Here is a 57,671-nt window from a genome sequence, read left to right as displayed (position 1 = left end):
CGGGCAACAGGGGCAGCCCGGCCACCCGCAGATCGGCGTCGAGCGGTCGCGGCGCCACCAGCACGCCGGGGTTGAGCACGTTGTCCGGATCGAAAAGTGCCTTGTACCCGGCGAATACGTCGAGCACCGGCCGGGAGTACATGAGCGCGAGCAACTCCGAGCGCGCGCGGCCGTCGCCGTGTTCACCGGACAGTGAGCCGCCGTGGCGCACCACCAATTCGGCGGCGTCGAACAGGAACCGCCGGAAACGTTGCGGGGCCTCGGCGATCGGAAGGTCGAGCCGCACGTGAATGCAGCCGTCGCCGATGTGGCCGTATAGCAGCCCGTCCACCCCGTGGGCCCGCGTCAACTCGGCGAAATCCCGCAGGTAGGCGCCGAGTCGTTCCGGTGGCACCGCCGCGTCTTCCCAGCCGGGCCAGGCCGGATGCCCGTCCGGTGTGCGACCGGCCAACCCCGCGCCGTCTGCGCGGATGTGCCAAAGCGCCGCCGCTGCAACCGGATCCGTGACGATGCGCGCGTCCACCGCCGCGGCCGAGCGGCGTAGCTGGTCGGCCCCGGCCATGGCCTCGTCCCGGCTCTCGCCCGCGGTCTCCACGAACAGCCACCCGCCGCCGCGCGGCAGCTCGGGCACGGTGCCGCGATGGGTGCGCACCGCGTCGACCAGCCGCGCATCGATGCCTTCGACGGCGGTCGGTTTGCAGGCCAGCACGGCGGCGACATCATCTGCGGCAGTGGCGATATCGGGGTAGCCGAGCACCGTGAGCACGGTCGCCCGCGGCAATGCGACCAGCTCGACGGTGGCGTCGAGCAGCAGGCCGCAGGTGCCCTCCGACCCGACGAACGCCTTCGCGACCGACGAACCCCGTTCGGGCAGAAGATGTTCGAGTCCGTACCCCGACGCCTGCCGATCGAAGCGGCCCAGGTCGGTGCGCAGTACCGCGAGGTTCGCCCCGGTGAATTCGGCCAGCCCCGGTAGCACGGACAGCTCGTCCGTGAGTCGCCGCTCGACGCCGGTGCCGTCGAGAATGCGCAGTTCCCGCACCGTATCCGAGGTGCGTCCCCAGGCCACCGCGCGCGGGCCGCAGGCGTTGTTGCCGATCATCCCGCCGAGGGTGCACCGGTTCTGCGTGGAGGGGTCGGGGCCGAACCGCAGCCCGTATTGCTTTGCGGCGCTCTGTAATTGCGCCAGCACCACGCCGGGCTGCACCCGGGCGAGGCGGGTCTGCGGATCGAGTTCGACGATCTGCCGCATATGCCTGCTGAAATCCAGCACCAGTCCGGGGCCGATCGCATTGCCCGCCACCGAGGTGCCGCCGCCGCGCGCGGTCACCGGCAGGCCTTCGTCGCGGGCGAATTCCAGCGTGGTCCGCACGTCCTCGTCGCCGCGCGGAAAGATCACGGCCCGCGGCGGCACCCGATAGTTCGACGCGTCCGACGCATACTCCGCCCGTCGCCGCTGCGATGTATCGACCTCACCCGTGAGTCGCCCCCGCAACGCCGCCAGCACCCGGTCCTCGGTCACCACGCCAGCCTAGGTCCTGTCTCCAAGTCCCGTCCGGCGCCGCCACGGACCAGCTCGCCGCCTGGCCACGTCGCCGAGACAACCCCGGTATCGGCTCAGCCTTGCCGTGCGACGAGCTGAACCGCGGCGATACCGGCCGGGCTTCGAGACAGGGCCTGCGCGTGGCCCCCGCAGTCGGCGTTTGCCGTGTCGCGTGGCCGACCGGTTTTGCCGTGCGCCGAAGAAATGCCCGCGGGATGGGCTTGTGCTCAACCTTTGTTGAGGTCTTAGTGTCGGTGCCGAGGGCTTGAATGGGTGGGGAGTGAAAGGACTCAAAAGGTGAGTATCGAATCGGTGGCGTGGAGCCAGATGTACCGGCGGGCGAACGCGCCGGAAGAGCAGCGGCCGTTCCGCCTGGCCACCGCGCGCCGCATTCTCCGGTTCGCCGCCCCGCATCGGCGGCGGATCGGTGCGTTCCTGCTGTTCAGCGTGCTCGCCGCGCTGCTCGGCGTGGCGACACCGGTGCTGGCCGGGCGGGTGGTCAACGACATCGTCGGCGGGGCCGCGCCGCGCGTCGTGATCACCCTGGCCGTCGTGATCGGACTGATCGCCGTGGTCGATGCCGTGCTCGGCGTGCTGATCCGATGGTTGTCCTCGCGCATCGGCGAGGGCCTGATCCTGGATCTGCGAACCGCGGTGTTCGATCACGTGCAGCGGATGCCGGTCGCGTTCTTCACCCGGACCAGGACCGGCGCGCTGGTCAGCCGGTTGAACAACGACGTCATCGGCGCGCAGCGCGCGTTCAGCGACACGCTGTCCGGGGTCATCACGAACCTGGTGACCTTGGCGCTCACGCTCGCGGTGATGGTGCGGATCTCGTGGCAGATCACCCTGCTGGCCCTGGTCCTGCTCCCGGTCTTCGTGGTGCCCGCCCGCCGGATGGGTAATCGGCTGGCCGGCCTGCAACGCGAGGCGGCGGGTCTCAACGCGGCCATGAGCACCCAGATGACCGAACGGTTCTCCGCGCCGGGTGCGACGCTGGTGAAGCTGTTCGGCAGGCCGCGGCAGGAGTCCGACGAGTTCGAGCTGCGCGCCCGCCGGGTCCGCGATATCGGCGTCCGGACCGCGATGTTGCAGACCGTGTTCGTCACCTCGCTGACCCTGGTGTCGGCGCTCGCGCTCGCCCTGGTTTACGGCCTCGGCGGGTGGTACGCGCTGCGCGGCCAGCTCGACGCGGGCGCGGTCGTCTCGCTGTCGCTGCTGCTCACCAGGCTCTACACCCCGCTGACCGCGCTGGCCAGCGCCCGGATGGAGATCATGGCCGCGCTGGTGAGCTTCGAGCGGGTGTTCGAGGTGCTGGATCTGAAACCGCTCATCGAGGACGCGCCCGATGCGGTCGCGGTGCCCGGCGGGCCGGTCGCGGTGGAGCTGGACGATGTCACCTTCGGCTACCCGGCCGCCGACAAGGTCTCGCTCGCCTCGCTGGAAGACGTGGCGACGTTGGACACCCGCGGCGGGGTCGACGTGCTGCACAACGTCTCGCTGCGCGCCGAACCCGGCCAGCTCGTCGCGCTGGTCGGCTCGTCCGGCGCGGGCAAATCCACGGTCGCGCAGCTGGTTTCGCGGCTGTACGACGTGGACAGCGGCGCGGTGCGGCTGAACGGCACCGACGTCCGGGACCTGAGCACCACCTCCCTGCGCGATACGGTCGGCCTGGTGACCCAGGACGGGCACCTGTTCCACACCACGATCCGCGCGAATCTGGCGCTGGCCCGCCCGGAGGCGACCACCGACGAACTCTGGGATGCCTTGCAGCGCGCCCGGTTACGCGACCTGGTCGAATCGTTGCCCGACGGGCTCGACACCGTGGTCGGCGAGCGGGGTTACCGCCTCTCCGGCGGCGAACGGCAGCGCCTGACCATCGCCCGCCTGCTGTTGAAGCAGCCGCGCGTCGTCATCCTGGACGAGGCGACCGCCTCGCTCGACTCCACTTCCGAAGCCGCGGTGCAGGAGGCGCTCTCCGAAGCGCTGGCGGGCCGGACCGCGCTGGTCATCGCGCACCGGTTGTCCACCATCCGCGCCGCCGATCAGATCCTGGTGCTGGAAGACGGCCGAATCATCGAGCGCGGCAACCACACCGAACTGCTGGCCGCCGGGGGACGGTACGCCGAGCTGTACCGGACCCAGTTCGCCGACGAACCGGCGACCGTCGCGGCCTGACGGGTCCGGCCCCGATGCCTGAGGGGTCATCGGGGCCGGATGCCGTCGGTGCTATTTCGCCGCTGCGCTGTCGGCGGAGCAGTCCACGTCGGTGTCGGGCAGTGCGCCTGCGGCGAAGTAGGTGTTGATCGCCTCGTTCACGCAACTGCTCAGGTCCGGCCGAAAAGTCAGGTGGATACGCACATCTCGCAGCGTGACCAACTTCGACGCGCTCAGCTGCTGGTGCAGCCGTAGCGCGTGCTGGTACGGCGTGCGCGGGTCGCCGGTCGACTGCACGATCAGCGCGGGCACCGCATTGCGCACCACCGTCGGCGCCTCCACCGGTCCCGGCCAGAACGCGCACGGTTGGATATTGCCCGCCATCGCACCGAAAACCGGCTGGGTGGTGCGGGTTTCCTCGATCGTGCGCCAATACCAGCCCGGATCCCGCGGCACACCCGCGTCACCGCAGGCGATCTGGGCCAGCGTCGAATTCTCGCCGTCGCGCAGCGCGGTCAGGATCGCGGCGAGCCGGGGCGTGCGAGCCTTGGCCGGCGGGCCGCCCGCCGCGTCGGCGATCTCCCGGAGGGTCTGGGCCAGTGCGTCGTTCAACCGGAAGTTCATCAGCATCCCGTGCAGCACGAACGGCAGCCAGTGGTCGTCGACGGCGAAATCATCGATGACGATCGACTGCCGTGCGGCCGTGCGGATCAGCTGCTCGACCGTCGCCCGCACCTGCTGCGGCGTACCGCCGAACCGGTATGTCTCGTCCTTCGTCGCGGCCCAGGCGGCCCAGTCGTCCAGCGCGTTCTCGTCCGCCGGCCCCCAATCCTGCACCAGCCCCGCCCAATACCGGTCCGGGTCGATGGCGCTGTCCAGCACGATCCGCCCGCTGCGGGCCGGAAAGAGTTGCGTGAACACCGCGCCCAGATAGGTGCCGTAGGACGTGCCGTAGTAGTCGAGCGTCGGCTCGTCGAGGACGCCGCGCACGACGTCCATGTCCCGGGCGGTGTTGCGGGTGGTGAACTGCCGCATCATCTCCGGGTCGTGCACCAGGCAGCCGGCGGCCATGCCCGCGGACTGCACGGTGTCGTGCACGAAGCCGGAGAGATCCAGGCCCGCCGACCGGACCATCTCACCGACCGGCCAGCCGCAGCGCTTGCTGCGCCCGGATTCGCCGACGCCTCGCGGATCCATCCCGATCAGATCATGGGTGGCCAGCACGTCCGGGGACAGCACGTCGCCGAGCAGATCGATGCTGTCCAGGCCTTCGGCGCCGGGCCCGCCCGGGTTCGCCAGCAAGATCCCTTGTCGCCGGGCGGGTTCGGCCGCCTTGACCCGGGAGATCGCCACCGTCATGGTGCGGCCGTCGAGCTTGCCGTAGTCCAGCGGCACCAGCACGTCCGCGCACTCGCCGCCTGCTTTGTCCAGATTGTCGATGCCGCAAGGCTTCCAGGCGAGCTGCTGCCGATAGAACCGTTCCATGCCGCCGGGCGCCGGGTCAGCGCCGGGCGTGGCGCTGCCGTACCCGGCCACCGGCACCGTGGCCAGCAGCGACACCGTCAAGACCGCCAACGAACGCCGGAACAGCCGCACCACCACCAGAGTTCGCCTCTCCCGCACACACCTCATCGCGCAGGCAACGGTAACGGATCGGCGCGGGTTCGGCTCAGGCGCGCAGCGGGCTCAGCAGGGCAGTGCGCGTTCGTCCAGGACGCAGCGGCCCTCCTCGACCAGCGTGGTCCGGGCTCGCCGCCGCACGCGACAGCGGTCCACGGTGCAGTCGAGATGCAATTGCATTGCCGCGTGGGCTTGTTCGACGGTCATGATGCCGGGGTCGGCGCCACAGGCCAGCATCGCCGCCACATGCATGTTGAGATTGGTGAGCTGCATCAGGCGACTCCCGCCGGCAGGGCCGTGGCTCGCCACCGATTTCGAGACGGAACCGGATGCTCGGTTTCCCAGGATGATTGCCGCACCGCCATCCCCACCGCCTCCAGCGCGGTGAGCCCGACCTCGTCGGCGAGGTCGCCGACCACGTCCAGCAGCGCCGGCACCACTTCGGCAACCCGCAGCGCCGCCACGGCCTGCGCGCACGTCAGCGTGCGACCGGGCAGGTAGGACACCACCCAGCTGCCGTCTCCGACGCTGCGTGCTCGGTGGGTAGTGAGATCGCTGGTCATCAAGGACGACGCGATGACATGTACAGCCATGACTCCTCGTTCCTGCGGGCGACTCCTGGTGAGTGCCCGGACAACGCCGGGCATACTTCCAGCACACCATTGCCGGGGAGGTGAAACAACGCCCGCGATGGATATCCAAAAATTTCGCGCGAATTCCCAGCACGAAAACCAGCCGGGAGGGCAGGATTCTCCATAGTGGACGAAAGAGCCCGCTGCCCAAGCGAAGTGACGGGGAACCGAGCTTGCTGGTTGCCCCCGCCTGTCCGCGGGTGAGCAGCCGAACACAGAACGGAGCGTGCTGTGTCAGCGAGTTCGGCAAGAGCGTCAACGAGTTCGGAGCGAGTGTCCGGAAATCACGACAGACCGTCCGGTACCGAGAGCGCTTCCTCTACCCTACCGCGCCGGCAGCTGGGCCGGTACCTGCGAGATTGGCGCACCCAGGCGGGTCTCACCATCGCCGAGGCCTCGCGGCTGATGGAGTGGGGCGCAAGCACTTTGCAGCGGTTGGAGAAGGGCCAGGCCGACCGCATCCGCACCATCGATATCCAAGAGCTGTGCCGCATCTACGGCATTCCGGACGAGCTGGCCGACGGTCTCAAGGGCCTGGCCCAGCAGGCCGCGGTCAAGAGCTGGTGGCATGCCTACGGTGACCTGATACCCGAAAACTTCGATGTCTACGTGGGTTTGGAAGCATCGGCCCAGCAACTCAGTTCCTACCAATCGGAACTGGTACTGGGTCTGCTGCAAACCGCGGACTACGCAAAGGCGCTGCATCGTCTCGGCTACCCGGGTGATTCCGAGGCGGAACTGGAACGCCGGGTGCAGTTGCGGTTACAGCGCCAGGCCCTGATCTCCCGGCGGGCCTCCCCCGCGACCGTTGCCGTGGTGTTGCACGAGTCGGTCTTGCGCCGCGTGGTCGGTGGCGCCAAAGTGATGGCGGCGCAGCTACGACATCTTGCGGATTTGAGTACCAACGACAATGTTGCTGTGCGTATCCTGCCGTTCGCGGCCGGCATTCCGCTCGGAGATTCCACGGGGCCTTTCACCGTGCTCGAGTTCGGCACAGATAGCAAGGGACATCCGGTAGAGCCCCCAGTTGTGTATGTAGAAGGTTTCACCGGGGATCTCTACCTCGAAAGACCGGTCGACGTGCAGCGGTACCATCGGGCACACGCGTGCCTCCAGCGCGCCGCGCTGGATATTCAAACCAGTAGACATCTGCTCCGGCAGGTAGCGAAGGAGTTTGCGGCATGAGTATCGATCTGGCTGGGGCGCAGTGGTTTACGAGCACCCGCAGTGGTAGCAAGGATTGTGTCGAGGTGGCCTTTCTCGACGGCGGGCAGGTCGGCGTGCGCGACAGCAAGAATCCCGGCGGCCCGGCCCTGGTTTTCACCCCCGCGGAATGGGACATATTCACCTCCGGTGTGGCCGGCGGCGAATTCACCCGCGCCTGAGCGCGTGGCGCTGATCAAGGAGTTCGACTCGTGAGTGTCAACAGTGGTGCGAATGTCGACCTGTCCGGCGCGACCTGGCGCACGGCGGGCGAAACGGCGGGTAACGACAGCGTCGAGGTGGCGCTGCTGGCCGAGGGACACGTCGCCCTGCGCGACGGCAAGAACCCGGACGGGCCCGTGCTGGTCTTCACACCCGCCGAGTGGGCGGCGTTCACGGCGGGCGTACAGGACGGTGAGTTCGACCGTCCGCAGTAGTAACGGCAGGACGGCCTGGCCGCGGCGGATGCTGGCCGGGCTCGTCGACGCGCCGTGGTCGAGCGTTTCGCTTGGATAACATTTGGGTAGCCCATACTTTATGGACCGTGGGTTGAAGAACTCCCACTCCCCGTACAAGAAATTACGTCCGGGCGATTGGGTGGAATGGCTGATCGTCACGCTGCTGTTCGCGGTGACCTCGATCGGCGTCTTCCTCCTCACCGGTTCACTGGTGCAGGCGCTGCTGGTCGGGGCGCTGGTGTGGGTGGTAGCCCTCGGCGTGGTCGCGATCTTGTAAAAGGTGGTCCGGAAATAGCAGTGCGCACCGGCCGAGAATGTCTCGGCCGGTGCGCATCCGGGTATTTCAGCGGCGGAACAGCTTGTTGCCCAACCACACCAGCGGATCGTATTTCCGATCGGCCACGCGCTCTTTCATCGGGATCAACGCGTTGTCGGTGATCTTGATATGTTCCGGGCAGACCTCGGTACAGCATTTGGTGATATTGCAGAGGCCGAGACCCTGTTCGTCCTGCGCCAAATCGCGCCGGTCGCCGACGTCGAGCGGGTGCATCTCCAGCTCGGCGATCCGCATCAGGAACCGCGGCCCGGCGAACGACGTCTTGTTCTCCTCGTGGTCACGCACCACGTGGCAGGTGTTCTGGCACAGGAAGCATTCGATGCACTTGCGGAACTCCTGCGAGCGCTCGACGTCCACCTGCTTCATCCGGTAGTCGCCCGGCTTCAGATCCGCGGGCGGGGTGAACGACGGAATCTCGCGCGCCTTCTGGTAATTGAACGAGACGTCGGTGACCAGATCCTTGATCACCGGGAAGGTGCGCATCGGGGTCACCGTGATGACCTCGGCCTCGGTGAAGGTGGACATCCGGGTCATGCACAGCAGCCGCGGCCGCCCGTTCACCTCGGCCGAGCACGATCCGCACTTGCCCGCCTTGCAGTTCCAGCGCACGGCCAGATCGGGGGCCTGCGTCGCCTGCAGCCGGTGGATGATGTCGAGCACCACCTCGCCCTCGTTCACCGCCACGGTGAAGTCGTGCAGTTCGCCGCCCTCGAGATCGCCGCGCCATACGCGGAATTTGGCGTCGTAACCCATCGCTACGCCTCTCGCTCTGTCGAATTCCCGGCTGTCGCCGGGTGCCCGGCGAGTTCGGCCGGGGTGTAGTACTTTTCGAGCTCGCCGAGGTCGAAAAGGGCGAGCAGCTCCGGCCGCATCGGAACCTGGTCCTTGGGCGTCACTGTGACGTCGGGGATGGCCTGGCCCGTCGTGCTCTGATCCACCGCGCATACCAACAGCTTGTTGCGCCAGTCGGCATCCATCGACGGGTGATCGTCGCGGGTGTGCCCGCCGCGGCTCTCGGTGCGCAGCAGCGCCGCCTTCGCCACGCACTCGCTGACCAGCAGCATGTTCTCCAGGTCGAGCGCGAGGTGCCAGCCCGGGTTGAACTGGCGGTGACCCTCGACGGTGACCTGCTGGAACCGGGCACGCAGCTCGTCGAGCTTGGCGAGCGCCTCGCGCACCTCGTGTTCCTTGCGGATGATCCCGACCAGGTCGTTCATCGTCTGCTGCAGATCGGTGTGCAGGGTGTACGGGTTCTCGCCCGCGCCCTCGGCCGGCGGATCGAACGGTGCCAGCGCCACTTTCGCGGCCGCGCTGATATCGGCATCCGAGACCGCGGGACGTTCGGTGAGCCGTTCGACGTACGCGGCCGCGCCCAGGCCGGCCCGGCGGCCGAACACCAGCAGATCCGAGAGCGAGTTGCCGCCCAGCCGGTTGGAGCCGTGCATGCCGCCGGAACACTCACCGGCCGCGAACAATCCGGGCACGGTCGCCGCGCCGGTATCGGGATCGACCTCGACGCCGCCCATCACGTAGTGACAGGTCGGGCCGACCTCCATCGGCTCCTTCGTGATGTCCACGTCGGCGAGCTCTTTGAACTGGTGGTGCATGGAGGGCAGTCGCCGCACGATCTCCTCGGCGGGCATCCGCGAGGCGATATCGAGGAACACTCCGCCGTGCGGGGTACCGCGGCCTGCCTTGACCTCCTCGTTGATCGCCCGCGCGACCTCGTCGCGGGGCAGCAGGTCGGGCGTGCGGCGCGCGGAATCGTTGTCGCGCAACCACTGATCGGCTTCTTCCTCGGTCTCGGCGTACTGCCCCTTGAAGACCGGCGGGATGTAGTCGAACATGAACCGCTTGCCTTCGGTGTTCTTGAGCACCCCGCCGTCGCCGCGCACACCCTCGGTGACCAGGATGCCCTTGACGCTCGGCGGCCAGACCATCCCGGTCGGGTGGAACTGCAGGAACTCCATGTTGATCAGCGTCGCGCCGGCGCGCAGCGCGAGCGCGTGACCGTCACCGGTGTACTCCCACGAGTTCGAGGTCACCTTGTACGACTTGCCGATGCCGCCGGTCGCCAAAACCACTGCGGGCGTTTCGAACAGGATGAAACGGCCGGATTCGCGCCAGTAGCCGAACGCGCCCGAGATGCGGTCGCCGTCCTTGAGCAGTTCGGTGATCGTGCACTCGGAGAAGACCTTGATCCGCGACTCGTAGTCGCCGGTCGCCGCGAAGTCCTCCTGCTGCAGCGAGACGATCTTCTGCTGCATGGTGCGGATGATCTCCAGGCCGGTCCGGTCGCCCACGTGTGCGAGCCGCGGGTAGGTGTGGCCACCGAAGTTGCGCTGGCTGATCCGGCCGTCGGCGGTCCGATCGAACAGTGCCCCATAGGTTTCCAGCTCCCACACCCGGTCGGGCGCCTCCTGGGCATGCAGTTCGGCCATGCGCCAGTTGTTCAGGAACTTGCCGCCGCGCATCGTGTCCTTGAAATGGGTCTGCCAGTTGTCCTTCTCGTTGGCATTACCCATCGACGCGGCGCAGCCGCCTTCGGCCATCACGGTGTGCGCCTTGCCGAACAAGGATTTGCACACCACCGCGACGGAATGGCCGTGTTCCCTGGCCTCGATCACCGCGCGCAATCCGGCGCCACCGGCTCCGATCACGACGACGTCGTACTTGTGCCGTTCCACTTCTGGCATGGCCGCGAATACTCCTGGGGTTGAGGCGGATCAGTTGATGAACCGCAAGTCCGAAATCGTCTTGCTGGCCACCAACATGACGTAGAAGTCGGTCAGCACGAGGGTGCCGAGCGTGGTCCAGGCCAGCGCCATATGCCGGGTGTTCAATTTGGAGACCTGGGTCCAGAACCAATAGCGCACCGGATGCGCGGAGAAGTTCTTGAGCCGACCACCCGCGATATGCCGGCAGGAATGGCAGGACAGGGTGTAAGCCCACAGCAGGATCACGTTGACCCACAGCACGATATTGCCGAGGCCGAAACCGAAACCGCCGTCCTTGCCGTGGAACGCGACCGCCGCGTCATAGGTGTTGATCACCGAAACGAGCAGCGCCACATAGAAGAAGTAGCGGTGCGCGTTCTGGATGATCAGCGGCAACCGGGTCTCACCGGTGTACTTGGCGTGCGGCTCGGCGACCGCGCAGGCGGGCGGGGAGAACCACACGGCCCGGTAGTAGGCCTTGCGGTAGTAATAGCAGGTCAAACGGAAGCCGAGCAGGAACGGCAGCACGACGAAGCCGAGCGGCAGGATCGCGGGCAGGTCGCCGAACGGCGTGCCGAAGTGACTGGACCCCTCGACGCACGAGGTGCTCAGGCACGGGGAATAGAACGGCGTCAGGTAGTGGTAGTCCGGCACCCAATATGCCGTTCGCACATAGGATCTGATCGTCGCGTAGATGACGAACGCGCCGAGCCCGAGCACCGTGATCAACGGCGGTACCCACCATCGATCGGTACGCAGCGTGCGCTCGGAGATTCGGGCCCTGGTCTTGCTGAAGACGCCGGTCCCCGTCTCCGGGGTGGCGGTCGGTGCGGCACTCACAGGTGGATGCCTCGCTCTGCTGTGCGGGGGGATCGATTCCCTCCGCAATCGAATGTGATGCCCAGCACCATACGACACCCCCGCTATCGCTCGAGCGGGGTCCCGGCATTCCGGACCCGCCGGGATGCCCGTGATTTGCGCCACATTCCATGTCGCTTCAACAGACAGCGCAGAGCGGTGAACGGACCGCAAACACTTCGAACTCGACTAAAACGGAACAGGATTCGAGCAAGGTCGCCCGGAACAAAACCTCGGGTTGAAATCACGACGCGCCGATCGTCACACGGCGGCAACAAATCTGTGGTCACCTTTCCCCGAGATGTACCCGCTGACGTGCACCGATGGGCACGGCAGCGGCCGCGTCCACCTCGACCGGCAGTGCCGGTGCGGTGCGGACGCGGCCGGGGGAAGGAGAGCCAGGTGAAAAGAGCCGCGATCGTCGCGCCGGTCCGCACGCCGAGCGGGATCGAAGGGGGCGCACTGGCCGGGATGCCGCCGGAATGGCTGGCCTCGACCGTGCTCGCCGCGGTGGTCGAAGGTTCCGGCATCGACCCGGCCCGGGTCGAAGATGTCGCGCTGGCCTGCGTCGACGGCGGGCTGCCCGCGGGGCCCGAACTGAGCAGAGCGGCCGCGCGGGGTGCGGGTCTACCGTTGGCCGTACCCGGCTTTCTCACCGATCGGCGTTGCGGCAGCGGCCTGCAAGCGGTGCTCACGGCCGCGATGATGGTGCAGACCGGTGCCGCCGACGTGGTGGTGGCGGGCGGGTGGAGTGCGCCCCGGCGGTCGGCGCTCGCCCCGGCGTGCCGGTCGACCCCGCTGTTTTGGCGAATGCCGAGGACCTGGCGCGCTACTACGGCATCGGCCGGGCCGACGCCGACGAGTTCGCGGTGGCCAGTCACCGCAAGGCGGCGCGCGCCTGGCGGCAGGGCAAGTTCGCCGCCGAGGTGATTCCGGTGGGGGTGATCGATGAGCCCGCCCATGGCCTGCGCGGGCACGATCGAGGCAGCGAAGGCACTGGGGGCCACCGGATCCTGCGCGATGAGGGGGTCGATGACGAGGTCTCCGCCTACAGCTTGGCGGCGTTGCGCCCGTTGCGGTCGGACGGTGTGGTGACCATGGGCAACATGAGCGCACACCGGCGCGGCGCGGCCGCCTGCCTGGTGGTCGCCGAGGATCGGCTCGCGGATCTCGGCCTGACGCCGACGGCGTACCTGGTCGGCTGGGCCGCGGCCGGAAGTGATTCGGGCCCAGCGACTCTCGGCGTCGCACCGGCCGTGGCCAAGCTGCTCGGGCGCACCGGGCTGCGGCTCGACGACCTCGATCTGGTCGAGGTGGACGAGGGGTTCGCGGTGCAGGTGCTGGCGTTGACGAGGGCCTGGGATTTCGATCCGCGGGAACGGCTCAATGTGAACGGTTCGACCATCGCGCTCGGGCATCCGGTCGGCGCGACCGGCCTGCGCATCATGACCACGATGCTGCACGAACTCGCCCGGACCAACGGGAGTTACGGACTGGAGGCCATCGCGCTCGGCCACGACCACGGCATCGCGGCGCTGTTCGAATCGGCCGGGTCCACCCCGGTGCCGGATGTCCCCCGTGGTGCCCGGTTCCATGGCGCGCGGCCGAATCGTCGCTTCGGCCGGCACCGGGCCTGAGCACACAGCACATCGCGGGCCCACCGGCACGGAACGGGCCCGCGAAGTATCTGTCCGGACCTACTTGGTGCGCGGCCGGGAGTGGAAGCCCAGACCCTCGTCCTGTGCGCCCATCCAGGCGGCCTCGTCGGATTTGCTGTCCGGGACGTAGATGGTGTCCTGCGGACGGCGACGCACCTCCGGCGGCGGGGCCTGCTCGATCTCGTCGGCGTCGATGACGAGCCGTTCGAGGTCGTTCTCCAACCGGCGCACCATGTTCGCGTCGCCATAGTGCGTCCGCAGTGCGCCGATGGATTGCCGGAGCTGGCCGACCGCATAGCGGAGTTCCGCGATTTCGCTGCGTGTCATCGATACCTCCTGTGTTCCTGGCGGCACATGCGAACTCGGTGGGTAGCGGTTCGTTCCATGGTCTGCCAGGAAACGCGCGTCACCAAGTCGTGTGACTCACCACACAACGTGATCTCTAACACAGTACAGAAGGAATCGATTTCTGGCTCGTCGAGTAGCGATCTTCGGTAGTTCGCCCAAAAGTTGCCCGTGACCGGCCGTCGGCGCTGGTGTGAAACACCGACGGCCGATGTGTCAGCCCGCGACCGCGTACTCCGGGCCCTGTCCGCGCAGGGTGCCGACGACCTGGTCGACCAGTCCGGCGAGAGACAGCGCCACCTCCTCGGCGCGTTCGAAGATCACGCTGTGTCCCGCGCCCTCCAGCGGCACCAGCTGCGATCCCGCCAGCTGTGACGCGAGCACCACCGAGTGCGCGAACGGCACCACGATGTCCGCGGTGCCCGCGAGCACCAGGGCGGGGATGCTGCCGAGCCGGTGCAGGGTCGCCGTCTCGTCGAAGGTCATCAGCGAGGCGAGGAAGCTCGACATGGTCAGCAGCGGGGTCTCGTTCAGCATGGCGGTCGCGACCGCGACCATGCGCGGATTGACCCGTCTGGTACCGGAATTCGCCGCGCGCATGATCGGCTCGAAGATCCGGCGCGACATCCGCTTGGAGCCCTGCATCACGCGGGGCGCGCGCACCACCGCCACCTGCAGCGAGTGCACCGCGCGTCGTTTCAGGAAGCGGCCCAGACCGACCTCGGTGAGGCCGTTGGCGGCGCCGGCGATCAAGCCGACGCCGACGATGCGGGTGCCGATCGTTTCCGGGAAGAGCCGCGCATAGGCCAGCACCACCATCGCGCCCATCGAATGCCCGACCAGCACGACCGGCCCGGTCGGTGCGACGGTGCGCAGCACGGTGTCGAGGTCGTGCCCGAGTTGGTCGATCGTGTAGGTCGAGGGGTGCGCCTCGCCGGATTCGCCGTGCCCGCGATGGTCGTAGAACACCATCCTGGTGTCGGCGTCCGCCCAGCGGCGCAACAGGTGATCGCGCAGGAAAGACCAGGATTCGGTGCGTAAGCAGTGCCCGTGCGCGAACACGACGGTCACCGTCGCGGTATCGCCGCCGAACACGCGGACCGACAGCGGGACACCGTCCGTAGCCGTCACCGTGACACGGTGACCGTCGTAGTCGGCAGCGCAGCGCGAAATAGTCATGGACATGACGACCTCCTGTGGAGGGTGCATCCAAGCGGATCGTTCTTGCCCGGTTGTCGATAGATATTTCCGCCCCGTTACCCCCACATACCAGGCGTTACGCACAAGTTGTCCAACTGAAGCCGACACGTACCCCCACCCCCTACCTCTCCCCCGACCTGCAAAATCTACAGATCTATAGATATAGAACTAGATCGCGATAGAGAGTCATGTGGACGCCGCTCATCGAATCTGTGGGTATCGAGTCGATTTCCTAGAGGGGCCTAGATTTCGCAATCCAGCGTCGGCCGACGACTACAGGAAAATCTATCGCTATCTAGTGTTTGGCTGATAGAAGGGAATATTTGTCGGTTCGGGGAGCGTGGCGGGGTCGCGCTCCTGGGATGGGAGCGCGACGATGCCGGGTGAGTCAGGGGGTGGGTTTGCGGGTGGAGGGGAGGAAGGGGCGGAGGAGGTTTGGTTCGGTGGAGGGGCCTACCTGCCATTCGGCGATCCAGGGGCCGGTGCCTTCGCTGGGGTCGAAGACGCCTGCTTCGAGCCAGGTGTAGCGGCTGTCGAGGACGCCGCGGGTGAGGGTGCGGTCTTCGGTGTCGGTGTTGTCCCAGAGCGCGTCGAACAATGCGCGCACGCGGACGCGGGACTGTTTGGCGAAGATGTCGGCGAGTTCTTCGGCGGCCGCGGCCTCGGGGGCGTTCGCGGTGCGCAGCGCGTGCGCGCGTACGCAGGCCGCCGAGATGGCGAACAGTTCGGCCGCGATATCGACGATGCGGCCGAGGAAGTTCTGCTTGTACTCCAGACCCGCCTGCCAGCGGCCCATGGCATACATCAGCGACCGCGCCTGCTTGCGCGAGCTGCGTTCGACGAACCGCAAATGCTTTGCCAGCACCCCGAATTCGGAGAAGGTGGCCGGTGTGGTGCCCGCGCCGACCGCCAACTGCGGGAACCACTTCGCGTAGAAACCTGCCGCGCCCACGGCCGCTTTCGCCTTGTCCTTGAACTCGGCTTTGCGGTCGACCAGTGCACCGGCCGCGGCCATGTGCGCGTCGGCCATTTCCCGGGCGATCAGCAGCCGCATGATCTCGCTGGAACCTTCGAAGATGCGGTTGATGCGCAGATCCCGGACGAGCTGTTCGGCGCCGACCGCTCGTTCGCCGCGGGCCGCGAGCGAGGCGGCCGTCTCGTAGCCGCGGCCACCGCGGATCTGCACCAGCTCGTCGGCGATGGTGCAGCTCATCTCGCTGGCCCACAGTTTGGCCAGGGCCGCCTCGATCCGGATGTCGTTGCGCGCCTCGTCGCACATGGCGGCGGAGAGATCCAGGGCCGCTTCCAGCGCGTAAGTCGTTGCGGCGATGAAGGATATCTTCTGCCCGACGGCCTCGTGCTCGCCGACCGGACGCCCCCACTGCACGCGGGCGGCGCTCCATTCCCTGGCGATCTTCAGCGACCATTTGGCGGACGCGGTGCACAGCGCGGGGATGGCGAGCCGGCCCGCGTTGAGGGTGGTGAGCGCGATCTTCAGGCCGTCGCCCTCGCGCCCGATCAGGTTGGCCTTGGGCACCCGCACGTCGTGCATTCTGGTGACGCCGTTCTCGATGCCGCGCAGACCCATGAACGCGTTGCGCCGCTCGACCGTGATGCCCGGCGAGTCGGCTTCGACGACGAACGCGGAGATGCCGCCGCGGTGTCCCTCGCTCTTGGGCACCCGCGCCATCACCACGAGCAGTTCGGCGACCACGCCGTTGGTGGTCCACAGCTTGACCCCGTTGAGCAGGTACGCCTCGCCGTCGTCGGTCGGCACGGCCGAACTCGCCATCCGGGCCGGGTCGGAGCCGACGTCGGGCTCGGTGAGCAGGAACGCGCTCACCGCGCCCGCGGCGCAGCGGGGCAGGAACTCGGCCTTCTGTTCGGCGGTGCCCGCGAGCTTGAGCGGTTCGGGCACGCCGATCGACTGGTGCGCCGAGAGCAGCACGCCGAGGCTGGGGTGCGCGGAGCCGACGAGCATCAGCGCGCGGTTGTAGCCGAACTGGGAAAGTCCTTGACCACCATGGGATTCCGGAATCTTGAGCCCGAAGCAGCCGAGTTCGGCCAGACCTTTGACGTATTCGTCCGGGATCCGGCCCTCGGTTTCGATCACCCGCCCGTCGATGGATTCGCAGAACGGCCGCAGCCGGGCCAGGTAGGCCTCGGTGCGCGCGGCGTCTTCCGCGCTGGGCCGTGGGTAGGGGTGGATCAGATCCAGCCGGAACCGTCCGAGAAACATCTCCTTGGCGAACGATGGTTTGGCCCAGGTGGTTTCGCGGGATTCCTCGACCAGTGCGCGGGCCTGTTCTTCGGTGGCGTCGACTTTCGCGGCAGTCGCCATGATGTCCTCCTCGGACGTGATCAGGATCACATTCGAGTGTAAGAACTTTAGTTACCGGCCGGTAGGGCTTCGGGTCGATTGGTTTCTATGGATCTCTAATGATCTTGATAGACAGTCTGATTCGATGCGCGTGCCGAGCTCAGACGCTGCGGAGGTAGCGGCCGAAGTGCGGGACCGTGAAGCCGATGGTGCCGCGCTCGGCCGAATAGATGAGCCCCTTCTTGATCAGTCCGTCCCGGGCCGGCGAGAGCGAGGCCGGTTTGCGGCCGAGTTCGCTGGCCACCGCCGCGGTGGCGACCGGACCGTCGTCGCCGGCCAGATCGGCCATGGCGCGCATGTACTCTCGCTCTGCGGGCGTTGCCCGTTCGTAACGGGAACCGAAGAAGCCGACCGCCAGTTCCTCTTCCGCGCTCGGCGCGGCCACGTCCACGTCCTCGGCGGTGATCGGGCTCTCCGGCGCCTGGTCCCAGGCCGCCTTCCCGTAGGCCTGCACGAAGTACGGATATCCGTCGGCCCGCTGGTACAGCGCGTCCAGGGCGTCGTCGGTGAACTTCACCTCTTCGCGCTGCGCGGGCGCGATCAACGCCAGATCGGCGGCCGCGCGCTCGAGCCGGTCGATGCGGTGATAGCTGAACAGGCGCTCCGAGTAGCTCTTCGAGGCGGACAGCACCGCGGGCAGGTGTGGCAGTCCGGCGCCGACCACGATGAGCGGTGCCGCATCCTGGCTCAATTCGTGGCAGGCGCCGCAGATCGCGGAGATGTCGGCCGGGCCGAGATCCTGCATCTCATCGATGAAAATCGCGATGCCGACACCGATTTCGCCCGCCAGCGCCGCGGCCTCGACCAGCAACTCGACCAGGTCGATCTCGATGTCACCGGAATCGGCGCGGCCGGTGACCGCGGGCACGTCGATGCCGGGCTGCCACCGTTCCCGCATGCCCTTGTCCGCGGTGGCGCGCAGCGCGAACGCCTTGAGGATGCCGAGGAAGTCGTCGACCCGTTCCGGATTGCGATGCGCCATCGCGATCGCGCGCACCGCCATGTGCAGCGCGGAGGACAGCGGGCGGCGCAGTTCCTGGTCCGGCCGGGCTTCGATCTTGCCGGTGCCCCAGCCGCGGGAGATGGCGGCGGAGCGAAGCTGGTTGAGCAGCACCGTCTTTCCGACGCCGCGCAGCCCGGTGAGCATCACGCTGCGTTCCGGACGGCCCCGCGCGACGCGCTCCAGCACGATGTCGAAAGCGGTGAGTTGCTTGTCGCGCCCGGCCAATTCGGGTGGGCGCTGTCCGGCTCCGGGAGCATACGGATTCCGCACGGGGTCCATACCCGCACACCGTAGCGCGTCCGGTCCGGGAAATCTGCCGACATCTACGGCGTGTCCTAGATACGGCTAGCGGTGGGTATTGCACGATTGCTCTTGTACTGCGGAAGTCACTACGCTGAGGGCGATTCCAGCGAGTATCGGAGGGGCATGTCCGACGAACCCACCCCGACCACCGCCGAGGTGGTCGAGTCCTGGAACGTACCGGCCGGTGCCACCGTGGCGCGGCGCATCCGGTCCAACATCCTGGTCGCGATAGAACGCGGCTATGACGATCCGCAGCTGGTGGCCGATCTCGCGGTGGGACCGTTGGTGATGGCGCTCGGCCAGCTCGAGGTCGGCCTGGCCGATGCGCAGCGCCGGATCGTCGAGCTGGAACAGGCGCTCGGCGGCGACGGCACGCGTCGCGCCGGTCGCGAATTCTGAGGTCTCCCTGTCCGATTCGTCCTGTCGCGCGCCGTTCCGTGACACCCGCGCACCCCGCGATATCGTGTCGTGACCCGCTGGGCGTGTCGCGATTTCGGGCGATCGTCCAGGCACTTTCAGTTCGGCTTAAAACATGCTGGTCTGTGCGCTGGACAACACCGCGTCGACATCGTAATCTCTTCGTGACTTAGTGGAGTCCTGTCGTTTCGAAAGAGAAGCGGCGCCACGGAGTTACCGCCTTATCGGCTGTCGGGGCCATCTACCCGGCTGTCGTGCCGGGATCACCCGAGTGTGTTGGTGACGGTGATGCCTTGCGGCCATTTTCTGGTCAGCTGCCCGGTCGGCGGGAGAGCACGAAGATCGGAGACGTAGCTCGGTGGGTAAACACAGCTTGCAGCGGGATTCTCGCTTGCCGAATTCCGTCAAGGGTGCCGTCGTGATGGGCGCGCTGGCCGCAACGACCGGGGCCATGCCCGCGATCCCGGCGATGGCCGCGACCATCAACATTCCCGGTGTCGGCAACTTCGATGTTCCTGTTCCGCAGGAATACGAGGCGCCGGTCCAGCAACTCAATCAGCAGATCCAGCAGGCTGTCTCGGCGATGCCGAATGCGCAGGCCCCCGGCGGCCAGCAGCAGGTCGCGCCCGGAGTGCCGAACTTCGCGCCGAACATGCCCGGGATGTTCAATCCCGCGCCCAGCGCCAGCGATATCGCCCTCGACGCCGCCAAGACCAAGGTCGGCGCGATGTACTCCTGGGGTGCCGCGGGCCCGTCGAACTTCGACTGCTCGGGTCTGGTCCAGTGGGCCTACCGTCAGGCCGGCATCGAACTTCCCCGCACCAGCTTCGAGCAGTCGCATGTCGGCGCTCCGGTGGCCTTCCACAACCTGCAGCCCGGCGACATCGTCGTGACCAACGGCGGCGCCCACGTCGGCATCTACGCGGGTGACGGCAAGCTGCTGAACGCGGTGCAGTCCGGCGAGCCGGTCACCTACACCTCGCTGCGCGCCGACCAGGTGGTCACCGCACGCCGTATCGTGTAAGGCGTGTCCCCCGCCGATAACGGCATCCGTACCCACGGAACTACGAATACCGCGACGCAGGCCCGAGTCGATTCCTGGACTTGGGCCGTGCGTCTGTTCAAGACGAGATCCGCCGCCGCCGAAGCGTGCCGCGGCGGACACGTTCGGGTCAACGGCACCGCCGCCAAGCCGGCCCAGCCGGTCAAACCCGGCGACGAGGTGCGCATCCGCAGCGGCGGTATCGAACGCATCGTGATCGTCGAGCGCATCGTCACCAAACGGGTCGGCGCTCCGATCGCCGCGCAATGCCTGATCGATCGCTCCCCGCCGCCGCCCTCCCGCGAACTCCTCGCCGCCATGCCGCGCCGTGACCGCGGCTCCGGCCGCCCCACCAAACGCGAACGCCGCGAAACCGATCGCCTACTCGGCCGCACCGAAGACCTCGGCCCGCTCGACGACCTCGGTCGAACCGACGACTGAGCCCGCCTGCTGAACGCGCCGAGATCTCAGCGCTCGTTTGTGCTGTCCGCCTTCGCCGCCCGGGCCGCGAGCCGGCTCGCCGCGACGGCGCCGGCGACGATCGTGCAGAGGGCACCGAGCATCAGTGCCGCGGCCTCTCCGGCCACCAGCACGTGCAGCTCGGTGCCGACGGTCACCGCCGCGACCGGGACACCGATTTGCGCGGCCGCGAGCGCGCCGTAACCGATCGGTTGACCGATCAGGCGCGGGGCCAGGTGGACCAGGAGCGCGCCGGCGCCGAGGGCCAGGCCCAAGGCGATGAGTCGCGGATTCTCGCCGAAGTCCCGCAGATTGAGCCGGGCGCCGAGCCAGACGAAGAACAGCGGCGCGAGGAAGCCGTCGCTGATGGCGAAGAGCTGGCGCGCCACCCGCCGCGGTTCGCCGACCGCGGCCACGGCCAGTCCGGCGGCGAAACCCGCCAGCATGATCGACACCCGGGTCTGCGTGGCGACCGCGCACAGCGCGAACAGCACCGCGAGGCTGACGCGCAGCTCCAGGGCGAGACCGCGATCCTCGGAGATCCGGTGCACCCGCCGCCGTGCACCCGACTGCTCCACCCAGCGCAAGAGCGCGAAAAGTACAACGGCACAGGCGGATACCGCGAGTGCGCCGAGCGCGGCCCGCCCCGCATGCCCCGGATCGATCGCCAAGGGCAGCGCGACCACGCAGACGGTGTCGGCGATCGCGACCTGCGCGGTCAATGCGAGCACCGGCTTACCGCGCAGTCCGAGCGAGTCGATGATCGGCAGCACCAGCGCCGCCGAGGACGACGCGAGCAGCACGGCGTACATCGCACCGTGCCCGGTGCCGAACCAGTGGGCGATACCGAAACCCGCTGGCACGGCGAGCAATCCGACGAGCACCGCCCGCAATGCGCCCACACCGAGGGCGGCGCGCACCGTCGGATCGCGCACCGGCACGTGGGTGCCGGCGACGAACATGACCACGGCGAAACCCATGTCCGCCAGGAACGTGAAGATCGGATCCGCGCTGTGCAGCACGCCGAATCCGGTGGCGCCGAACACGATTCCCGCCACCACCTCGCCGAGCACCACCGGTAGGTGCCATGCACTGCGCAGCGCGAGCAGCGGACCGCACAGGCCCAGCGCGAGCACCAGCGCGAGGGTGGAGAAGGTCACGGCAGGGCGGCGATCTTCGCGGGAATGGCGATGTTCTCATCGGCCCAGTGGATGGCGCACACCCGGTGATAGCCGTCGGCGATCACCAACGGGGTGCCGGTGCGAAAGTCGCCGCGCACCAACAGGATCGGTGACAACGACTTGCCATTGTTGATCTTGATCAGATCCCGCCGCACGTGCGCGTTCTCCGGCGGCAACAGTTCCAGCCGGGCGGCCCGCAGAATATCCTTGGCCTTCTTGTACGAGAGGGGCGCGGCCCGCAGGTCGTCCACCACGGCGCGCACGATCTTCGGCCCGGCCAGCAACTCCAGGTAGTCGGCCGCCGCCGGATAGTCGTGCTCCTCGGGCTCGTCCTTCCACTGCACGGAAATCGTCTCGGTCGCCATGCCTTCATCTTGGCGGCCACCGCCCCTGATCAGCGGGACCTCGGCGGTGTTTCGGCGCAGGTCAGATCATCGCGACGGGCTCGAGGCGCCCGGCCAGGTAGCGGGCCCGGCACTCACCCCGCCGCAGCTTGCCGCTGGTGGTCTTGGGTATGCGGCCCGGTTCGACCAGGAGCACCGCGCCCGGCAGCACCTCGTGCGCGGCCGCGACCGCCGCGCGGATGCGGCGGGCGAGCACCGAGAACTCGGTGGGTTCGACGGCTTCGACGGTGCTCAGCTCCGCGACCACCACGAGGTCCTCCCGGCGTCCGTCGTCGTGCCCGAACACCGTCACGTGCCCCGGCCTGACCTCCGGCGCGCACGCCTCCACCGTCGCCTCGATATCGGGCGGATAGTGATTGCGGCCGTCGACCACCACGACGTCCTTGCGGCGACCCGCGATATAGAGCTGGTCGTCGAACCAGAAACCCAGGTCACCGGTGCGCAACCAGTGCACGTCGCTGCCGGCCAGGGCGGCATGGAAGGTCTCGGCGGTGGCGTCGGGCCTGCCGAAGTAGCCGTCGCAGACGTTGGCGCCCGCCACCCAGATCTCCCCGACCCGGCCGGTCGGCAGCTCGACCTGGGTGAGCGGGTGCACGATCCGCACGTCCTGTCCGGCGGGCACGCCGCAGCCGACGAGCGCCGCGCCGCCGAACGGTTCGTCCCCGGGCACCAGCGCGACCACCCGGCCCTCGGCCAGCGCGGCACGGTCGAAGCGCTGCGCCACCGGCTCTTCGTCCCGGGCGCAGACGGTCACCGTCAGTGTGGCTTCGGCGAGCCCGAAGCCTGGCGTGTGCGCTTGCTGCCGGAAGCCGTAATCGAGGAAGGCGGTGCTGAATTCGTCGAGTGCCTCGGCGCGCACCGGCTCGGAGCCGTTCAGCAGCAGATCGAGCCCGGACAGGTCCAACCCCGCCCGCTCCTGCGGCGTGGTCGCCGAAACCGTCAGGGAAAGACCGAAGTTGGGCCCGCCGGTGATGCCGACCCGATAGTCGCTGACGGCGCGCAGCCAGCGGATCGGCCGCTTCACGAACTCGGCGGGCGCCATCGTGAAGCCGGGCACCCCGCAGTAGAGCGGTAGCGACAAGCCGAGGATCAGACCCATGTCGTGGAAGAACGGCAACCAGGTCAGGATGGGCTTGTCCGGTGTCGGGGCCAACGCGTGGCACAGCTGTTCCAAGGCCGTGGCCATGTTGGCATGGGTGACCTGGACGCCGGTCGGCGCCTGCGTCGATCCGGAGGTGTACTGCAAGTAGGCCAGAGTGCCGCGCAGTGGGTCGAGCACGGGACCCGGTGGTGCGTCGGATGTCGTCGGCGCGGACACGTCGGGTGGCAGCCGCACCACTTGGCCGAGTCCGGGTCCGAGCACCGCCGGACTGGTCACGTCGCTGTGCGAGAGCAGGGCAGCGGTGGGCCGCGCGTCCGCGAGGACGGCGTGCAATCGTTCCCGGTTCCGCGTGCCCGCGGCCGGAAACAGCGGTACCGCAATGCGATTGCTGTACAGGCAGGCGAGAAACGCGACGGCGTAGTCGAGTCCGTGGGCGCAGAGGATGGCGACCCGGTCCCCCGGCGCGCTCGCGCCGCGCAGGCGTGCGGCGAGTTCGCCTGTCGCGGTGTGCAAACGGGCGTAGGTGATCGAGTGCGGCAGGCGTTCGTGCAGCCGGTACCGCAGTTCGGTGTACGCGATGACGTCCGGGTGCGACGCGGCCTGTTCGGCGACTCGCACGGCGAGACAGTTGCGGATCGGGTCGGTCGTCACGGGACCTCGCACGCCGGTACGGGAGCGACCTCGTCGGTCGTCAGGAGATAGGTGTCGCTGTAGCGCAGCACCTGGGTGAGCAGCCCCGCGCCGCGCCGGGCGGCACCGGTGCGGGGCAGCGCCGCGCCGTCCGGGTCCGCCATCGACCGATCCCAGCCGATGCTGAGCACCCGGCGGCCGGCGTAGGCCGAGGCCAGCGCGTCCATCGCGGCGTTGGCCGCGGCGTCCGCCGCTCTGCCCGGCGCGCCGAGCGCACCGGTGGTGGCCGAGCACAGCAGGACGAAATCCGTCGGGTCGGCGGCGGTGAGCTCGATCAGGTTGCGGGCCGCGTGCAGTTTGGGCGCGAACATCGTGGCCAGCTGGGCGGGGGTGAGGGCCCCGAACGCCGCGTCGGTGCCGTCGGCGGCCGCGTGCACGACGCCGCGGATGGTGGAACCGCATTCCCGGATGTCGTTGAGCGCGTTGGCGAGATCGCCACGGTCGGCGGCGTCGCAGCGCACGACCACGATCCGGTCCTCCCATCCGTCGAGCAGCGCGGGAATCGGGCGCGGCGCCCGGGTGAGCACCACGACATCGCGGGCGCCGGAATCGAGCAGCCAGCGCACCGCGATCGAGCCGAGCGCGCCCAAACCGCCGGTGACCACGTAGGTTCCGCCGATGTCCACGGTGGCGGGCAGCGAGCGGCGGCGCGCGTGCGCGAACCGGCGCACGGCGAAAGTATCCGTGGACAACCGCAATTCGGCCGGTACGCCGGGCGCGTCGGTGACGAGCAGGCGGCACAGCGCGGGCACGTCCGCGGTGTCGGTGTCGGCCCATACCAGCCGCACCGTCCGGTCGGACTCGCGTTGCAGCGACCGCACCAGTCCGGCGATCCCGAACGATGTCGCGAGTTCGTCGAAGCGTGGCGTCCCCGCGGCCGGATCCCGCGGTGCCGGTAGCACGATCGTCACGGTGTGCGGGTGCGCCGCCGCGAATACCTGCTGGAGCAGCACCAGTACGTGGCTGACGGATGCCGCGCTGTCCGTCGTGGCGGTGCCATCGAATTCGACAGCGGCCGGGCCGGTTTCCGACCACACCAGGACCAGTGCGACAGGTCCGTGCTCGAGCGCCTTCGCGACGAGTGGCCGCGCGGCCTCGGGGCCGTGCGGCACTCGATCGGTGGGCACCACCGCGGCGAGTGCGGTGCTCAGCCGGACGGCCAGATCCGAGTCGCCGATGATCAAGGCGCGCTCGACAAGTGGGTCCTGGTCCAGGACCGGCAGATCCCCCGGCTGCCACGTCTCCTGACGGAACGAGAACGGCCGCTCGACGGGCCGCGGTGCGTCGACGGCCGGAATGTCCGGTGCCGCGAACCGGATCCGTACACCGGAGAGGGCCAGACACGGAACTCCGTGCTGGTCGGTGCCGATCACGTCGCCGAGCAGGCCGGTCGTACTCCGCGCGCGCAGGAACGCGTGCGCCTCCAGCACGGTCCGGCGGGGTTCGGCGGACAGCCAGGCCGATTCGATGCCGACCGGCAGCGGGATCGCGTCGGCCGGTGCGTCCTCGTACCCGGTCGCGGCGAGTAGCTGCAGACAGCCGTCGACCGTTGCGGTGCTGTGCAATTCGGCGGCGTCGAACAGCCCGACAGCTTGCTCGGGGCCGAGCGCGATGCCGCGCAGCACGCGCAGTCGCGGACCGTAAGCCAAACGCCGGCACTGCAACTCGTCGTAGAACGCCGCGGGCGCGACGACCCGCATCCGGTGCCGTCCGGCCCGGTTCGTATCGACCACCCGCATCCATGCGACGATATCCGCGGGTGTGGGGTCACCGCCCGGCCGGGCCGAAGCCAGCGCTCCGCCGTCGGTGACCTCCGCCCGCAGACTTCCCTCGCTGTCGAGGGTGCGGTAGCGGACCCGGGCCAGCGCCGCGAACTCGGCCTGCTCGTGCACCACGAAATCGCTCAGCACGGTCGCCTCGGCGCCCGCGTGCCGCAGCAGGATCCGCAGCCAGAAGGCCGCGGGCACGGTGGGCGTGCCGCACACCACGTGATCGACGAGATCGTCTGCGGGCAAGGTCGGTTCGGCCGTCTGCGGGTCGGGCAGCGTGCGCGGCCTGCGCCAGATCCGGCGCGGCGGCACGACGAACGGTCCCTGTGCGGACCAGTCGATCGGCCGGCCGTCGAGGTGCAGCCGCGCCAGACAGGCGAGAAAATCACCGGCCTCGTCGGCGCGGGTCGCCACCGGGTACACCGCGTCGCGGAAATCGGGATAGGCGCGGACCGCCGGGCTCAGCACGGGCTGCGGCGCGATCTCCACGACCGTGGTCACGCCGTCCACCGCCGCGTGCGCCAGTGCGGCGGCGAGTTGTACGGTGCCCGAAGCGTTCTCGGCCCAGTATCGGCCGTCTGCCGCCGGGCCGGTGAGCACCGCGCCGTGCCGGACCGTCGAATACATGGGTGTATGCGGTGTGGCCGGCCGCAGCTCTGTGAGCGCGTCGAGGAAATCCGAGGGCACACCGGCGTTTCGGCCGTGCGGCCCGGCGTCGTCGGTGAGGCGCCGCGCGAACATGTCGCGGCGCTTGGCACGTCGGATCACGGTCTCGATATTGCGGGCACTGCCCGTGACGAGCACCGCACGCGGACCGTTCACCGCCGCGAGGTGGACCTGCCCGCGCAGCGGCTCGATGAGCTTCGCCGCATCCTCCGGTGTGGCGGTCAGCAAGGCCGCCGCGGTACTGCCCGGCGCGGGCAATCTACTGTGCTGCACCACGACCCGCGCGGCGTCGGCGAGCGGCAGCGCACCGCTCACCGCGGCCGCGGCCAGCTCACCGAGCCCGTGTCCGGCCACGGTATCGGGCCGAATCCCCCACGCCGACAGCAATTCCGTCACCGCCACCTGGAAGGTGAACAGCGCGGGCACGACGAGCGCGCTCGGGTGCGCGCCGCTCGCGGCCCTGCCGCCCGCCGCGGCGAGCGCGAAGCCGTGCTTCGGTGTCCAGCTGCGCGGGCCACCCGCCGCGACGATCGTTTCGGCGGTCTCGGCGAGCGCGGCGGCGAAGACACGGTGCCGGGCGGCGAGCGCGCGGCCCATCGCGACGTGCAGTGCGCTCTGCCCGGAGAACAGGAACAGCAGACGGCCCGGCCGCCGTACCGCGGAGGGGCCCAGCACCGCCGTGCTCGCCTCGCCGTGCGCCAGCGCGTGCAACTGCGTCATGGCGTCCTCGCGGTCCTGGGCCAGGACCACCGCGCGCGTCCGCTCCGGTATCAATCGGGCCGCGGCCGCGGCGAACTCGCGCACCGAGGCGGCCGCCGCGCCACCGCCGGCGCGTTCGAGGCGCATCGCGAAACGCTGGGCCTGCGCCCGGAGTTCGGCGTTGTCCCGGCCGGTCACCGGGATCAGCACCGGCGGCTCGTAGCCGCGATCGGCACCGGTGGCCTGGCCGCGGCGCAACACCACCTCGGCGTAGGTGCTGCCGCTCACCCGGACGAGTACTGCGGCGGCCATGGAGGTCTCGGCCGCGTCGGGTTCGAGCGGGCGATCGCCGTGATAGACCCGGAGGGCGGCCTCGACCAGCTCGCCGACGGTCGTGACGGGCGGTGCCGCGGTGCTGCTCGCTCGCTCTGGCGGGTTAACGGGGTGGCCGTTCGAACCGAAGGCTACCTCGGCGATCTGCGCGTACTGCCGATTGCCGTCCCGGGTCGCGTCCGCGGTGCGCTGCAGGATCACCACCGCGCAGTGCTCGGGCTCGGTGCCGCTGGTTCGAATCTCGCTGGTCGACAAGGGGTTCGGCGGCGGCGCGGTGACGCCGCCGACGATGGCGAACGGTACCGCCGCGTCGTCGAGCAGTCGTACCGCCATGCCGAGAGCGGTCAGGAACGAGGCCTGCGCACTGTCCAGCGTGAGGCTCGGCCCGTGCAGATCCAACGCCGTGGACAACAGGTCGGCCGTGCCCGCGCCCGTGCCGAAGAGCACGGCGGCGCCGGAACCCGGTGCCCGGTAACCGATCCCGGCATCGTCGAGCGCCTCGACCGCGACCGTCATGGCCAACCGCTGCGGTCCGTCCATGGCCGCGTGTCCGCGCGCGGACAGGCCGAACCAGTCGTGGTCGAACGGTTCGACGCCCGCCGCGGCGCCCGGTGGCCGGGCGTGCAGCATTCGCCAGTATTCGTCGGCGCTCGCGGCCCCGGAAATCCGGCAGCCGATGCCGACGATCGATACCCCCGCTGCCGTCATCGCATCGCGAGATACTCGACCAGTCGATCGATGTCGGGGTGGTCGTAGATCGTCGCGAGCGAGACCTCGACCCCCATGGCGTCCTCTAATAGCGCCGTGAGCCGGGCCAGCTGGGTGGAGTTCAAGCCGAGGTCGGCGAAGGGCGCGTCGGTGGCGATGGTGGTCGCGTCCACGCCGAGCAGTTCGGCCACCGCCGTGACCGCCGCGGTGGTGAGCGTCACACGCCGACTGTGCACCATTGAGCTCCGATCCATCCCAACACGCTCGACCCCCCGCTCCGACGACTTCATGCCGGTCGCCCGGGCACCCCCAGCGATTATGCCGAGATATCGGACGGTGGAGAAGAGTCTTTTGCTCGGCCTTCGCTCTGGACCCGTGCCTGGTCCGCACGGGCCCGGTCGAGCGTGCCGTGCTCAGCCGGCGCGCAGTTCGATCCGCAGGCCGTCCTTGGTGCAGGCCGAGGGCGTGCGGGGGTCGGGTTGCGCGTGGCACTGCCAGCCCTGGACGGTTTGCGCGTCGGTGTTGCTGACGGTCTGCGCGTATTCGGTTGCCACATTGATGGCTTCGGTGCAGCCGACCCGGCCGGCCGGCGTGCCCGGGGCGATGACGGTGCGGGTGCCGCCGCCCGCGTCGGTGACCGGGCCGCAGTTCACGTCCTCGACGATGTTGCCCTGGGCCGGGGTCACGCTGGGATCCGCGGCATCCCTCGTCGTGGCAGCCGACGTCGAGTGGGTGACCGTGCGGGCCGGCGCGGCGGCAGCGGAGGAGCCGGCATGGGCGGAGTGGTCGGTGTCGTTCGTACCGCAGCCGGTCGCCGCGCCGACGACCGCGAACGCGGTGGCGGCGCAGACCGCGAGGTGGGTGAGTTGCACAGTGCTGGCTCCTGATCTCGAGGCGACTACCGAGTTCCGTAGCCGTGGTGTTGCCGAGTCGGGCGAACGGTAAACCTGATGGTGCCGAGTCGCACAGGGCCTCATCGGCGCGCGAGCAACTCCAGCACCCGCGCGGCGGTGAGCGAGCCCGCCGTGGTGAGTTCGAGGTCGGCCAGCGACGACTCGTGTGCCGCTGGATCCGCAGCGGCCACGCAGTCGGCCACGGGATGCACGGTGAAACCCAGATCGGTGCCGTGCCGGGCGGTTTGCTCCACGGTCAGGTTGGTCGCGACGCCGGTGAGAAACACCGTGTCGATGCCGCGGTCGGCGCACCAGGCGGGCAGCTCGCTGCCGGCCAGTCCGGACAGCTTCTGATTGTCGAACACCGCGGACGGTTGCCCGGCCATCTCCGGGATGATCTGGCTACCAGGCGAATCCGGCCGGAACTCGGTTTGCGCCGCGCCGACCGAACGCATGAAACCGGTGTTGCGCACCAACTGGCCCTCGCCCACCGGGATGGTGAAGCGGGTGAACAGCACCGGAACATCCTGGGCCGCAACCGCTTCGTGGAAGCGCACCGCCCGGTCGAGCACGCCGGAGGCGGCCACCGGCGCGGCGAGCATCGGCCCGAAGAAGCCGTCGGGCTTGATCACGTTCACCTGCCAGTGCAGCGCGAGGACGGCCGCGCGGATACGAGGGATCGCCATCCGACCGACCGTACCTCAGCCCGGCACGGCTAGGACGAATAATCCTTGCGCAGTTGTACTTTCACGACCTTGCCGCTGGCGTTGCGGGGCAGCTCCTGGACGACCACCAGATCCTTGGGGTGCTTGTACCGCGCGAGATTCTCGTTGAGGAAGCTCGTCAGCTCGTCGAGGGTGAGTTCGTCGTCGGGACGGTGCAGCGCGACGACGGCGACCGGGACCTCGCCCCACTTCTCGTGCGCCCGGCCGATCACCGCGGCCTCGCGAATCTTGGGGTGGCCGAAGAGCACGTTCTCCACCTCGGCGCAGTAGATGTTCTCGCCGCCGGAGATGATCATGTCCTTCTTGCGGTCGACCACCCAGATGAAGCCCTCCTCGTCCTGGCGCACCAGGTCACCGGAATGGAACCAGCCGCCCGCGAACGCCTCCGCGGTGGCTTCGGGCTTGTTCCAGTAGCCCTGCATGAGTGTCGGTCCGCGATAGACGATTTCGCCGATCTCGCCGGGGGCGACGTCGTTCATCTCGTCGTCGACGATACGGGCCTGGATGGTCGGGATCGGCTTGCCGACCGAGCCGAGCTTGCGCAGCGCGTCCTTGCCCTCGAGCACACAGGTGATCGGCGACATCTCGGTCTGCCCGAACACCGCGACGTTGAACGCGTTCGGAAAGCAGTCCGCCATCGCCCGCAGGACCGAGTCGGAAGCCGGTGCGGCGCCCCAGCTGAGCGACTCCAGCGCCAATGTGCGTTCGCGCACCGTCGGTTCGGCGCAGATCGCCTGCCATTGCGCGGGCACGCAGAACGCGCCGGTGGCTTGTTCACGCTCGACGGCATCGAGGAATTCGGTGGCGTCGAAGGCGCCGAGCGGATGCAGCACGGTCTTCGCGCCGAGCACGAAATTGGCCGCGAGACTGCCGAGTCCGGCGATGTGGAACAGCGGCGAGGTGCAGAAGGCGATCGACTCGGAGGTGGCCGCCAGCGCCCGGATCACGGTGAACGCCTGCGCGTTCATGTTCGCGTAGGACAGGATCGCGCCCTTCGGGCTGCCGGTGGTGCCCGAGGTGTACATGATCAACGCCGGAGTGTCCTCCGGGATGTCGAGCGGCGGGTGCGCGGCGCCGTCCTCGGCGAGCACGTCCTCGAAGCCGAGGACGCCGTCCGCACTGGCGCCGCCGATCACGAAACATGTTTCCAGCGTGTCCGATTGGGCGAGCACCGCGGTGGCGAGCGGCTGCAGCAGGGTGTCGGTGACGATCGCCTTCGCGCCGCTGTCGCTCACGATGTAGGCGACCTCGGGCGGGGTGAGCCGGAAATTGACCGGGACGGCGATCGCGCCGAGCGCGTTGATGCCGAACACGGTCTCGATGTACTCGGGGTAGTTCAACGCGAGGATGAGCACCCGGTCGCCGAAGCCGATGCCGCGGCGGGCCAGCGCGTCGGCGAACTTCGACGAGCGTTCGTGCAGCTGCCGCCAGGTGGTGTCGGCGCCACGGAACCGCAGCGCGATCGCGTCGGGCCGCATCTGCGCGTGCCCGGCGATCTGGTTGTTCCAGTGATTGCGCCGCGACCGGAGCGGCTCGTCGAGCGCGGTGCTCACCCGCCCCGACTGCGATCCACCCTGCGCACCGATGGTCATGCCACGAACTCCTCTCGGACCGCCGGCCGCGTCCGCCACGATGGCCGACCGCGCCGACGGCTGAACGACCGCAGAATAGCAAGTAACTTATCGCACAGACAAGGCTCACGTGGCTGAACCGCCGTTAATCCGGCAAAAGCGGGGCTGTCTCGCAGAAAGTACAACTGAGCTGGATATTTCCTGCTTGAAGACGTGCTGCGCACGGCGTGCGAGGCTCGCCAGAGATGGTGAGCCATGCGAATGACGGCTCACTTAGGAGTTGAATACGAGTGGATTCTCGTGTCACGATCGTCGCGTACGGGCGAACCGGACCGCCCGCGCGAGCAGAGGAGAGCGCAATGCTGCGGACCAGGTTCACCGAGACCTTCGGCGTGGAACACCCGATCGTGCAGGGCGGCATGATGTGGGTCGGCCGGGCCGAACTCGTCGCGGCCGTCGCCAACGCGGGCGGGCTCGGGTTCATCACCGCGCTCACCCAGCCCACCCCCGATGACCTGCGCCGCGAGATCGCGCGCACCCGGGAGCTGACCGACAAGCCGTTCGGCGTGAACGTCACCATCCTGCCGTCGATCAACCCGCCGCCGTACGCGGAGTACGTGCAGGCGATCGTGGAAAGCGGCGTCAAGATCGTCGAGACGGCGGGCAGCAACCCCGAGCCGTTCCTGCCCAATTACAAGGACGCGGGCATCAAGGTGCTGCACAAGTGCACCAGCGTGCGGCACGCGCTCAAGGCGCAGCGGATCGGCGTGGACGGCGTCAGCATCGACGGGTTCGAATGCGCGGGTCACCCCGGCGAGGACGACGTCCCCGGCCTGATCCTGATCCCGGCCGCGGCCCGGGTGCTGGACATCCCGATGGTCGCCTCGGGTGGTTTCGCCGATGCCAGCGGTCTCGTCGCGGCGTTGGCACTCGGTGCGGACGGCATCAATATGGGCACCCGCTTCCTGTGCACCCAGGAATCCGCCGTGCACCAGAAGGTGAAGGACCAGATCGTCGCGCACACCGAGCGGGACACCCAGCTGATCTTCCGCACCATGCACAACACCGCCCGCGTCGCGGACAACGAGATCAGCCGCAAGGTGGTCGAGATCGAAAAGGCGGGCGGCACGTTCGACGATGTCCGTGATCTCGTCGCGGGCGCGCGGGGTCGTCGCGTCTTCGAAGAGGGCGATCTGGACGCGGGCATCTGGAGCGCGGGACAGGTGCAGGGCCTGATCCACGACATCCCCACCTGCGCCGAGCTGATCACCCGGATCGTCGCCGAGGCCGAAGGGCTCATCACCGCGCGGCTCGCTGAAACCGTCGTGCGCGCTTGAGCTTTCGCTGTCAGGGCGTCAGAGCATGTCCTTCGCGGTCATCCAGCGCATGGTGAACCAGCCGCACAGCACCGGCAGCCAGCAGGTCAGCACGCGGTAGAGCAGGACCGAGGGCACCGCGACCTCCAGCGGTACGTCGAAGGTGCCGAGGCCGCCGATCAGCGCGGCCTCGACCGCGCCGACCCCGCCCGGGGTCGGCGCGGCGGAGGCCAGGGTGCCGCCGATCATCGTGACGATGGTGACGGTGACGAAGGTGGTGCCGCCGCCGAAGGCCTCCACGCTGGCCCACAGCGCGCCCGCCATGCCGAGGGTGATCGCGGCGCAGCCCAGGATGATCACCGAGAAGCGCTTGGGATCGCGCGCCAGTTCGCCGAGTTCGCCGAGCACCTCCTGCAGCTGCGGGCGCACCGAATTGTTCAGCCAGCGCCGCAATTGCGGCACGAACATGAACGTGCCGATGATGCCGACGCCGACCCCGGCGATGAGGTACAGCACCGTCGCGTCCGGCACGAAGTGGGACAGGTCCGCCGAGGTGCCCGCCGCGATACTGAACACCACCAGCAGGCTGACGTGCGTGATCACCTGCACCGCCTGCTGCAGCGCCACCGCCGCGGTGGCGCGCACCGCGCCGACCCCGCCCTTCGTCAGGAAGCGCACGCTCAGCGCGAGCCCGCCGACCCGGGCCGGGGTGGTGGTCGCCGCGAAGGTGTTCGCGATCTGCATGATCACCAGGTTCCGGAAACTCACCGCGCCCGAGGCGCAGGCCCACAGTGCCGCCGCCGCACCGATATACGTCAGGCACGAGACGGCGAGCCCGAGCAGCGCCCACCACCAGTTGGCGGTCTTCAACTGCGTGAAGAAGGTCGGCACCGCGCTGATGAACGGATACGCGACGTAGACGAGCCCGATCAGCAGCACCAACTGGATGATCTGGTTGCGGGTGAACCGGGTGATCTGCTCTGCCTCGATCCGGTCCTGCCCGGTCTGCCTGCGCACCTCCTCGCGCGCCGCGGACAGCGCGCTCTTCCAGTCGGGCACCGACTTTCGCAACCCCGCGGGCATGGCGGATTTGGTGAGCCGGCTCGCCGCCGCGAGCACCGACTGCCTGCCGAGCGAGTCCAGCGCCGTGCGCACCGCCGGTTCTTTGCCGAAGAGCGCGGTGGTCGACACCAGCAGTTGCGCGATATCGGACTGCTGCTGTTTGGCCGAGGCGCCGAATTCGGAACTGGAGAAACCGCCGAACAGCGTGGCGCCGTCCTGGATTCGGATCTCGGTCGGGCGCAGGTCGCCGTGCGCGATCTGGCCGCAGTGCAGCGCGTCCAGTCCCTGCCACACGCTCGGTAACTGCTCGGCGGACAGCTCGGTGATCGGTGCGCCCTTGGGCATGGTGTGCGCGTGCAGCATCCATCCGCGATCGAGCGCCGCGACGGCGACCGGTGTGCTGCTGGCCAAGCCGAGTTCGTCCACCGCGATCGCCATCAGCGCGCGATGCTCGACGGCGCGATGCATCGAGCCGTGCATCGCCGCGGTTTCGCTGGCCCGGAAGGTGAGCCAGCGCCAGAGTTGGCGCAGCGCACCGAAACTGCGCTGGTTCTTGCCGTACATCTCGACCACGAGTTCGCGCTCGGGTCCGTCGATCGCGGCGGCCAGCACCAGCGGTCCGCGCCCGGCCGGATGCACGACGGTGAATCCGGTGACCGTGTGCCCGCGTTTGGCCAGCACCCGCACCGCGGCGTCGAGCGGCACCTCGAGCGCGGGCGTGCCGACCACGAGCACGATGACCGCGCCGACCAGCCAGCCGACCGCGAGCCCGAACATCGCCCGGGCCGGCACGACGGTACTGACGACCAGGTGGATCGGCGCGAACGCGAGCAGCAGGAACCACAGGTAGCGGCGCGGCCGGGTGGGCAGCCACGGACTCGACACCGTCAGCACGGCCGCGAGCATGGCGATCCAGCGCGGGTCGTCCAGGAACTGGGAGAGGAAGGTGTCGAGGCGATCGGGTACTTGCAGATGCCATTTCGGCGCCGAGAGGCCGGTCCCGGTGATCGAGAGCAGCAGCCCGGCGGTCAGCCCCGCGGCCGCGTAGCCGGCCAGCAGCTTCCACTGCCTGCCGATGATCAGCTCGATCAGGATCGCGAACGGCAGCGCCAGAATGGCCATGCCGTAGACGAGATACACCAGGTTGGACTGGTCGGGATTGAGGAAGCCGACGATATTGGAGACCGAGCGTTCCAGGGCGAGCCATTCCGGGCGGGTGATCACCGACGCCGCGATCACGACCGCCACCCACAGCGCCGCGAGCACGACGCGGATGATGTCGCTGGTGCGCCGGATCATCGGCTGTAGCAGGTTGCCGGTGACCGGGATTTCCCGCCCGTCCACTCGCATGTGCTGGTCCGCCTCTCCGCGGCTCGTCCGCCTCTCCGTGCCTCAACGTACCGTCGCGGGCCTGCGGAGCACGGCATCGCCGAGTTGTGTGCGTCCCCGGCGCGTTACCGGGACGCCCGCGACATCGGCTGTCGTGTCCGCCGGGCAAATGTACACACCGGGGCACGGTCGTCCGGGCAAGCAAAACCGTTCTGGGGCAGCGTAGGGCCCGGATTGTGCCCGATGTCACCCTTGTCGGAGTTGAAGCTGACATTGATGTCAGGTCCGACAATCGACGGCATGGACAACGACCTCTACGACTACAGCCCGATCGTCGATCGCGCCCCGATCCACTGGCCCGGCGGCGCGCGCGTCGCGTTCTACGTCGGGCTCAATGTCGAGCACTACCAGGTGGATCGGCCGTCGACGAGCATCTTTCCCGGCACCGCGGGCCTGACGCCCGATCCGCTGAACTACGGCTGGCGCGACTACGGGCCGCGCGTGGGCTTCTGGCGGGTCGCGGCCGCGCTCGACCGGCACGGCGTCCGTGCCAGCGTGCTGTTGAATTCGGATGTGGTCGAACGCAATCCGCAGCTTATCCGGGCGGGTGTGGATCGGGACTGGGCGTGGCTGGCACACGGGAAGAACAACTCGATCTTCCAGGCGGACATGACCATCGACGAGGAACGCGCCTATCTGACCGAGGTGGTCGAGACCATCGAACGGGGCACCGGTCGCAGGCCGCGCGGCTGGATGGGGCCCGCCCTCACCGAAACCTTCCATACCCCGGCACTATTGGCCGAACTCGGCCTCGGCTACGTGCTGGACTGGACCAACGACGATCAGCCCTATCGGCTGAACGTCCCCGGAATGCTCAGCGTCCCTTATACGGTCGAACTGAACGACAACTCGTTGTTCCTCGCCAAGGGCACCAGCGGCCCCGACTTCGTGCGGATCGTCACCGATCAGCTCGACCAGCTCTACGCCGAATCCGCCGAGAGCGGCCGGGTACTGGCGCTGGCGCTGCATCCCTTCGTGATCGGCCAGGCGTTCCGGGCCAAGTACCTGGACCAGGCGCTCGAGTACGTGGTGAACCATCCCGGCGTGTGGACGACCACCAGTGACGAGATCGCGGCGCACTATTCGAGCGCGTCGCCCCTTGCCGAATCCACCTAGGCCGAAGACGATCAGGTCGGACAACCGATGCCCAGGAGGCGGCTATGGCTGAAACAGACCAGGATCTGACCGGCAAGACGGTGGTACTGACCGGCGCGAGTTCCGGTATCGGCGCCGTGGCGGCCGCGCGGCTGGCGGCCCGCGGCGCCACCGTCGCGGTGGTGGGCCGTTCCCCGGAACGGACGGCCGAGGTGGCGGCCGCGGCGGGCGCCGACCATTTCCTCGCCGATTTCGCCCGCTTCGACGAGGTGCGCAAACTCGCCGACCACCTGCTCGACCGGTACCCGCGGATCGATGTGCTGGCCAACAACGCGGGCGGTTCCTGGCCGAAGCGGACCGCCACCGCCGACGGCAACGAGCTCACCTTCCAGGTGAACCACCTCTCGCCGTTCCTGTTGACCAGCCTGCTGCTCGACCGGCTGGTGCAGTCCTCGGCCAGGGTGATCAACACCTCCAGCGTGACCTACCGGATGGCCCGCCTGGATCTGGACAAGGTCAACGCCACCTCGGGCTCGTTCAACCAGATGGGCGCCTACGCCGCGTCCAAGCTGGCGAATCTGCTGTTCACCCGGGAGTTGGCGCGGCGCACCGAGGGCACCGGATTGCGCACCGCCGCTTTCCATCCCGGCGCGGTCGCCACCCACGTGTACGACAACGCCCCGCTCGGTCTCGGCGCGCTCATCCGCTCACCGCTGTCGCGACCGTTCTTCATCCGCCCGGAAAAAGGCGCGGAACCGTTGGAGCACTTGGCCACCACCGCCGAGTTCGGCAGCGGCGACTACTTCCACCGCTTCAAGCCGGAGCGGCCGAGCAACAAGCAGGCGGTGGATGCCGTACTCGCCCAGCAACTCTGGGAGCTGTCCGAGCGGGTCACCGGGGCGGCCAAGGCTTGAGTCGTGGCAGGGACTAGGCGTCGGCGAGTTCGGCGTTGATCCCGACCCCGAACACCCCGCCGGTGAGCGTGTTGCTCTGGTCGAGTTCGATGATCGCCCGCGCCACCTGCTCGGTCGGCACCAGCGCCGGAAAGGTCGTGGGCGCGATGGCATTCGCGCGCACGCCGAATTCGGCGAACTCGGCCGCGATGTTGCGGGTGAGCTGGTTCAACGCCGCCTTCGACGCGGAATACAGCGTCTGCCCGGGATACACCTCCGAGCCGGAGATGCTGGAGACGTTGACGATGTTGCGGTTGCGCGCGCGGTTCTCGGGCCCGGCGTGCATCCACGCGCGCTGCCCGAGCCGGGCGCACAACCGCAGCGGCACCGCGACATTCAAGGTGAAGTGCGGATCGAACTGTTCCAGCGCGGCCTCGCCGTCGACGATGCCGCGCGGCTGCAGCTGCACGTGGGCGGCGTTGTTGACCAGCAGGTCGACCCCGCCGTACCGCGCCAGCGCGAGGTCGACCACCCGCTCGACCTCACCCGGCTGGGTGAGGTCGGCGCGGATCACGAACAGACGCGAATCATTCTCCGGCACCGGCTTTTCCGGCTCCAGCGGATCGACGAACCACTCCAGCTGGGACGGGGCGGCCGGGGTGCGGGTGTGGCAGACCGCGACGATGTCGTAGTCGGTGTAATAGGAGCGGCAAAACAGATCACCCAGGGTGCCACTGGCCCCGGTGAGCAAGCAGACCCGGCGGTCACCAGTAGACAATGTTGTCTCCTCCCCAGCGCTGTACCGCGTCCTCCTTGGTGCGGTGCACCCACATGACCACGCTGCTGCGGTCGCGCCGGTTGTTGCCCGCGAAGGTGTGCCAGGTCCGCGGCGTGACCTCGAACAGGATCAGCGAATTATCCAGCGGCGGAACCAGAGTCAGGTTCGGCATGGTCTCGCCCTCGGCGAGGTTGTCGTACAGCGCGGTCTCGCCGCCGTCGCCGGGCTGCCAGTCCGGATTGCCGAAGTAGAACAGCACGGCCACCGCGCGCACGTTCGCGCGCGCGGTCACGCCCGGCGGGTGTTCGCCGGTCTTGGTGTCCACCCCGTCTCCCGGCAGCCGCACCTCGTCCGGGCCGGGCGGGTCGCCCGGGAACCAGGCGGGATTGAGGTCGTTGTGCGGCCAGCCGTACGGTGCGCCCGGGGCGTGGTGATGCACCGACCCCTCGACGTCGCCCGTCGCGGTGACGCCCGCGACCCCCGCGACGAGGTCGTGCCATTCCCGCGAGGTGAACACCCCGAACGGGCCGTCGCGCAGCTCGGCGAGCCCGAGCCCGTCCGCGCTGTAGTTCGCGGCGACCCTGCCGAACCGGTCCACCTCTTCGCGCCGCACGCGGCTGAACTCTTCGGTCAGGCGCTGGTAGAACTCCGGCACGAACACGTCCCGGGCGTACACGTGCGGGAACGGCTGGGTGCGGCGGATCCAGCGCCGATGCGCGAACAGGTCCGCGAACCACTGCGGCACCGCGGGCGCCGCCTCCACGATCGACTCCGTTGTCACCAGCACTCCCTCCCGAACGAACCTCTGGCGATCATATGCCCGGTTCCGGACGGTGGCCGCCGGGTGTTCGTTTTGTGCGAAGGTCCGCGCCGGTACGGCCCCGGTGCCGGGAACCCCTCGTGTTCCGGCCGCCGCGACCGTGCGACTACGCGCTCGCCGCGACGGGCGCCCTGCTCTGCACCTGCGGGGCGAGGGCAGTCGGCGGTGCCACGGGCCGCGCGCCCGCGAGCCGGGACGCGAGGAAGGCGAGATAGGCGATGAAGCCGACCGAGCCGATCGGCCTGCTCTGCCGGAAGGTGATGGCGAGTCCGAGCGCCAGCTCGGTGAACCCGTTGCGATAGGTCCAGCGCCGGGTCGCGCGCGGAAACGCCCGCGCCGTCAGCGGGTCGAACGCGCGCGGGGCGGTGAAGTGGGCCGCCCCTGAGCCCGCGAGGCCGAGCCCGAAGGCGCGGGCCCGCACGCTGTCCGGTGGCCGCTGGATCTGTACCACCGGACGCGGTGTCGCTCTGCTCGTCGCGAGCGCTTTGCGCGCTTTGCGACGGCCGAGGATTTTGCGGCGCATGTCTCTCCTCTAGGTGCGAACGCTGAGCCTGCGGGTCCGGAAGAACTCGGCGAGGTCGTCGTTGGTGAACGAAGCGGGCCGTACGTCGTCGAGGTCGCCGGTGTAGGCGGCGGGCGTGGCCCCGGCCAACGTGGTGAAGGCGTAGTGGCCGAACGGGAAGTGCTTGTTGCCCCACCACATCTCCAAGTGCGTGCTGGGGCGGATGGGGGCCGGGTCGCCCTGGTAGTTGACGTAGTAGGTATTGGAGTCGGCGCACGCGTCCGACAGCCACATCGTCTGGGCGCCGCGCCGCACGCATTGCCGGTAGTACGCGTCGTGCGGTTCCTGTTTGATCTCCACGGCGGTGGCGCCGCGCCTGCGGGCCTCCTTGATCGCCCGGGCGGCATGCCTGCTCGTGCACTCGATCATCGCGAGGTAGGAGCCCGCCGCGAAGCCGTAGGGGCCGGTGATCAGGAACAGATTCGGGAACTTCGGCACCGTTACGCCCTGGTAGGCCTGGTAGTGCTCGCGATCCCAGAATTCGCCGAGGTCCAGGCCGTCGCGGCCGGTCAGCGGATACGGCGGGGTGAAACCCTTGTCCATCACCCGGAATCCGGTGGCGCACACCAGCACATCGGCTTTGCGTAGCACCCCGTCTGCCGTCACGACGCCGGTCTCGGTGACCTTCTCGATGCCGTCGGTGACCAGCTCCACGTGGTCTCTGGTGAAGGTCCGCAGATAGCGATTCGACACCGAGGGGCGCTTGCAACCGGGCGCGTAGTCCGGCGTAAGCCGTTCGGCCAGTTGGGCATTGCCCGGCAGTTGCGCTCGGTACAGCACGCCTCCGCCGCGCTGCGCGAGCTTGACCAGCCCGGGGATCCGGCTGTGGAAAACACCGATGCCGGAGATGCCGAAGTCGATACCGATGGTCACCGCCGCCCGCAACGTCCGGCGCAGCGGAGCCACGTTGACCATCAGGTTCTTCGCGAAGGCCGGGATCGGGAAATCGGGTTTGGGCGCCACCCAGATCGGGCGCCGCTGGAACACCGTGAGCTGCGCGGCGATATCGGCCAGCTCCGGAATCAGTTGCAGCGCCGTGGCTCCGGTGCCGATCACGGCGATCCGCTTACCCGCGTAGTCGTAGTCGTGATCCCACTGCGCCGTGTGCACGATCTTGCCGCCGAAGGTCTCGATGCCGTCGATCTCGGGCATTTTCGGTACCTCGAGGCCGCCGACGGCGCCGACCACGAAGCGCGACGTCACCTCCTGGCCGGTGTCGAGTTTGCCCCGCCACAGGTGGTTCGCCGCATCCCACTCGCCGCCGACCACCTTGGTGTTCAGCAGGATTCGTGGCCGCAGGCCGTACTTGTCGACCACCTGGTCGGCGTAGGCCTTGACCTCGGCGCCCGGCGCGAACATGCGCGACCACACCTTCGGCGGCTCATAGGAGAAGCTGTAATACACCGACGGAATATCCACCGCCACACCGGGATAGGTGTTCGCGTGCCAGGTACCGCCGATATCGCTGTTCTTGTCGACGATCAGGAAGTTGTGGATTCCCGCCTTGCGGAGCTCCACTCCCATGCCGATACCGCCGAAGCCGGCGCCGATGACGACGACCTCGAAGTCGGGGCGGGCCGGGCCCGAGTGCGCAGCTGCTGTCGACACAGTTACCTCCGTTGGTAGTGCTGAACACAACGGTAGCACTGTCCCAGACAGCTTGGCCAGGTTTGGCGTACGCACTGAAGTGCCCGCACCGAGGTGGTGCGGGCACTTCGAAGACGATGGTCAGCCGACCGACATCTGCCGGTCTTCCGCCTCGGCCCGGCGTTTGCGGACGGCGGCCAGATCCACCGGCCGGTTCGGATCGGGCGCCTCGATGGCCTCCAGTGCTTCGGCGAGCATCGGCAACCAGCGCAAGATCTCGTCGCGGAACGGTCCCTCGGTCTCCAGTTGGCTCAGCACCCCGACGAGGGTCAGCATCGAGCGGGCGAACGGGGTGAAGTAGGCGGGCATCGTCATCTCCCGCACGACGTTCGTCAGCCGCGGATTCGTGGTGCGTAGCACCTGTTTGCGCAACCACGGCGTGGTCATCCGGTAGGTCGAGTGCTTGAGCGGTTCGCTGCACGGCGAGACGGCTTTGAACAGCGCCTCACTGTCGAAGTTGCGTCCGGCGGCCACGAAGCCATGGCGGCGGGTCGCCGCTTCCAGTTCCACCGGGCCGCCGGTGGCGAAGGCCTTGAAGTAGTCGATCGTGAGTTCTTCGAAACCCTCCGGTGGCCAGGCGCAGCAGGCGCCGAAATCGACCACGCCGAGCCTGCCGTCCGGCAGCACGCGGAAATTGCCGGGGTGCGGGTCGGCGTAGAGCAACCCGTGCCGGCCCCAGCCGGAGGTGACGAAGCGCAGCATCAGCATGCCGACCCGGTCGCGTTCGGCCTGGGTGCCGGTGGCCACGATCTTGGTCACCGGGGTGCCCTCGACCCATTCGGTGATCAGCACGTCGCCGCGCTGGGCGACCACCTGCGGCACGGAGAAATCCGGATCGTCGGCGTAGGCGGCGGCGAAGGCGCGCTGGTATTCGGCCTCCGCCGCGTAGTCGAGTTCCTCGCGCACGCAATCGCAGATCGCCTCGGTGACCGCCTTGACGTCGGCGCCGGGCAGGAAGACGGTGGCCAGCAGCGAGATCCGGCGCAACTGTTCGAGGTCGCCCTCCACGGCCTGCCGGCCGCCGGGGTACATCACCTTGACCGCGACCTGTCTGCCGTCGTGCCAGACCGCCCGGTGCACCTGGCCGAGCGAGGCGGCCGCGGCCCGGCGATCGTCGAACTCCTGGAAGTGCCACCGCCAGTTCTCGCCCATGCTCGCCGCGATGGCCGCGTGCACGGTCTTCGGCAGCATCGCGGGCGCCGAATCCTGCAGCTGGCTCAGCGCGATCCGATACGGCTCGGCGATCTCCGGCGGCAGCGCCAGCTCGTAGATGGCCAGCAGCTGGCCGAGTTTCGCGGCGCAGCCCTTCAGCTCCCCGAGTACCTCGAACATGTGTTGCGCGGTGCGCAATTGGATGTCTCGATTGACTTCTTCGGCCGATCTGCCGAGGGCGCGCTTGCCGACGCCCGCGGCCTGCCGTCCGGCGAAGGCCACCGGCAATGCGGCGAGCTTGGCATTGCGAATAGCGGCGCGAACTGGCGGTTTGCCATCGGGCCTTGCTGTGAACAGGCGTGTACGCCGTTCCGTGGAACTCATGTCAGAACTGTCGCCGCTGCGCCGGATTGCCATGACTCACCTCACACTGTGCGCGGACCAGTGTCGCATACGTGCAGTCTGGCAGAGTAGGCCTTAGACTGTCTGGGACGTATTCGAACGTAGTCGAAAGGTGACTTCGATGGGAGCCCAGACGGTAGTCGCGGACGTTGCCGATGAGTTGGCACGCCGGGTTGCCGCGGGGGAGTATCAGCCGGGGGACCTGATGCCGTCGGTGCGGCAGGTGGCCGAGGAATTCGACATGAACCGGGCCACCGCGCAACTGACGCTGGGGCGGCTGGAGTCGAACGGCTTCGTCGAGGCGCGCCGCGGCAAGGGTTTCACCATCCGCGATGTCCGCGAGGCGGGCGGGGTGGATGTGTACCGGCAGCTGTTCCGTTTTTCCGTGGCCACGCCCGAGGTCGCGAGCGAGATGTTCCGCGACATCGTCGAGGTCGAGCGCGGCATCGTGATGGAGACGTTGCTGGCCTACACTGGCAGCGCCCAGGAGATCGATCCGGCGCTGCTGAAGGCCGAGATCGACAAGCTCGAAACGCTCGCCCGCCAGGACGCGCCGGACCTGCGCGAGATCCTCGCGATCGAGGTCGCCCTGGTGCGCAGGCTGCTCACCGCGCTCGGACTGTCCATGCAGCGCGCGATCCTGAACTCGATCGGCGAGATGGTGCTCGAGGTGCCCGAAGCGGTCGAGGCGTTCTTCGCCGGCGCGCCGGACCTGCACGTGCTGGTCTGGCGGGCGCTCGCGGCGGTGTGGGATTCCGGGTCCGGACCGTCCGACGCGCAGGTCGCGTTGTTCGAGGATTTGTTCGGGATGTACCACGAGCGGGTGGTGCTGCGCTTCGACGAACTCGTCGGCGTAACCGACGGACAGGCCGGCGAGGATCACGCGGCCACCGCCTGAACAAACCTCGTTTCCGGGTGATTGACCCTCTGTCTCAGACAGAATAGGGTGAAGATCACGCAGCGAAGCGAGGTAACCATGGCAGGCAGTAGGCGTACGGGGTTGGCACGGTCGGCGAAACTGGCCAAGCTGCCTATGAGCATCATGGCCCGCCGGGTCACCGCGACCGGTCGCGCGATGATGACCGGCGCGTCTCGTGGCGAGCTGGACGACGAGCTCATCGATAAGGCCGCCGACCAGGTGTTCGCCGTGCTCGGTGAGCTCAAGGGCGGCGCGATGAAACTCGGTCAGGCGCTGAGCGTGGCCGAGGCGAGCATCCCGCCCCGGTTCGCCGATCGCTATCGCGAGGCGCTCACCCGGCTGCAATCACAAGCCCCGCCGATGCCGACCGGCGCGGTGCATCGGATGCTCGCCGAGCAACTCGGCACCCGCTGGCGGGAGCGATTCACCAGCTTCGACGATCAACCGGTCGCGGCCGCCAGCATCGGGCAGGTCCACCGCGCGGTCTGGCGGGACGGACGCGACGTCGCGGTCAAGGTCCAGTACCCCGGCGCCGACACCGCCCTGCTGTCGGACCTCAAGATGCTCCAGATGTTCTCCGGCGCTTTCGGTCTCATGATGCCGGGCGCGGACACCAAAGCGCTGATCGCCGAGTTCATCGACCGCACGGCTGACGAACTCGACTACCGGATCGAGGCGGATCATCAGCGCCGCTTCGCCAAGGAGTTCGCCGGCGACCCGGACTTCCAGGTGCCGCGGGTGATCGCGAGCGCGCCGAAAGTGCTGGTCTCGGAATGGCTGCAAGCCACCCCGCTGTCCGCGATCATCGCGAACGGCACCAAGGCGCAGCGCGATCGGGCGGGCGCACTGCTGGTGGAGTTTTCCCTGTCCGCGCCGGTGCGGGTCGGCTACCTGCACTGCGATCCACATCCCGGCAACTTTCAGCTGCTCGACGACGGCCGCCTGGGCGTCATCGACTTCGGCGCGTCTATCGCGCTGCCCGAGGGCATCCCCGCGGTGATCGGCGAGCTGGCCCGCTGTGCCGTGCAGCAGGACTACGACCAGCTGGTACTCGTCATGCGGGACAACGGTTTCGTGCGCCCCGGGCACGCGCTCGAGCTCGGCCCGATCGAACGGCTGGTCGCGCCGATCGTCGCGCAGATCAACGGCGACAGTGTGCACATCAGCCGCGAACTGTTGCAGGGCCACACCGCGCGCGCTCTCGATATGAAGAACGTGTCGCTGGTCAACACCCGGGCGGTGAAGGCGCCCACCGAGATTCCCGAACTGGCCATGCTGGGCCGGGTGTTCGCCGGTGTGGTGGGGGTCTGCGCGCAACTCGATGCCGAGGGGCCGTTCCTCGAGTCGGTTGCGCGCTGGCTACCCGGATTCGCAGCGGACGGTGCGGCGGCCTGACCGGTTCGGGCGGTGGTGGGTACCCAGTTTTTCGCGGTCCGTTCGTGCTCCCCAGAGGACTCAGGCATTATTGTCTGAGACAATTTGGGCAAGAGCATGAAACTGGTCCCTGGGAAGCGGGGACGCGCTGTTTCCGCGCAGACGAGCCGACGGGCAAGTGGGCAGTAGTCTCCTTTGACCACACCATATTTCGGTCGGCTACAGCCTCCCGCGATCGAGGCGCGTTGCTCGAATAGTTGGTATCGAACAGCTTTCGCGCTGGTAACCGCCCCCTTCTGGTGGATCGTGGCGGTGCTGCTCGGGTATCCATGACCGTCGGCGTGCGCGGACAGCGGGCGGGAGATGTTGGCGCCAGGCGAATCCGACGCTACAGGGAGGCCATCGAGCACGACGTCACCGGCGGCCGCCGATCGCGTTCTCATGGGCGGTGTAGCGATCATAGGGAGCGAAATCGGCGACTTTGTCCAACCCAGACAGTCTGCTGAGGTGCGCCTCGCGGACCGCCGCAAGCGCCGCGAAGGCGGCGGGCGCAACGCTCAGCGATTGCCGACGGTGACCGCGGCGAGCACGAGCGCCGCCACGATCAGGGTCGCGAGAACAGCCAGGATCAACAGGTTTCGGCCGGAGGGCGTGTCCGTGCGGACCAGGTTCGGGCATTCGATCGAGGGGTGTGCCGCATCGGCACAGCGACGATTGGCGCACGGGTACATGCCGAACCTCCGGAAGAAATCAGATCCGAGTGCTTAGCCCACGCAGGCTCCAGCGCGCCACCGGACGGGCCAGTGGCACGAAGAGTTGCAGCGGCAACAGCGCGCCGAAGCGCGGCTGCACCGCGAGCGTCCACGTGAGAGTCGTGTCACCGGAACCGTTTCCGTGAAGCTCGTATTCCTCGGTGATCGACTTCATGACAAACGGTACCGAGGACTTCGTCGCGGTCAACGCGAGCCTATGGCCTTCCTCCCTGGCGATCACCTGCTCCTCCCCCGCGACCAGCAGGCCGTCGAACACGCGCGTGGTGCCGACGCCCCGGTTGTCGTCGCGGTAGCGCATGCCGTTGACCAGCGGCAACCAGGAGAACAAGCCGTTGGTGTCCAGCGCCGCCCACACTCGCTCGCGCGGTGCGTCGAAGGTGTGCTCCGCGGTGACGACAAAGGCCGCTTTGTCATCGACGAAGCCGCGCAACGCCTTTGCGGGCACCGGCTTGATCGGGTTGCCGCCACCGGCGAGCAGCGCCTTGGCCCACCGGCGGGACACGATGAGCGCCACCAGCCCGGCGAGCGCGCCGACGACGAGCACGATGGCGACGATGGTGAGAAGCTTTGTCATCCGGACACTCCCAGTGCTGTGCTGGCGAATATGGCGGCCCGCCAGGCGCAATCCCCTGCGCGCTTCGGCAGCGAGCGCGTGGCCCAGAGCGTACACTGTCTCAGACAGTAGTGTGGATGTGGTGTGGGCTGTTCGACGTCGCGTTGCGGACAAGACACCCGGCGAGGTACTCGTACAGGCGTACCGTTTTTCTCATGACCGTCGCATTCGAGCCGCTGCCCGCGATCCCGCTGGAATCCTGGCGGCCGACCAAAGAGACCCTGCACCGGTTCGCTCAGGTCGTCGGCAAGGTGGCGCTGGCCGCTGGCATTCGGCGCAACCACTGGTGGCATATGACATATCGGCTCACCGCCCGCGGCTGGACCACGGTGCCGCTGGGCTCCGCGCGTTCCGGGCCGGTGTTCACCTGCGCGTTCGACTTCTTCGATCACGTGCTGCGGATCGCGACCGATCAGGGCGCCGAAGCCGAGATCGATCTGGTCGACCAGTCCGTCGCCACGTTCTACGGCGCGGTGCGCAACGGCCTGCGCGACCTCGACGTGAATGTCACACTGGCGCACCCCTACCCGTTCGACCTGCCGGACGCGCGACGGCCGTTCGAGGACGACGACGAGCACCGCCACTACGACCCGGACAAGGTGCGCCACGCGTTCCGGGTGCAGGGTCAGGTGGGCCGGGTGCTCGAGGAGTTCAGCGCCACCTATTCGGGCAAGATCAGCCCGGTCCAGCTGTTCTGGCACACCTTCGACATCGCCGTGCAGCGGTTCTCGCCGCGCCATGTCGAGCTGCCCGACTCGGTGGATTCGGTGACCCGCGAGGCCTATTCGCGCGAGGTGATCAGCTCCGGGTTCTGGTTCGGCGACGACAAGGTGCCCGAGCCGACCTTCTACAGCTACACCGCGCCCGAACCCGCCGGGCTGGCCGAGCGGGCGCTGACCCCGAACGGCGCCCGCTGGGTCGCCTCCGGCGCCGGGCACTCGGCCTACTACGCCTACGACGAAGCCCGCGCGGCGGCCGATCCGGTCGGCGCCGCGCTCGAGTTCTTCCAGTCCGTCTACGCGAACGGGGCGGAGCTGGCCGGGTGGGACACCGACCAGCTCACCTGCTGGGGCGGCATTACCGACCCGGTGCTGCGCGAAAAGGGCTGGCCGGAATGGCCGGAGTGATCAGCCGTTGAGTTTGCTGAGGCGATCGCACGCCTCGACGTACTCCTCGATCAGCCGGCCGACCACGTCGGCGGAGCGTTCGACCCGCTGCATCATGCCGACCACCTGGCCGACCGGATTGAAGTTCACGTCCTTCGCCGCCTCCGGGTAGCGGTGCCCGCGCTTGACGCCGTCCAGCGCCACCATCATCTGCAACGGCATGGGCAGCGGGTCGGGGGTGTCGGCCTGCTCCCAGGCGTCGGTCCAGTCGTTGCGCAGCATGCGGCACGGCTTGCCGGTCCACGACCGGGAACGCACGGTGTCGTGGCTGGTGGCGTCGATGTAGGTCTGCATCTGCGCGGGCGGCACGTTGGCCTCCTCGACGGTGAGCCAGAGCGATCCGGTCCACGCGCCCTGGGCGCCCATCGCCAGCGCCGCCGCGACCTGGCGGCCGTTGCCGATCCCGCCCGCGGCCAGCACCGGCAGATCGCCGACGGCATCGATCACCTGCGGCCACAACACCAGTGACGAGATCTCGCCGCAGTGCCCGCCGCCCTCGGTGCCCTGGCAGACCACGAAGTCCAGGCCCGCGTTCTTGTGGTTGAGCGCGTGCTTGACCGAACCGCAGAGCGCTCCGATCAGCCGGCCCGAATCCTGCACCTGCTTGATCACGTCGTCCGGCGGCGTGCCGAGGGCGTTGGCGACCAGCTTGGCCTTCGGATGCCGCAGGATCACTTCCACCTGCGGGGCGGCGGTGGTCGCCGTCCAGCCGAGCAACTGGTTGTGCCGTTCGCCGTCGGGCAGTTGCGGGACGCCGTGGTCGGCCAGGATCTTCTCGGCGAAATCGCGGTGACCGTGCGGCACCAGCTCCGCGAGCTTGGCCTCGAGTTCCTCGGGGGTGAGGCCGTCGATGCCCTGGCCCTCGTATTTGCTAGGGATGACCAGGTCGACGCCGTACACGCCGTGCACGTGCTCGTCCAGCCAGGCCAGTTCGACCTCGAGTTCCTCGGCGGTGAAGCCGACCGCACCGAGCACGCCGAGCCCGCCGGCATTGCTGACTGCGGCCGCCACGTCGCGGCAGTGGGTGAACGCGAAGATCGGGAATTCGATCCCGAGCCGCTCGCAGATTTCGGTACGCATGGCGTGCTGGTCTCCCTCGCCGAAGCGTCGCGGCGAACGACGCACAGCTGTCCTAGAACGAGTTACATGATTGTCCGCAGTGGGTGCCGGTCCGTCGCCGGACTCCGACTCGCCGATTGGCCGCGAACCGCAGATATCGCCATGACACGGCCGCGGCTTCCTCGACGGGTCGGTGCACCATCACTCGACAGTAACACGTTCTAGTTTTGCTCGGAATGGGTCTTTCAGACGGCGGCTTCCTCCAACTCGGTCAGCGCGTGCTCCAGGTGGTCGAGCAGGCGCGGGAGTTCCGGCACGGTGCGGCGGCAGCCCACCACGCCGAAGTCGAGGTGGTCCGCGGTGGTGGTCAGGGTGAGGTTCACCGCCTGGCCGTCGAACGGGATCGACATCGGATAGGTCGCGTCCAAGCGGGCGCCGTTCCAGTACATCGGTTCCCGCTGACCGGGCACATTCGAGATCACGATGTTGAACGCCGGTGTGGTCAGCGGCATGAGCCCGGGCAGCAGGCTCAGGGCGAGCGGGCTGAGCATCAGCGCCGACAGCGCCATGGTCTGCGTGCGGGACAGCGAACTGTAGACATCCTTGCTCTTGCGCATGGATTCGCTCACCACGCGCAGCCGCTCCAGCGGGTCGGCGATATCGGTGGCGAGATTGCACAGCACCGCGCCGACCTTCACGCCGTTGGTCTCGGTGTCGTCGGCCGAGCGCAGCGACATCGGCACCATCGCGATCAACGGCTTGTCCGGCAACGCATCCCGCTCGGCGAGGTAGGACCGCAGCGCGCCGGACGACATGGTCAGCACCACGTCGTTGACGGTCGACCCGGTCGCCTTCTTGACCTGTTTGATCCGTTCCAGCGGCACCGACCGGACCGCGGTGCGGCGGGCGCCGCCGATCGGCACGTTGAACATCGTGCGGGGCGCCTCGAACGGCAACGTCAGCTGCTGCTGCAGTAGGGCCTGGCGCGCCACCCGGACCATCGCGGCACCGGATCCCGCGGCGGACAACAGATTTCGTGCCGCGCCACGCAGTCCACCGGCTGCACCGGTGTTCTCCCGGCGTGGACGTTTCGGCAGATTCCACGGCACCCGCGGCTGCGCGTCGGCCGGGTCGCCGGTCAGCGTGCGCTGCAGGACGCGCTGCGCGGAGACGCCATCGATCAAGGCGTGGTGCATCTTCGAGTACACCGCGAAGCGGCCGTCCGCGAGACCCTCGATCAGGTAGATCTCCCACAGCGGACGATGCCGGTCGAGCAGCGTGCTGTGCAGCCCGGACGCGAGTTCGACCAGCTGGTCGATCCGGCCCGGGCTCGGTAGCGCGAGCCGGCGCAGGTGATATCCCAGTTCCACGTCCTCGGCCCGGCTCCAGGCCATTTGCGGGGCGCCGAACAGGGTGGCCGGGTGTTTGCGGAAGGTCGAGTCGATTTCCTTGGCCGCCGACAACTTTTCGTACGTGAGCCGGGCGAAATCGGGTCCGGCGTCCTCGGGCGCTTCGAAGAGTTGCAGCGAGCCGACGTGCATCGGGTGTTCCCGCGATTCGGCGAGCAAGAAGACGGCATCGACCGGTGCGATGAGTTCCATGGTTGGTCGCCCCCTGACGACAGTGGTGTGGGTTGCAATCGAATCGACCACATTGTCGGGTGGGCCACGCGCAGCCATGAATCCTGCGCGACATCACCAAAATACCTGGTCCGGCCGATGCCTGCGCGGCTATTGACGAAGCTTTACCGCCAGCAGGCAACCCTCCGGGAAGCGTTCGTCCGGATCCGGCTGCCGGATCAGCCGGGCGCGGACCTCGAACCCGGCCTCGCGCAGCAACTCGGCCATCCGCTCGGGCGACCAGCGGTAGGCGCGAGCCACTTTGTGGTCGAACGCTGTCACGGCCTCGGTTCCGTCGAACGCCTGGAAAGCCAACAGCGCGTGTCCTTCTGGTTCGAGTACCCGATAGAACTCGTTCAACACCCCCGGCACGCGTTCGGGCGGCAAGTGGATGAGCGAATACCAGGCGAGGATGCCGCCGAGCGAGTTGTCGGCCAGCGCCAACCGCTCCATCGAACCCACCTCGAAGGACAGCTGCGGGTATTGCCTGCGGGCGATGCGGATCATCTCCGGCGACAGGTCGATGCCGCGGACGTCGACGCCGAGTCCGGCCAGGTGCGTCGTCAATCGCCCTGGCCCACAACCGATATCGGCGACAGGACCGCGCACGAGTTCCGCGAAGACGCCCAGTATCGCGCGATCGAACGGCTTGCCCGCGAGATGGTTCTTGGCGAATTCGGTGTACAGCTCGGCCATCTCGTCGTAGGACGCGCGGGTGACGGCTACATCGGATGCGTTCGGATGATCAACCACCGCATCATCATTCACCCGCGCACCGACAGGTCCGGTTGCTGGTCCGGCGGGCGCTCCGGCAACTGCGCGGCCGCTTCGGGGGCGGCGGGCGAACAGGTCAGCGCGTCCTCGTGTACTTCCCGGCTGCGCGCGGTACCGAGGATGGAACCCAGGATCACCAGCGGGAAGCCGATCGCCATGCCCGCGGTCAGCGGTTCGCCGAGCGCGCTCACCCCGAGCACGATGGCCACCGCGGGGTTGATGTAGGTGATCACGGTCGCGCGGGCCGGGCCGACCTCCGAGATCAGCGCGAAGAACAACAGGAACGCCGCGGCGGTGCACACCAGCGCGAGGCCGAGCACCGAGAGGGTGGCATCGGCGGGATAGCTTGCCGGCCTGCGCAATACCGCGAACGGCGCGTAGACCACGGCGGCGATCAGCAGCGAGGCGGTCACCACGCCGAGCGGGGGCAGATCGGCCAGCGATCGATTGATCACGATCGGGCCGAGCGCATAACCGACGGTGGTCAGCGCGATCGCGCCGATGGCGGCCGGATCGGACAGGTCGATGTCGAGACCGACCAGCGCGGCCACGCCCGCGAATCCGACCATCAGCCCGGTGACCCGGCGCCGGTCGAACCGGTCGTGGCCGAGCTTGGTCACGATCACCACCGCGATCAACGGGACCGCGGCGATCAACAGGCCAACGGTCGAACTGTTGAGCGTGGTCTCGGCGAAGCCGATGAACAGCCACGGTCCGACGATCTCCACCACGGTGTACAGCAGCAACGGCCGCCACCGCTTGAACACCGGCCCGAGGGCCTTGGTGTACCACGCGATCGGCAACAGGACGAGCGCGCCGATCAGGGTGCGGCCGAATGCCACCACCACCGGATCGAAATCGTCCACCGCGATCCGGATCATCGCGTACGGCACGCCCCAGATCACGCCCATCGCGAGGAACAGTGCCCACCCGCGCTGCGTCATCGCCCGACCTCCGGCGGACACGGCACGTTCTGGCGGGTTCGAATTACTGGCATGCGGCACTCGCTTTCGATCGAACGCGAGCTTATACAGGAGATCGGATCATCCGACAGATCCACTTCGCGATGCGCAGACCAGGCCACTTGCCCCGAAATATCGGGGCATCGGCGTCTTTCGGCCACCCGCGTGCGGTGGTCCATGCCCGGCCGCGCAGGCGGGGTCATAGTGGATTCCATTGCAGCACAGCGGTACCGGCAAAGGCGAACGGCGCCACCGGAACTCCGGTGACGCCGTTCGCCTGGTGCGAGCCGAACTCAGTTGGCCGGTGCCACGGTGCTCGTAGTGGCCGGAGCCACGGTGCTCGTGGCGGTGGGCGCGGCGGATTCCGTGGTGCTGGTCGCCGACGGGGCCGGCTTGGTGGTGTCGATCGGCGCGGCGATCTCGGACGGGGCCGAGGTGGTCGTCGTGGCCGGCGGGGTGGTGGTCGTGGACGGCGCCGGCGTGGTGGTCGGGGCCGTGGTGGACGGCGTCGTGCTGACCGTGGGCGCGGCGCTGGTGCTGGTCGGCGCCGCGGTCGTGCTGGTCGGCGCGGCCTTGCTGGTGCTGGTGGCCGCGGCCGCCCTGTACACCGCTTCCACGTCCGCCTGCTCCGGCTTGGCGTTCTTGTCGATCTTCTTGCCCTCCTGCGCCTGCTTGGCCAGGTGGGTGATCCACGCCGCCGCGTATTCGGCGGAGGTCAGCGGCTTGCCGTTGGCGGGGTCGGCGTCCTTCCAGTAGTCGAAGTGGTGGCCGGTGTGGTTCGGGCCGAGGGTGAGCTTGTACGGATCACTCATCACCACCGGAATGGTGTTCTGGTTCGTCACGATGAGACCGATGATCTCGTTCAGGATCTTCTGCGGCAGGTACGCCAGCGGCGACATGTCGTCGGCCGCGATCGCATCGGCCTTCGCCGGGGTCGTGGCCGGCGGCTGGCCCGGCTTGTAGGCGGGATCGGACACCTTCAACAGCACCTGGAGGAAGGTCTCGTCGCTCTTCATCCAGTTCGGGTTCGCGGCGATATCGGCGAACGCGGTCATCGCGATCCGGCCGAGCACGACGGCGACATCCTGGCCGGTGGCCGGGGTCAGCCCGTCTCGTTCGAGCGCGTCGACATTGATCTGCCTGCCCACGTTGACCACCAGCTGCAACAGCGAAATGTTTTCCGGCGCCGAACAAGTCAGGTCGCCGTCGGAGCAGAACGAAGCGATCTTGCCGTTCAGTTTGCCGAAATCACCGCTGGTGCCGGGCAACGCGCCCTTGCCCGGTACGGGATTCTTGCCGTTCTGATACTTCTGGTCGAAGCCGTCGGGGTTGCCGAACGGATCCTTCGCGCCGGGGAACGGTCCGTCGCCCGCGCTGCGGCCCGCGTCGGCGAGGATCACGACGCCGAGGACATCGTCGGGATCGACGATCCCGTACGCGCCGTCCTGGCCCGCCTCCTGGTGGCCGATCTTCTGGGCGACGCGACGCACGACATCGGCGCCCTCGCTGTAGCCCACGATCGAGAACTTGGTGTCCGGGCAGGCCTTCGAGATCTCGCGCATCACCTGTTCGGTGTTCGCGGCGCCGGCGTTGACCGCGTCCTCGTAGGTGGCCATGTTCGCCGGATAGGCGATGTACACCGCGGCGTAGGAGCCGGGCTCCACCTGCCCGTTCGGCGCGTTGACCACCGGATCGACCCACTCGCTGTTGTGGTCCCCGGCCATCGCGGCGGGCAGTTCCTTGCCGTCCGCGCCGACGAGCAGCTTCGTGGTTCCCGCCACCGGAGTGTCGTTGCGTCCGGCCACCGAAACCGTCACCATGTCATGACACTCGGTCACCGACGTCGTGAGCTGCGTATCCCTGGTCTGTGGCGACGACGTCAATGCGAACGTGGCGGCCACCGCCGCCGCCACGCCCAGCACCGCGGGCGCCGCGACCGCCGAGGCGATCCGGTGTCGCGCGAAGAACTCGCGAAAAGCCATGTCCCTATCCCCAATCCATTACCGACAAGGTGACGGACAAGGCCCCCCCGAGGGCCATGCGTCACCGAAGACGTCGTGGCCGGAGTGCCGAGTGTTACTGGGTGGAATGGTCGCGGGCAGTGTGGAATCGGACACGTAGGGCGCTATTCCCCTTGACAACCAATCGGGTTCGACCGGATCTAGCTGGTCTTATAGCCAATGAGCATGTCCGATGCGACGGTTCGTGATCGATCCATGCCCCTATAAATGAGGTATCCAGTCGGTCGGAACGGAACCATTTCTCGAAATGCGGCGGTAGTTCAGGTGTGGCTTCACTTGATGCATCCGGAATTCGGCCGACCGGATTTCGCGGACCGCCTCAACTCTGCGTGCAGGTAATCGCGGCCAGTACCTCGCGCAGTGCCGATTCGGCGTCCGGCCGGGTCGCCCACCGCGCGCCGATATGCCCGTCGGGTCGCACGAGCAGCGCGCCGTCGGTCCCCAGCCCCCAGCGGTCGGCATGCGCGCCGGCGAGGGTCTCGATGCGCAACGGCCACGGCAGCGCGGGTTGCTGCCACTCGTCCGGCGCCGGGGTGAGCAGCGTGAACCAGGCGCCGAGCAGGTCCAGCGTGGACCGGCCGTCCGCGAGCCACAGATGCGGCATGCGATGGCCCGGCAGTGCGGTGGGTACGTACTCCGTTCCCATGTCGCTCGATTCCGCTGCCGCGGTGTCGGTGGTGTGCACGGCGGCAGAGCGATAGCTGACGCCCAGCACCAGCCCCATCTGCGCGAAATACTGTTCGGACCAAGGCAGTTCGATCTTCGCCGGGGAGTTGCCGGGTCGCGGGTCGCGGCGACCGTGCTGCACCTGGAGCATGAGCCGGGTGTTCTCCACGGCCTGCCGCAGGGTCCGGTGGGCCACCGGCAGGCGCTCGATCTCGTAGGTGTCCAACAGCTTCGGGCCCGCCCACCCGCGCAGCACCCCCGCCAGCTTCCAGCAGAGGTTGTGCACGTCGGCGACGCCGGTGTTCATGCCGAGGCCGCCGACGATGGGCAGTGCGTGCGCGGCGTCACCGGCGAGCAGTACCCGGCCGGCGCGGAAGCGTTCGGCCACATGGGCGTTCATCTCCCAGTGCTGCACCCGCAGCACCTCGGCCGGCACCTGCGGGCCGAGCGCGTTCGCGAGCAGGGCGGGCCAATCGGCGTCGACGACGTCGTCGGGTGTCGGCACGAACCACAGCCAACCGCCCTCGGGGTAGAGCGGAGCGAAGGATCCCTGCATAGTGAAGTAGACCCCGGCGGGCTGCTCGGCCCGCCAGCGCGGCAGGTCCGCGTCGAAGACCACCGAGGTGGCGCGGCTCAGTACCCCCGGCCCTGTGGTGCCGATGGCAAGACCTTGCCGGACAGCGGAATTCGCGCCGTCCGCACCGATCGCATAACGGGCGCGGACCTCGGTCGTCGCCCCGCTGCTCCGATCGATCAGCGACGCCACGACGCCCTCGGCGGTCTCGGCCAGATCGACGGCCTCGACCTCGAAGCGCACCGGGGTGCTCGCCGCCCCGAGCAGGGTCGGCTCCAAACGATCCTGCGAACTGAGCACGCCGAGCACCGGACTCGCCGCGATCGGCGCGTCCACCCCGACCATCGCCGCCGAGGCGAAGTCCTTGTCCAGCAACCGATCCCGGAAGCGGATGCGCCCGTACTCCGGCGGGAAGGCGCGGGCGGTGATCGTCTCGGCGATGCCGAGCCCGCGAAAGATCTCCATCGTTCGGGCGTTGATCAGCCGCGACCTGGGAAACGGGGAGAGTTCGCGGCGCTTCTCGACCACCAGCGTGCGCACCCCCCAGCGTTGCAGCAGGGCACGGGCCGTCAGCCCGACCGGCCCGCCGCCGACGATCAACACCTCGATCTCGAGCATCTCCGAACTCCTCCCGACTCGTCCGGCGTCGCCGCCACAGACCACTGTGCCGCAGGGCCGTCTCACGCCGGTTGCACCGAGGTTTCACCAGCTCGAGCGGGTAGTGACGGGCCGGTCGGGCCGGCCTTCGCCGCAGGCCCGCCCGGTGCCGAACTCGGCTGCGGCCGCCGTCGGCGGTGGTGTAGATTCGCACGGCCGACGGCATCCGATCTGCAGCGGATGCGCTCCCGCGGTGGCGTCGCCGGCAGCTCGCGCTTCAGGCGAAATTTGCCGGGTTTACGGAGTTACAAACGCGATACGCTCCAGTCACAGACAATAAGTATGGTCAGGTCATCACCTGACCGCGAACAACGTTGTCCGAGTGCATGTTTAGTCGAGATAAGAAGACTGGGCGGTCGGCTTTTGCTGCCGAGCGCTCCCTTGTGATGTGGTCCTCTGAGCGAGAGAGAAAGGCTGCGATCCATGAGAATCCAGCCACGGCGGCAGATTCTGAATGTGTGGAGTTCCCTGCTGGCGGCCTGCTACCGAGACGATACCTGGATGTGGGGCGGGCGGGACGGCTCGAACTCCATCAGTGACGCAGAACAACTGCTGTGCCTGCTCTACCCCGCTACCCAGATCACCAGCTTCGCGCTGCACAACCCCGACCAGATCGCCGACGACGTCCGAGCCACGCTGAAACCGTTCGGCCGGGAACGCCGCATCGGCTTGAAGATCGTCGAGATCCTGGACGACTACCTGCGCCGCTACGAGCGCGACGAGGAGCCGGTCTTCTCCGCGGGCAGCTACCTGCGTGCGGGCGCGGGCGAGCAAGCGTCGGAGAAGCAGCGAGAAGTCGACGTGGTCGACTCCTATTCGATGTCGCTGTCGCTCTGCCTGGCCGGACTGCAATACCTTCGCGCCCTGCGCGATCCGACCGGTGGCGGCGATCAGCCGCGGCTGGAGATCCTGATCAAGCCGGTCGAGGAGCGGCTCAGGAAGCGGCTCACCGCCGCCATGATCGGCCTGGTCCGCAGTTTCGTCGTGCAATCGGTGGACCCCGAGACCGACCGTGGTCTCGCGATGCTCAGCATGTTCAACCAAACTGGCGCGGAATCGGATTCGGTGGTGAGCGGCGTCGCGAAGCGGCTCGAACGCGTCCGCGGCCGACTGCTGCGAGATGTCACGCTGAACAAGACCCCGCAGGCCGACCTGGAAAGCCCCGCGCTGATGTTCGAGTGCGGCTGGAGCTGGGGCGTGGTCAAGGGCGCCGAGGTCATCGACTTCGTCGATGTGCCGACCGCCAAATCGGACGGCTACGCGATCGGGCAGCCCTACCTGTATTTCACCATCACCGCCTTGGACGGCATCAACGACTTGACCCAGCCGCGCACCCGCGAGCTGGACCTGCTCGACGCCGACCAGCGACGCCTGGCCGACGCGCTGCAACTGCGCTGGGATCTCGCGCAGCGGTATTGGTCGGCCATGGCCCGGTACGGCGACGGCGACTGGCCGCTCGAGGACATTCCCTGGCGGACCTCCGACGGCGAGGAGTCCGACTATTTCAGTCTTTGCGTCTCCGGCCTGCTGATCCAGGACCTGATCGCCCGCGAAGCCGACGACGACGACCTCACCAGGGCCACCAAGATTTTCGACGAGCTGGCCCGCCGCGGCCGGATCACCCGCAGACTCACCGAGCAAGATCCCGCACGAGCCCTGCATATTCCGGGCGTGCTGCTGACCCTGCAGGGCATCGAGGCCATCGACGACGGACCGGTACTGGCCTGGTCGGTCTCGGACTACGGCCCGATGTTGCTGAAGCGCATCCTGCAGGCGGCGCAGCTGTCGCGCACCCTGTCGACGCGCAGGCAGCTGCTGGAACTGGCGCAGGCGACCATGGATCACCTGGAGCGGCGCGCGTTTCCGGCCGGGCAGGCCAAGGGCCTGTGGGACGATGCGGCGCGCGTGTTCGCCGAGCCGTCGCCGACCGGCGAGCCGGTCGAGCCCGTTGCGGATCGGGTGCAGGAACCCTCCTGGTATTTCACCGAACGCATCATCGAGTGCCTGGTCGTCGCCGAGGCGTCGTACCAGAATCCGCCGTTCCGGTCCCCCACCTCGGTGACGCGGGCGCTGGAATTGCTCGACGAAGCCGATCACCTGCTCAATCAGCGCTTCCTCGACCTCAGCGAGAAGGACAACACGCCGAATCGCCGGGCACTGGAGAACATCGAGAAAAACCTTTTGCGCGCCAGCGTTTTGATCGACGAGCGGCCCGCGACGGCGTTCAGCCTCTGCGATCAGGCGCTGCGTGAGCTGGACGCGCTGGAAGTGGCCAGCCTCGATGCCAGGAGAGGTGAGTAGCTTG

Annotated in this window: 51 protein-coding genes (2 of these 51 cut by a window edge); 18 read left to right on the top strand and 33 right to left on the bottom strand. The window is 68.3% G+C overall.

The window, feature by feature from the left end; translation table 11 throughout:
• On the bottom strand, positions 1-1,525 hold the 5' portion of the coding sequence (locus O3I_RS41895; protein ID WP_014989149.1) for an FAD-binding and (Fe-S)-binding domain-containing protein. It extends 1,283 nt beyond the left edge of the window; the window shows 1,525 of its 2,808 coding nt (coding positions 1-1,525); its start codon is at positions 1,523-1,525; its stop codon lies beyond the left edge, outside the window.
• 315 nt (positions 1,526-1,840) lie between these two features.
• Between O3I_RS41895 and O3I_RS41890 the strand changes: the two genes are divergently transcribed.
• The gene (locus O3I_RS41890) at positions 1,841-3,721 is read left to right on the top strand and encodes an ABC transporter ATP-binding protein (RefSeq protein WP_014989148.1); all 1,881 of its coding nucleotides are present in this window, start codon (positions 1,841-1,843) and stop codon (positions 3,719-3,721) included.
• A gap of 51 nt (positions 3,722-3,772) precedes the next feature.
• Here the strand turns inward: O3I_RS41890 and O3I_RS41885 are convergent, their stop codons facing one another.
• The 3 genes from O3I_RS41885 to O3I_RS41875 form a co-directional block, all read right to left on the bottom strand.
• The gene (locus O3I_RS41885; protein WP_014989147.1) at positions 3,773-5,302 is read right to left on the bottom strand and encodes an alpha/beta fold hydrolase; all 1,530 of its coding nucleotides are present in this window, start codon (positions 5,300-5,302) and stop codon (positions 3,773-3,775) included.
• 84 nt (positions 5,303-5,386) lie between these two features.
• Entirely contained in the window at positions 5,387-5,593 is a 207-nt protein-coding gene (locus O3I_RS41880; RefSeq protein ID WP_014989146.1) for a hypothetical protein, read from the bottom strand.
• The gene (locus O3I_RS41875) at positions 5,593-5,913 is read right to left on the bottom strand and encodes a hypothetical protein (RefSeq protein WP_014989145.1); all 321 of its coding nucleotides are present in this window, start codon (positions 5,911-5,913) and stop codon (positions 5,593-5,595) included. Before O3I_RS41875 ends, O3I_RS41880 begins: the two co-directional genes overlap by 1 nt.
• A 312-nt stretch (positions 5,914-6,225) precedes the next feature.
• Here O3I_RS41875 and O3I_RS41870 point away from each other — a divergent pair, with 312 nt between their 5' ends.
• The 4 genes from O3I_RS41870 to O3I_RS41855 all read left to right on the top strand — a co-directional run bounded on the left by O3I_RS41870 (position 6,226) and on the right by O3I_RS41855 (position 7,890).
• Positions 6,226-7,137, top strand: a complete 912-nt coding sequence (locus O3I_RS41870; RefSeq protein ID WP_014989144.1) for a helix-turn-helix domain-containing protein — start codon at positions 6,226-6,228, stop codon at positions 7,135-7,137.
• A complete protein-coding gene (locus O3I_RS41865; protein ID WP_041563211.1) occupies positions 7,134-7,337 on the top strand; it encodes a DUF397 domain-containing protein in 204 nt (67 codons plus the stop codon). Before O3I_RS41870 ends, O3I_RS41865 begins: the two co-directional genes overlap by 4 nt.
• A 30-nt stretch (positions 7,338-7,367) precedes the next feature.
• Positions 7,368-7,592 carry a DUF397 domain-containing protein gene (locus tag O3I_RS41860; protein ID WP_014989142.1) on the top strand — a complete coding sequence of 75 codons (225 nt, stop codon included), beginning with the start codon at positions 7,368-7,370 and terminating at the stop codon, positions 7,590-7,592.
• A gap of 112 nt (positions 7,593-7,704) precedes the next feature.
• The gene (locus O3I_RS41855; RefSeq protein WP_226887113.1) at positions 7,705-7,890 is read left to right on the top strand and encodes a hypothetical protein; all 186 of its coding nucleotides are present in this window, start codon (positions 7,705-7,707) and stop codon (positions 7,888-7,890) included.
• 66 nt (positions 7,891-7,956) lie between these two features.
• Here O3I_RS41855 and O3I_RS41850 read toward each other — a convergent pair whose 3' ends face one another.
• From O3I_RS41850 to O3I_RS41840, 3 genes are read right to left on the bottom strand one after another with little or no spacing between them, the layout of a single operon-like run.
• Positions 7,957-8,703 (bottom strand): succinate dehydrogenase/fumarate reductase iron-sulfur subunit, encoded by a 747-nt coding sequence (locus O3I_RS41850; RefSeq protein WP_014989140.1) that lies wholly within the window; start codon positions 8,701-8,703, stop codon positions 7,957-7,959.
• A gap of 2 nt (positions 8,704-8,705) precedes the next feature.
• On the bottom strand, positions 8,706-10,646 hold the full coding sequence (locus O3I_RS41845; protein WP_041563209.1) for a fumarate reductase/succinate dehydrogenase flavoprotein subunit: 1,941 nt from the start codon (positions 10,644-10,646) through the stop codon (positions 8,706-8,708).
• A 30-nt stretch (positions 10,647-10,676) separates the two neighbouring features.
• Positions 10,677-11,507: a hypothetical protein gene (locus O3I_RS41840; RefSeq protein WP_014989138.1), complete on the bottom strand. Its 831-nt coding sequence runs from the start codon at positions 11,505-11,507 to the stop codon at positions 10,677-10,679.
• A gap of 420 nt (positions 11,508-11,927) precedes the next feature.
• Between O3I_RS41840 and O3I_RS46990 the strand changes: the two genes are divergently transcribed.
• Both O3I_RS46990 and O3I_RS46985 read left to right on the top strand, forming a co-directional pair.
• The gene (locus O3I_RS46990; protein ID WP_337587876.1) at positions 11,928-12,455 is read left to right on the top strand and encodes a hypothetical protein; all 528 of its coding nucleotides are present in this window, start codon (positions 11,928-11,930) and stop codon (positions 12,453-12,455) included.
• Complete coding sequence (locus tag O3I_RS46985) at positions 12,347-13,162, top strand: acetyl-CoA acetyltransferase (RefSeq protein WP_424769594.1); 816 nt, start codon at positions 12,347-12,349, stop codon at positions 13,160-13,162. Before O3I_RS46990 ends, O3I_RS46985 begins: the two co-directional genes overlap by 109 nt.
• A gap of 60 nt (positions 13,163-13,222) precedes the next feature.
• Here O3I_RS46985 and O3I_RS41830 read toward each other — a convergent pair whose 3' ends face one another.
• The 4 genes from O3I_RS41830 to O3I_RS41815 form a co-directional block, all read right to left on the bottom strand.
• A complete protein-coding gene (locus O3I_RS41830; protein WP_014989136.1) occupies positions 13,223-13,510 on the bottom strand; it encodes a hypothetical protein in 288 nt (95 codons plus the stop codon).
• A 234-nt stretch (positions 13,511-13,744) separates the two neighbouring features.
• Positions 13,745-14,707: an alpha/beta fold hydrolase gene (locus tag O3I_RS41825; protein WP_041565004.1), complete on the bottom strand. Its 963-nt coding sequence runs from the start codon at positions 14,705-14,707 to the stop codon at positions 13,745-13,747.
• A 409-nt stretch (positions 14,708-15,116) separates the two neighbouring features.
• Entirely contained in the window at positions 15,117-17,069 is a 1,953-nt protein-coding gene (locus O3I_RS41820) for an acyl-CoA dehydrogenase family protein (RefSeq protein ID WP_041565003.1), read from the bottom strand.
• A 139-nt stretch (positions 17,070-17,208) separates the two neighbouring features.
• A complete protein-coding gene (locus tag O3I_RS41815) occupies positions 17,209-18,390 on the bottom strand; it encodes an ATP-binding protein (RefSeq protein WP_014989133.1) in 1,182 nt (393 codons plus the stop codon).
• A gap of 147 nt (positions 18,391-18,537) precedes the next feature.
• Between O3I_RS41815 and O3I_RS41810 the strand changes: the two genes are divergently transcribed.
• The 3 genes from O3I_RS41810 (at position 18,538) to O3I_RS41800 (ending at position 20,314) form a co-directional block, all read left to right on the top strand.
• A complete protein-coding gene (locus O3I_RS41810) occupies positions 18,538-18,813 on the top strand; it encodes a hypothetical protein (RefSeq protein WP_014989132.1) in 276 nt (91 codons plus the stop codon).
• Positions 18,814-19,252: 439 nt separating this feature from the next.
• Positions 19,253-19,855, top strand: a complete 603-nt coding sequence (locus tag O3I_RS41805; protein WP_014989131.1) for a C40 family peptidase — start codon at positions 19,253-19,255, stop codon at positions 19,853-19,855.
• Positions 19,856-19,858: 3 nt separating this feature from the next.
• The gene (locus O3I_RS41800; RefSeq protein WP_237748221.1) at positions 19,859-20,314 is read left to right on the top strand and encodes an RNA-binding S4 domain-containing protein; all 456 of its coding nucleotides are present in this window, start codon (positions 19,859-19,861) and stop codon (positions 20,312-20,314) included.
• Between the two features lie 26 nt (positions 20,315-20,340).
• Here O3I_RS41800 and O3I_RS41795 read toward each other — a convergent pair whose 3' ends face one another.
• The 8 genes from O3I_RS41795 to fadD5 form a co-directional block, all read right to left on the bottom strand.
• Positions 20,341-21,492 (bottom strand): cation:proton antiporter, encoded by a 1,152-nt coding sequence (locus O3I_RS41795; RefSeq protein ID WP_014989129.1) that lies wholly within the window; start codon positions 21,490-21,492, stop codon positions 20,341-20,343.
• Positions 21,489-21,878 carry a hypothetical protein gene (locus O3I_RS41790; RefSeq protein WP_014989128.1) on the bottom strand — a complete coding sequence of 130 codons (390 nt, stop codon included), beginning with the start codon at positions 21,876-21,878 and terminating at the stop codon, positions 21,489-21,491. Before O3I_RS41790 ends, O3I_RS41795 begins: the two co-directional genes overlap by 4 nt.
• Positions 21,879-21,939: 61 nt before the next feature.
• Positions 21,940-23,670, bottom strand: a complete 1,731-nt coding sequence (locus tag O3I_RS41785; protein WP_014989127.1) for a fatty acyl-AMP ligase — start codon at positions 23,668-23,670, stop codon at positions 21,940-21,942.
• A complete protein-coding gene (locus tag O3I_RS41780) occupies positions 23,667-27,884 on the bottom strand; it encodes an acyltransferase domain-containing protein (protein WP_014989126.1) in 4,218 nt (1,405 codons plus the stop codon). The genes O3I_RS41785 and O3I_RS41780 overlap by 4 nt, the downstream gene beginning before the upstream one ends.
• The gene (locus O3I_RS41775) at positions 27,881-28,105 is read right to left on the bottom strand and encodes an acyl carrier protein (RefSeq protein WP_237748220.1); all 225 of its coding nucleotides are present in this window, start codon (positions 28,103-28,105) and stop codon (positions 27,881-27,883) included. The genes O3I_RS41780 and O3I_RS41775 overlap by 4 nt, the downstream gene beginning before the upstream one ends.
• 192 nt (positions 28,106-28,297) lie before the next feature.
• Complete coding sequence (locus tag O3I_RS43285) at positions 28,298-28,756, bottom strand: hypothetical protein (protein WP_014989124.1); 459 nt, start codon at positions 28,754-28,756, stop codon at positions 28,298-28,300.
• Between the two features lie 101 nt (positions 28,757-28,857).
• Entirely contained in the window at positions 28,858-29,463 is a 606-nt protein-coding gene (locus tag O3I_RS41765; protein WP_014989123.1) for a cysteine hydrolase, read from the bottom strand.
• 29 nt (positions 29,464-29,492) lie between these two features.
• A complete protein-coding gene (gene fadD5 / locus O3I_RS41760; RefSeq protein WP_014989122.1) occupies positions 29,493-31,094 on the bottom strand; it encodes a fatty-acid--CoA ligase FadD5 in 1,602 nt (533 codons plus the stop codon).
• A gap of 338 nt (positions 31,095-31,432) precedes the next feature.
• Between fadD5 and O3I_RS41755 the strand changes: the two genes are divergently transcribed.
• A complete protein-coding gene (locus tag O3I_RS41755) occupies positions 31,433-32,410 on the top strand; it encodes an NAD(P)H-dependent flavin oxidoreductase (protein ID WP_014989121.1) in 978 nt (325 codons plus the stop codon).
• A gap of 18 nt (positions 32,411-32,428) precedes the next feature.
• Here O3I_RS41755 and O3I_RS41750 read toward each other — a convergent pair whose 3' ends face one another.
• Positions 32,429-34,801: a lysylphosphatidylglycerol synthase transmembrane domain-containing protein gene (locus O3I_RS41750; RefSeq protein WP_014989120.1), complete on the bottom strand. Its 2,373-nt coding sequence runs from the start codon at positions 34,799-34,801 to the stop codon at positions 32,429-32,431.
• A 255-nt stretch (positions 34,802-35,056) separates the two neighbouring features.
• Here O3I_RS41750 and O3I_RS41745 point away from each other — a divergent pair, with 255 nt between their 5' ends.
• Positions 35,057-35,956, top strand: coding sequence for a polysaccharide deacetylase family protein (locus tag O3I_RS41745; protein ID WP_237748219.1), 900 nt, complete (start codon positions 35,057-35,059; stop codon positions 35,954-35,956).
• Positions 35,957-36,000: 44 nt separating this feature from the next.
• The gene (locus O3I_RS41740; protein WP_014989118.1) at positions 36,001-36,849 is read left to right on the top strand and encodes an SDR family NAD(P)-dependent oxidoreductase; all 849 of its coding nucleotides are present in this window, start codon (positions 36,001-36,003) and stop codon (positions 36,847-36,849) included.
• Positions 36,850-36,862: 13 nt separating this feature from the next.
• On the opposite strand, the gene O3I_RS41735 is transcribed toward O3I_RS41740, so the two are convergent.
• From O3I_RS41735 to O3I_RS41715, 5 genes are all read right to left on the bottom strand, one after another.
• Positions 36,863-37,606: an SDR family NAD(P)-dependent oxidoreductase gene (locus tag O3I_RS41735; protein ID WP_051066862.1), complete on the bottom strand. Its 744-nt coding sequence runs from the start codon at positions 37,604-37,606 to the stop codon at positions 36,863-36,865.
• Complete coding sequence (locus tag O3I_RS41730) at positions 37,593-38,387, bottom strand: 2OG-Fe(II) oxygenase family protein (protein WP_237748218.1); 795 nt, start codon at positions 38,385-38,387, stop codon at positions 37,593-37,595. The genes O3I_RS41735 and O3I_RS41730 overlap by 14 nt, the downstream gene beginning before the upstream one ends.
• A gap of 145 nt (positions 38,388-38,532) precedes the next feature.
• Positions 38,533-38,949, bottom strand: a complete 417-nt coding sequence (locus O3I_RS41725; RefSeq protein WP_014989115.1) for a hypothetical protein — start codon at positions 38,947-38,949, stop codon at positions 38,533-38,535.
• Between the two features lie 9 nt (positions 38,950-38,958).
• The gene (locus tag O3I_RS41720; RefSeq protein WP_014989114.1) at positions 38,959-40,596 is read right to left on the bottom strand and encodes a flavin-containing monooxygenase; all 1,638 of its coding nucleotides are present in this window, start codon (positions 40,594-40,596) and stop codon (positions 38,959-38,961) included.
• Positions 40,597-40,716: 120 nt separating this feature from the next.
• Complete coding sequence (locus O3I_RS41715; protein ID WP_141691836.1) at positions 40,717-42,171, bottom strand: ABC1 kinase family protein; 1,455 nt, start codon at positions 42,169-42,171, stop codon at positions 40,717-40,719.
• 139 nt (positions 42,172-42,310) lie between these two features.
• On the opposite strand from O3I_RS41715, the gene O3I_RS41710 reads away from it, so the two are divergent.
• Positions 42,311-43,087 carry a GntR family transcriptional regulator gene (locus O3I_RS41710; protein ID WP_014989112.1) on the top strand — a complete coding sequence of 259 codons (777 nt, stop codon included), beginning with the start codon at positions 42,311-42,313 and terminating at the stop codon, positions 43,085-43,087.
• A gap of 78 nt (positions 43,088-43,165) precedes the next feature.
• Complete coding sequence (locus O3I_RS41705; protein WP_041563206.1) at positions 43,166-44,503, top strand: ABC1 kinase family protein; 1,338 nt, start codon at positions 43,166-43,168, stop codon at positions 44,501-44,503.
• A gap of 536 nt (positions 44,504-45,039) precedes the next feature.
• Here O3I_RS41705 and O3I_RS45875 read toward each other — a convergent pair.
• Positions 45,040-45,213 carry a hypothetical protein gene (locus O3I_RS45875; RefSeq protein WP_167829208.1) on the bottom strand — a complete coding sequence of 58 codons (174 nt, stop codon included), beginning with the start codon at positions 45,211-45,213 and terminating at the stop codon, positions 45,040-45,042.
• A gap of 19 nt (positions 45,214-45,232) precedes the next feature.
• Positions 45,233-45,829 carry an SRPBCC family protein gene (locus O3I_RS41700; protein ID WP_014989110.1) on the bottom strand — a complete coding sequence of 199 codons (597 nt, stop codon included), beginning with the start codon at positions 45,827-45,829 and terminating at the stop codon, positions 45,233-45,235.
• A 194-nt stretch (positions 45,830-46,023) separates the two neighbouring features.
• On the opposite strand from O3I_RS41700, the gene O3I_RS41695 reads away from it, so the two are divergent.
• Positions 46,024-46,995 carry a DUF5996 family protein gene (locus O3I_RS41695; RefSeq protein WP_014989109.1) on the top strand — a complete coding sequence of 324 codons (972 nt, stop codon included), beginning with the start codon at positions 46,024-46,026 and terminating at the stop codon, positions 46,993-46,995.
• Here O3I_RS41695 and O3I_RS41690 read toward each other — a convergent pair whose 3' ends face one another.
• The 6 genes from O3I_RS41690 to O3I_RS41665 form a co-directional block, all read right to left on the bottom strand.
• The gene (locus O3I_RS41690) at positions 46,996-48,114 is read right to left on the bottom strand and encodes an NAD(P)H-dependent flavin oxidoreductase (protein WP_014989108.1); all 1,119 of its coding nucleotides are present in this window, start codon (positions 48,112-48,114) and stop codon (positions 46,996-46,998) included.
• Positions 48,115-48,338: 224 nt separating this feature from the next.
• Positions 48,339-49,694, bottom strand: coding sequence for a WS/DGAT/MGAT family O-acyltransferase (locus O3I_RS41685; RefSeq protein ID WP_014989107.1), 1,356 nt, complete (start codon positions 49,692-49,694; stop codon positions 48,339-48,341).
• A gap of 129 nt (positions 49,695-49,823) precedes the next feature.
• Positions 49,824-50,465, bottom strand: a complete 642-nt coding sequence (locus O3I_RS41680; protein WP_041564996.1) for a class I SAM-dependent methyltransferase — start codon at positions 50,463-50,465, stop codon at positions 49,824-49,826.
• Positions 50,466-50,476: 11 nt separating this feature from the next.
• Positions 50,477-51,430 (bottom strand): DMT family transporter, encoded by a 954-nt coding sequence (locus tag O3I_RS41675; protein ID WP_014989105.1) that lies wholly within the window; start codon positions 51,428-51,430, stop codon positions 50,477-50,479.
• 311 nt (positions 51,431-51,741) lie between these two features.
• Positions 51,742-53,430 carry a cutinase family protein gene (locus tag O3I_RS41670; protein ID WP_014989104.1) on the bottom strand — a complete coding sequence of 563 codons (1,689 nt, stop codon included), beginning with the start codon at positions 53,428-53,430 and terminating at the stop codon, positions 51,742-51,744.
• A 358-nt stretch (positions 53,431-53,788) separates the two neighbouring features.
• Positions 53,789-55,327, bottom strand: coding sequence for an FAD-dependent monooxygenase (locus tag O3I_RS41665; protein WP_014989103.1), 1,539 nt, complete (start codon positions 55,325-55,327; stop codon positions 53,789-53,791).
• A gap of 462 nt (positions 55,328-55,789) precedes the next feature.
• On the opposite strand from O3I_RS41665, the gene O3I_RS41660 reads away from it, so the two are divergent.
• Positions 55,790-57,667 carry an SCO2524 family protein gene (locus tag O3I_RS41660; protein WP_014989102.1) on the top strand — a complete coding sequence of 626 codons (1,878 nt, stop codon included), beginning with the start codon at positions 55,790-55,792 and terminating at the stop codon, positions 57,665-57,667.
• 1 nt (position 57,668) lies between these two features.
• On the top strand, positions 57,669-57,671 hold the beginning of the coding sequence (locus O3I_RS41655) for an SCO2523 family variant P-loop protein (RefSeq protein WP_014989101.1). It continues 927 nt past the right edge of the window; the window shows 3 of its 930 coding nt (coding positions 1-3); its start codon is at positions 57,669-57,671; its stop codon lies off the right edge, out of view.

The sequence above is a fragment of the Nocardia brasiliensis ATCC 700358 genome, from assembly GCF_000250675.2.
In the GTDB taxonomy this organism is placed as follows: domain Bacteria; phylum Actinomycetota; class Actinomycetes; order Mycobacteriales; family Mycobacteriaceae; genus Nocardia; species Nocardia brasiliensis_B.
Note: the sequence above shows the minus strand (reverse complement) of the source record. Positions and strands in the feature narration are given on the sequence as shown.

Bases quoted from the DNA above. Each gene is read 5' to 3' on its own strand.
- O3I_RS41880 (WP_014989146.1), bottom strand. From the start codon at position 5,593: ATGCAGCTCACCAATCTCAACATGCATGTGGCGGCGATGCTGGCCTGT.
- O3I_RS41875 (WP_014989145.1), bottom strand. From the start codon at position 5,913: ATGGCTGTACATGTCATCGCGTCGTCCTTGATGACCAGCGATCTCACT.
- O3I_RS41865 (WP_041563211.1), top strand. From the start codon at position 7,134: ATGAGTATCGATCTGGCTGGGGCGCAGTGGTTTACGAGCACCCGCAGT.
- O3I_RS41850 (WP_014989140.1), bottom strand. From the start codon at position 8,703: ATGGGTTACGACGCCAAATTCCGCGTATGGCGCGGCGATCTCGAGGGC.
- O3I_RS41845 (WP_041563209.1), bottom strand. From the start codon at position 10,646: ATGCCAGAAGTGGAACGGCACAAGTACGACGTCGTCGTGATCGGAGCC.
- O3I_RS41830 (WP_014989136.1), bottom strand. From the start codon at position 13,510: ATGACACGCAGCGAAATCGCGGAACTCCGCTATGCGGTCGGCCAGCTC.
- O3I_RS41825 (WP_041565004.1), bottom strand. From the start codon at position 14,707: ATGACTATTTCGCGCTGCGCTGCCGACTACGACGGTCACCGTGTCACG.
- O3I_RS41820 (WP_041565003.1), bottom strand. From the start codon at position 17,069: ATGGCGACTGCCGCGAAAGTCGACGCCACCGAAGAACAGGCCCGCGCA.
- O3I_RS41815 (WP_014989133.1), bottom strand. From the start codon at position 18,390: ATGGACCCCGTGCGGAATCCGTATGCTCCCGGAGCCGGACAGCGCCCA.
- O3I_RS41810 (WP_014989132.1), top strand. From the start codon at position 18,538: ATGTCCGACGAACCCACCCCGACCACCGCCGAGGTGGTCGAGTCCTGG.
- O3I_RS41805 (WP_014989131.1), top strand. From the start codon at position 19,253: ATGGGCGCGCTGGCCGCAACGACCGGGGCCATGCCCGCGATCCCGGCG.
- O3I_RS41790 (WP_014989128.1), bottom strand. From the start codon at position 21,878: ATGGCGACCGAGACGATTTCCGTGCAGTGGAAGGACGAGCCCGAGGAG.
- O3I_RS41780 (WP_014989126.1), bottom strand. From the start codon at position 27,884: ATGACGGCAGCGGGGGTATCGATCGTCGGCATCGGCTGCCGGATTTCC.
- O3I_RS41765 (WP_014989123.1), bottom strand. From the start codon at position 29,463: ATGGCGATCCCTCGTATCCGCGCGGCCGTCCTCGCGCTGCACTGGCAG.
- fadD5 (WP_014989122.1), bottom strand. From the start codon at position 31,094: ATGACCATCGGTGCGCAGGGTGGATCGCAGTCGGGGCGGGTGAGCACC.
- O3I_RS41755 (WP_014989121.1), top strand. From the start codon at position 31,433: ATGCTGCGGACCAGGTTCACCGAGACCTTCGGCGTGGAACACCCGATC.
- O3I_RS41750 (WP_014989120.1), bottom strand. From the start codon at position 34,801: ATGCGAGTGGACGGGCGGGAAATCCCGGTCACCGGCAACCTGCTACAG.
- O3I_RS41745 (WP_237748219.1), top strand. From the start codon at position 35,057: ATGTCAGGTCCGACAATCGACGGCATGGACAACGACCTCTACGACTAC.
- O3I_RS41740 (WP_014989118.1), top strand. From the start codon at position 36,001: ATGGCTGAAACAGACCAGGATCTGACCGGCAAGACGGTGGTACTGACC.
- O3I_RS41725 (WP_014989115.1), bottom strand. From the start codon at position 38,949: ATGCGCCGCAAAATCCTCGGCCGTCGCAAAGCGCGCAAAGCGCTCGCG.
- O3I_RS41715 (WP_141691836.1), bottom strand. From the start codon at position 42,171: ATGAGTTCCACGGAACGGCGTACACGCCTGTTCACAGCAAGGCCCGAT.
- O3I_RS41710 (WP_014989112.1), top strand. From the start codon at position 42,311: ATGGGAGCCCAGACGGTAGTCGCGGACGTTGCCGATGAGTTGGCACGC.
- O3I_RS41705 (WP_041563206.1), top strand. From the start codon at position 43,166: ATGGCAGGCAGTAGGCGTACGGGGTTGGCACGGTCGGCGAAACTGGCC.
- O3I_RS45875 (WP_167829208.1), bottom strand. From the start codon at position 45,213: ATGTACCCGTGCGCCAATCGTCGCTGTGCCGATGCGGCACACCCCTCG.
- O3I_RS41700 (WP_014989110.1), bottom strand. From the start codon at position 45,829: ATGACAAAGCTTCTCACCATCGTCGCCATCGTGCTCGTCGTCGGCGCG.
- O3I_RS41695 (WP_014989109.1), top strand. From the start codon at position 46,024: ATGACCGTCGCATTCGAGCCGCTGCCCGCGATCCCGCTGGAATCCTGG.
- O3I_RS41690 (WP_014989108.1), bottom strand. From the start codon at position 48,114: ATGCGTACCGAAATCTGCGAGCGGCTCGGGATCGAATTCCCGATCTTC.
- O3I_RS41685 (WP_014989107.1), bottom strand. From the start codon at position 49,694: ATGGAACTCATCGCACCGGTCGATGCCGTCTTCTTGCTCGCCGAATCG.
- O3I_RS41675 (WP_014989105.1), bottom strand. From the start codon at position 51,430: ATGACGCAGCGCGGGTGGGCACTGTTCCTCGCGATGGGCGTGATCTGG.
- O3I_RS41670 (WP_014989104.1), bottom strand. From the start codon at position 53,430: ATGGCTTTTCGCGAGTTCTTCGCGCGACACCGGATCGCCTCGGCGGTC.
- O3I_RS41665 (WP_014989103.1), bottom strand. From the start codon at position 55,327: ATGCTCGAGATCGAGGTGTTGATCGTCGGCGGCGGGCCGGTCGGGCTG.
- O3I_RS41660 (WP_014989102.1), top strand. From the start codon at position 55,790: ATGAGAATCCAGCCACGGCGGCAGATTCTGAATGTGTGGAGTTCCCTG.